We start from the raw sequence: 41,936 nt of genomic DNA on the forward strand, positions 1-41,936 counted from the left end.
CCACGGTGGCGGTGCTGCTCGGCAATCTCCTCGCGGACCTGCTGTACGGGCTCGCCGACCCGAGGGTGGGATTCGATGGCTGACGCACCCCCCACTTCTGTGGCCGACACCCCGGTCGTCTGGCGGTCCGCCGCCGGCCGGTCCGTCGTCGGCGCCCGCAAGCCGTCGCGCTCCACCCGCGCCTGGCGGGTGTGGAGTTCCGCCGCGATCGTCACGGCCGTCGTGCTCGCCGTGCTGATCGTGCCGCCGCTCGTCGACCTCGACGAGCAGGCCGTGCACCTCGCGGACAAGCTCCTGCCGCCGTCCCTGGAGCACCCGTTCGGCACCGACGACGTGGGTCGCGACCTGCTGCTGCGGTGCGTGTACGGGCTACGCGTGTCGTTGCTCGTGGGTGTGGTCGCCGCCGTCGTGGCCACCGTCATCGGCACCGCCGTGGGCGCCCTCGCCGCCGCGTCCGGCGGCTGGGTGGACCGCGTCGTGATGCGTCTCGTGGACGTGTTCTCGTCCGTGCCGCACCTGTTGCTCGGCATCTTCATCGTGGCGATGTTCCGGCCGGGCGTATGGCCCGTGGTGATCTCCGTGGCGCTGACGCACTGGCTGTCGACGGCCCGCATCGTGCGCGCCGAGGTCCTGTCCCTGCGCTCGCGCCCGTACATCGACGCCGCCATCTCCGGCGGCGCGTCCCGGTGGCGCGTGACGGTGCGGCACCTGCTGCCCGGGGTCCTGCCGCAGGCCGGGCTCGCCGCCGTCCTGATGGTCCCGCACGCCATCTGGCACGAGTCCGCGCTGTCCTTCCTCGGCCTCGGCCTGCCCACGCACCAGGCGAGCCTGGGCACCCTCGTACAGAGCGCCCGCAGCTCGCTGCTCGCCGGGGACTGGTGGCCGACGCTGTTCCCCGGCCTGTTCATCATCGTGCCGACGCTGGCCATCGCGGGCCTCGCGGGCGCCTGGCGCGACCGGATCAACCCGCGCCGCCGATCGGAGCTGATGCTGTGACTGGGCCGTCCACCGGGGCCGAGACCGAGACCGCCGCCCCCGTTCCGCCGACGATCAAGGCCGGGGCCGCGACCCCCGTTGAAGCCGCAGGCGAGACTGTCGCGTCCGCCGCGTCCGCCGCCCAGGCCGCCCCGCCCGTGCTCTCCGTGCGCGGGCTCTCCGTCCGCTTCCGTATGCGGGGCGGCGCCCACGTGGCCGCTGTCACCGGTGCCCGCTTCGACCTGGCCGCGGGCGAGTGCCTCGCGCTCGTCGGGGAGAGCGGATGTGGCAAGTCCGTGCTCGCCTCCGCGCTGCTCGGTCTGCTGCCCGAGAACGCCGAGACCGCCGGCTCCGCGTTCCTCGGGGACGGCACCGACCTGCTCACCGCCGACGAGCGCACCCTCGCGCGCACCGTGCGCGGACGGCGCGTCGGCCTCGTACCGCAGAGCCCCGCCGCGCATCTGACCCCCGTCCGCACCGTGCGGTCCCAACTGGAGGAGACCCTGCGGGAGTTGACGGGCGTACGCAGGCCGGAGCTGCGGAAGGCGGGCGAGGCCGCCGCCGAGCGGGCCGCGTTCCCGCTCGGGCACCTCGACCGCTACCCGCACGAGCTGTCCGGCGGGCTCGCCCAGCGCGCCGCCACCGCCCTCGCGCTCATCGGCGACGCCCCGCTGCTGCTCGCGGACGAGCCCACCACCGGCCTCGACCGCGATCTCGTCGACCGCACCGTCGACGAACTGCGGCGGCACGTCGGGGACGACCGCGCCCTGCTGATGATCACCCACGACCTGGCGGCGGCCGAGCGCATCGCGGATCGCGTCGCGGTCATGTACGCGAGCCGCATCGTCGAGATCGCCGACGCCGCCGACTTCTTCGGCGAGCCGGGGCCGCGCCATCCCTACGCGCGCGGACTGCTGAACGCCCTGCCGGAACGGGAGTTCACGCCCATCCCCGGCATGCCGCCCGAGCTGTCCGCGCTGCCCGGGGGGTGCGCGTTCGCCGCCCGCTGCGAGCTGGCCGACGAGGCGTGCCGGTCCGTGCCCGCGCTGCCGCTGTCCGGTGCCGCCTGCCACCATCCGGTCGCCGCCGCCCTGGAGGCACCCCGTGCTTGAACTGCGTTCCCTGACCGCCGGATACGACCGCCGCGACCCCGTCGTCCGCGACGTGAGCCTGACGGTCGCCCCGGGCGAGTCCGTCGGCCTGCTCGGCCCCAGCGGCTGCGGCAAGTCGACGCTCGCGCGCGTCGCGGCGCTGCTGCACCGGCCCGACCGGGGCCGGGTCGTCATCGACGGCGAGCCCGCGCACGGCTGGCGCCACCGCGCGCCCGCGCACGGCTGGCGCCACCGCGCGCCGCGCGCCCAGCGCACCGCGTTCGGCGTCGTCTTCCAGCAGCCCCGGCTGTCCGCCGACCCGCGCCTCACCCTCACTCAGCTCATCTCCGAGCCGCTGCGGGCCACCGGGCGGGCCGCCGAAGCCGCCGAGACCGTACGGGAGTTGGCGCGCACCGTGGGCCTCGGCGAGGACCTCCTCGGCCGCCGCCCGCACGAGGTCAGCGACGGCCAGCTCCAACGCGCCTGCCTGGCCCGCGCCCTGGTCCTGCGCCCGCGCTGGCTGATCTGCGACGAGATGACGGCGATGCTGGACGCGTCGACGACGGCGGCACTGGTGACCGCGGTGGAGAACTACCGCGCGGACAGCGGTGCCGGACTCCTCGCGGTCGGCCACGACAAGGTGCTCCTGGAGCGGTGGTGCGACCGGACGGTGCATTGGGGCGAACTGACGCGCGTTTAGAGCCTGTCGCTTAGAGCCTGTCTTTGAACCCCCGCCTGCGCCGCCCCCTGTCTTTGAACCCCCGCCTGCGCCGCCCCGGCGCCTGGCACGCGCGCACGCCGCACCTGGGCCCCAGCGCCTTGCGTGCCCCGCTCACACAGGCCGCTCAGCCGGTCCGCAGCGTCGCCGTGGCGATCTCCAGGAAGTCGCGCAGCAGCTTCTCCCGCCGGTCCGCGAGGACCGCCAGGCACCTCTGGACCTCCGGGGCGTCCGTGACCGGCAGGTGGGCGAGGTCGGGGCGGGAGTAGCACCGTACGACGCTCAGCGGGACGAGCGCGATGCCGTGCCCGGACGCGATGAGCTCGAACTTCTCCTCGAGTGAGGCCCTTCGCCGCTTCGGCACGTCGAGCATCCGCTCGCCGTCGAGGTCGGCGGAGGTGAGTTCCTGACGGGACGCCAGCGGGTGCGCCGCGGGCATGCAGGCGACTCTGGGCTCGTGGCCGATGGGGACGGTGCGCAACCCAGATTCGTCGAACGGCCGCCGCAGATAACCGACTTGGGCCCGGCCGTCCCGGAGTGGCGCGTCCTGCTCCCACCAGAGCGCCGGGACGACGTCGGTCTCGACGTCCGGGTGACGCGACGTGAACGCCCGGAGCGCGTCCGCCACATGCAGCCCGGGGGAGAAGGCGACGACGAGCCGCTGGATGCCCCGTTCGACGTCGTGCACGCGCCGCACCGCCGCGCTGACCGTCGCGAGGATCCCCTGGCCCTCCTCGTAGAGCTGCTTCCCGGCGGCGGTCAACTCCACGCGGCGGGTGGTCCGCACGAGCAGATCGCACTGCAACTCCTGCTCGAAGGCCCTGATCTGACGGCTGAGAACCGGCTGGGCGATGAACAACTGGGCCGCCGCCCGGCCGAAGTGCCGGTGCTCGGCCACCGCGACGAAGTAGCGGAGCTTGCGGAGGTCGAGATCCATGCCTGCAAGGTATCAATCGCCGGGAAGGGTATTGGACGGTTCGAGTGGACCACCCCGAGACTCACCACATGATCGTCATTACTGCTCCCACCGGCCAGATCGGCGGCCGGCTCCTGGACATCCTGCTCAACGAAGCCCCTACCCGCGGTGAACAGCTGCGCGTCATCGTGCGCGACCCCGCGAAGCTCCCCGACGCGGTCCGCGCCCGCGTCGACGTGGTCACCGGCTCGCACGGCGACGCGGACGTCGTCGACCGGGCCTTCGACGGCGCGGACGCCGTCTTCTGGCTGGCCCCGCCGGTCCCGCAGACAGCGCCGAACCTGGACGCCGTGTACAGCGGGTTCACCCGCGCCGCCGCGAAGGCGTTCACGGCCCACGGCGTCGGACACGTCGTCGGCGTCTCGGCACTCGGCCGCGGCACCCCCGTCGCCGACCGTGCCGGACTTGTGACGGCGTCGCTGGCCATGGACGACCTCATCGGCCGTACGGGCGTCGCCTACCGGGCGCTCGCGAACCCGACCTTCATGGACAACCTGCTGTGGCAGGCGGCGCCGATCCGCGACCACGGCGTGTTCACCGGCACCGTCATCGCCGACCGCAAGGCACCGGTGGCCGCGACCCGGGACATCGCCGCGGCCGCCGCGGGCCTGCTGCTCGACCGCTCGTGGACGGGGACGGGCGAGGTCCCGGTCCTCGGCCCCGAAGACCTGTCGGCGAACGACATGGCGCGCGTCATGTCCGACGTACTGGGCCGCCCGGTCCGCTACAAGCGGGAGTCGCTCGACGACTTCGGCGCCGCACTGTCCGGACGCGGCTTCGGGAAGGAAGCCGTGGAGGGCTTCGTCGACATGATGCGCGCCAAGGACGAGGGCCTCGACGACGGGGTGCGGCGCACCCCGGAGACCGCGAGCCCGACGACCTTCCGCCAGTGGTGCGAGGAGGTGCTCAAGCCGGCGGTCCAGGGATGAGAGCCAGGACTGCCCACCTACGGAAATCCCGGTGCCGGGCCAGGTTCTGAGGTCGGCGCAGCTCGGCCGTGGAGCGCCACATCGCCTGCACCGGCTCTGATCTCCGGACACGTGACGCGAGCCGTCTGCCCTCGGGACACCGGGCAGGCGGCTTCGTCGTGCGGGACGTCCGCGTGGGCCGCGCCGGGCGACGGCGTCAGCCCCGCTCCACCACCAGCACCTCCGTCCCCCCGTCCCGCAGCGCCCGCACCTCCTCACGCGCCACGCCGTCGTCGACGACCACCACGTCGAAATCCGTGAGCGGCGCCAGCGCGTACAGGCCGTCGCGGGTGAACTTCGTGTGGTCGGCGAGCAGCACGCGCCGCGTGGCCGCCGCCATCATCGCCCGCTTGACCTGCACCGTCTCCGGTGAGGTGTGATAGCAGCGGCCGCGGGTCACCGCCGTCGTCGACATGAAGAGCACATCCGCGCGGAACGCGGCGACGCTGTCGGCCGTGTGCAGGCCCATGAAGGCGTCGTACGCGGGGAAGTAGGCGCCGCCCAGGGCGATGAGGGAGACGCCGGGCTCCTTGGCGAGCGCGGTGATCGCGGGCAGCGAGTTCGTGAGGACCGTCAGCGGGGTGTGCGCGGCCAGTTCGCGGGTCAGATGCAGACACGTCGTGCTGTCGTCCAACAGGACCGTCTGGCCGGGCACGAGAAGCCGGGCGGCGGCGCGGGCGAGCTGCTGCTTCGTCTGCGCCATGGTCGTCATGCGCTCGGCGACGCTGCCGTGGAACTGCGCCGACGGCAGCGCGGTCGCGCCGCCGCGCACCTTGCGCAGCCACCCCTGCGACTGCAGGAAGTCCAGGTCGCGGTGGACGGTCATCAGGCTCACGCCGAACGCGTCGGCGAGATCGGCCGCGCGCACGAAGCCGCCCGCGACCACCAGGTCCCGGATGCGGCGCCGGCGCTGCTCGCGCGCCTCGACGCGGTCCGTCCCGCCGCCTTCGGCCTCGGCCATGGCTCCGCCTTCCCGGTCCCGTCGATGTGAAGTCCCCGAGTGATGATCTCACGTACTTCACACGGGGCGGGAGCGCGGACCCCGGCTCGACCCGCGGCGGCCCAGAGGTGCGGCGGGTCATCTCACGCGGCCCGCCGCACACCCCGCGTGAGGATTCGCGAAGTGTTTGACGAGGCTTTTCGGCCAGCTGTTTGCTCACTCCAGCGCGCAGCAGGTCCCCTTCCCCTCCGTCCTCCGTCCCCCCGGGGAGCTTCGATGACGAACACCCCCGTGCCGCCCACCCCGGTCGGCACCGCCCCATCGCGTTCGCTCTTCACACGCGCCGGCATCCCGCAGCCCCTCTCCTGGGGCTACCTCGGACTCCTCGTCTTCATGACCGGGGTCGGCATCGAGGCCGGTTTCCTCTCGCCGTACCTGGAAGACCTCGGCATCCCGTCGTCGCAGGTCGCGATGGTCTTCACCGTGTACGGCATCACGGGCGCCGTCGCCGGCTGGCTGTCCGCCGCGCTGTCCGACCTGTGGGGGCCGCGCAAGGTCATGTGGCTCGGCCTCGCCGCCTTCGTCGTCACGCACGTGTTCTTCCTCGCGGTCGCCGTGCCCAGCGCGTCGTACCCGCTGCTGCTCCTCGGCTACGGCCTGCGCGGCCTCGCCTATCCGCTGTTCGCGTACGCATTCCTGGTGTGGATCGCCGCCGTCGCGCCGCCGAAGCAGATGGGCAGCGCCATGGGCTGGTTCTGGTCGGCGTTCTCGGCGGGCCTGCCGACGCTCGGCTCGCTCACCGCCAGCCTGCTCATCCCGTGGGTGGGGGAGCGCGGCACCCTGTGGGCCGCCCTCGGCGTGGTCGTCGGCGGCGGGCTGCTCGCGCTGCTCCTGGTCCGCGAACCCACCGGCTCCACGCGGCTCGCCCCGGCGGGGGAGCGCCCGCTGGCCGGGCTCGTCGGGGGCCTCACCATCCTCGTCCGGGAGCCGCGCGTCGGCGCCGGAGCCGTGGTGCGGATGCTCAACACCGCCTCGCAGTTCGGCTTTCTGGTGATGCTTCCGGCGTGGTTCCGGCACGAGGTCGGGCTGTCCAACGCCCAGTGGCTCAGACTGCTCGCCATCATGTTCGCCACGAACATCTTCACGAACCTGCTGTTCGGGGTCGTCGGAGACAGGGTGGGCTGGCGTGCGACGGTCGCGTGGTGCGGCGGCGTCGGCTGCACGGTCTCGACGCTGCTCCTGTATTACGTCCCGGCGGCGGCCGGCGCGCAGTACGCGCTGTGCGTCCTGGTCGCCGTGCTCTACGGCGCCACCCTGTCCGGGTACGTGCCGCTGTCCGCCCTCATGACCGCCATCGCGCCCGCCCACAAGGGCCAGGCCATGGCCGCCCTGAACCTGGGGGCCGGCGCCTCCACCTTCGTCGGGCCGCTCGTCGTCAGCCTCTTCCGGGGCCCGCTCGGCGTGGCCGGCGTCGTCTGGATCTTCGCCGGGTTCCATGCGGTGAGCGCGGGCCTCACCCTCGTACTGAGGACCACGGCCACGGGCGGCGACCCCGTACCGGACACCCCCGCCCAGGCCGTCGCCACTCCCGCCACGAAGGGACTCTGACCCCATGTCGGTACTCGCCATCGACGTCGGCACCACCATGATCAAGTCGGTCGTCTTCGACGACCAGGGCGGCGAACTCGCGGTGTCGCGGCTCGCGACGGAAGTGGAGCGCCGCCACCCCGGCTGGGCCGAGCAGGACATGGACACCGTGTGGAACGCGGTCGTCTACACCGTCCGCACCGCCCTGTCCGCCCTCGCCGAACGTCCCGGAGGCGCCGACCCCGTCTGGCTGGTGACGTTCACCGCGCAGGGCGACGGCGCCTGGCTGGTCGACGCGGCGGGGCGGCCCACCGGCCCCGCGATCCTGTGGTCCGACGGGCGCGCCGGTGACATCCTCACGCGCTGGGAGCGCGAGGGCGTCCTGGAGGCGGCGTTCCGCCGCAACGGCTCGCTGACGTGCAGCGGCATGCCGAACGCCGTGTTCAGCTGGCTCGCCGCCCACGACCCGGAGCGGCTGGACCGCTCCAGCGCCTCGCTGACCGCCGCGGGCTGGCTGTTCCACCAGCTCACCGGCGTGACGGCGATCGACGAGTCGGACGCGTCGGCACCGTTCCTCGACCACGCCACCGGCGACTACGACCCGGGCATCGTGGAGCTGTTCGGGCTCGAAGCGCACGCGCGGCTGCTGCCCAAGGTCCTCGGCGAGAACGAGCGGATCGCCGAGATCACCGGCGACGCGGCGGCCCAACTCGGCGTGGAACCGGGCCTTCCGGTGGTGATGGCGCCGTACGACATCGCCTCCACCGCCCGTGGCGTGGGCGTCGTCAACCCTGGCCAGGCGTGCGGCATCCTCGGCACCACGCTCTGCACGGAGATCGTCCGCAAGGACGTCGACGCGACGGGCGAACCGTCCGGCATCAACATCGCCTACCGGGGCCGCGAACGCGTCCTGCGCGCCTTCCCGACCCTGAACGGCGTCGAGGTGCTCACCTGGGCCGCGCGCACCCTCCAGCTCGACGGGCCGCCCGAGCTGGGCGAGCTGGCGTTCTCCGCGCCGCCCGGCGCGAACGGCCTGATGTTCCTGCCGTATCTGTCACCGGCCGGTGAGCGCGCGCCGTTCCTCGACCCGCGCGCCCGCGGCGCCTTCTGGGGCCTGTCCCTAGACCACACCCCGGCCGACCTGGCCCGCGCCGTCTTCGACGGACTCTCCCTCGTCGTCCGCGACTCGCTCGCCGCGTCCCGTACGACGGTGACGGAACTCAGACTGTGCGGCGGCGGCGCCAACAACGACGACTGGTGCCGCCTCATCGCGGACGCCACCGGCGTGCCCACGGCCCGCTCCGCCGACACCGAACTCGGCGCCAAGGGCGCCTTCCTCACCGGCCTCGTGCTCACCGGCGCCGAGTCCAGCATGCACAGCGCCGCCGCCAAGTACGTCCGGATGACCACCAGTTGGGAGCCGGACCCGGAGCGCGCGCAGTACTACGCCGCGCTGTACGAGGAGTTCCTGCGGTGGCGGACGCTCGCGCGGGACGCGGGGTGGAGGGCGACGGCTCCCCGAGTCGGTACGGCAAGCACCCCGGCACGATCAGGAGTTCCCCGTGTCTGACACCCACCACCTCCCGCCCGAAGCCGTCTGGCTCGGCCTCGACCTCGGCACCCAGAGCGCCCGCTGCGTCGCCGTCGACTCCGCGGGCACCGTCCTGGCCGCCGCGTCCCGGCCGCTGACCAGCCACCGCGACGGCAACCGGCACGAGCAGGACCCCGAGCAGTGGTGGACCGCGCTCACCGCTGCCTGCCGTGAGGCGACGGCCGCGCTCGACGACCCGTCCCGCGTCCGCGGCCTCGCCCTGGACGCCACCTCCGGCACCATCCTGCTCGCCGACGCCACCGGCACCCCGCTCACGCCGGGCCTGATGTACGACGACGGGCGCGCCGCCGACCAGGCCGCACGCGTCAACACGGCGGGCGCGGGCGTCTGGAGCGAGCTCGGCTACCGCTCCATGCAGCCGTCCTGGGCGCTGCCCAAACTGCTGTGGCTCCTGGAGTGCACGGAGGCGGCGGCGCGCCCGGACGCGCGCCTGCTGCACCAGCCCGACCTGGTCACCTGGCGCCTGGCCGGACACCAGGTCCCGAGCGACGCCAGCCACGCCCTGAAGACCGGCTACCACCTCGTCGAGGAGCGCTGGCCCATCAAGGAGCTGTCCCAACTAGATGTCCCTATAAGGCTGTTGCCCGCGGTGGTCCGCCCCGGAACCGTCCTCGGAACCGTGTGCGCCGAGGCCGCCGCCGTCACCGGCATCCCCGCAGGAACCGCGATCGTCGCCGGGATGACGGACAGCTGCGCCGCGCAGATCGGTGCGGGCGCGCTCGCGCCCGGCGCGTGGAACTCGGTCCTCGGCACGACGCTCGTCTTCAAGGGCGTGAGCCCGCACCTCGTGCGCGACCCGGGTGGCGTCGTCTACTGCCACCGCGGCCCCGACGGCACCTGGTTGCCGGGCGGCGCGTCCAGCAGCGGGGCGGGCGTGCTCGCGCGGGAGTTCCCGGGGGCGGACCTCGCGCGGCTCACGGCGGACGGCGCCGCCCTGGACGGTGACGCCGTCGCGTACCCGCTGGTGTCGAGCGGCGGTGAACGCTTCCCGTTCCGGGCTCCGGACGCCGAGCCGTTCGTCCTCGGCGAGCCGCGCGGCGAGGCCGGGCGCTTCCACGCGTACCTGCTGGGCGTGGCCTGCGTGGAGCGGCTGTGCTTCGACTATCTGGACCACATCGGCGCGCCCGTCGACGGGCCGCTGACCTTCACCGGGGGCGGTGCGCGCAACCCCTACTGGAGCCGGTTGCGGGCCGACGTCCTCGGCCGTCCGGTGCGGCTGCCCGAACAGGCCGAGGGTGCGGTCGGGATGGCGGTGCTCGCCGCGACGTCGAGCGGGGCTTCCGTGCGGGACGCGGCGGACGCGATGGTGCGCGGCCCCGCCGAGATCCGCCCGGATCCGGCGCGCACGGCCCGCTGGACGCCCGTCTACCTCCGGTTCGTCGACGCGCTCGCCGACCGCGGCTGGCTCGCGCCGGAAATCGCCGCGCACGCCCGCACCAGAGCGCACAACGATCAGCAATGAGGGCCGAGCAGTGACCCACATGAAGACAGAGCAGTGACCCACCTGAGGACTGAGCAGTGACCCACGTGATTCTCGTACGCCACGGCGAGACCGTCTGGCACGACGGCAACCGCTACGCCGGCCGCACCGACGTGGCGCTGACCCCGCGCGGCCGCCTGCAGGCCGCCGAACTCGCCGCCTGGGCGGCCGGGCAGCACATCGACGCGGTGTTCAGCTCACCGCTGTCGCGGGCGCGCCTGACGGCGGCGCCCGCGGGGGAGGCGCTCGGGCTGACGCCGCGCGTCGACGAGCGCCTCAGCGAGGTCGACTTCGGCCGCGGTGAGGGCCTCACCCGGGAGGAGATGCGCGACCGTTTCCCCGGCGAGCTGGACGCCTTCCTCGACGACCCCGTCGCGCACCACCTGCCCGAGGGCGAGGACCCGCGCGAGGCCGCCGCGCGCGCGAGCGCCTGCCTCGCGGACATCGCGGCCGGCTTCCCCGACGGCCGCGTGCTCGTCGTCGCCCACTCGACGCTGCTGCGCCTGACGCTCTGCGACCAGCTCGGCATTCCGCTCAGCGAATACCGCCGGGTGTTCCCGCACATGGACAACGGCACCCTCACCGAACTGCGCCTGCGCGACGGGCAGTCGTCGTTGCTGCGCTTCAACGCGCCCGCGCACCGCACGCACTGAGCCCGGGGCTCCGGGCACCGATCCCCTCCGTCACGCACACAGATCTCCGTCACGTACACAGATCTCCGTCACGCACACAGAAAGAAGCCCCACATGAGCACCACCGGCACCACCACGGTCCTGGCCGCCGGGGACCACTTCGTCCTGCCGCGCCTGCTCGGCGAGGAAGTCCGCAGGGCCACCGGCGGCGCCGTGGACGTCCGCGAGCTCACCCTGCCCTGGCCGCACACGCCCTTCGGTCCCGTCGGAGAGGTCATCGAGGCGTCCGGCACCGAGGACGAGCTGATCGACGCGCTGCGGGGCGTCGAGGTGTGCGTGACCCAGATGGCGCCGCTGACCGAACGCGTCTTCGCGGCCTGCCCCGACCTCAAGCTCGTGTGCGTCAGCCGGGGCGGCCCCGTCAACGCCAACCTGGAGGCGGCGACCCGGCACGGCGTCGCCGTCTGCTACGCGCCGGGCCGCAACGCCGTCGCCACCGCCGAGCACACCCTCACGCTGCTGCTCGCCGCGGCGCGCGGCGTCGGCGACACGCACACCGACCTGCGCAAGGGCGTCTGGCGCGGTGACTACTACGACTACGACAACTGCGGTATCGAGATCGAGGGCGCGACCGTCGGCCTGATCGGATACGGCGCGATCGGCAGCCGGGTCGCGCGGATCCTGGTGGCGATGGGCGCCGAGGTCCTCGTCCACGACCCGTACGTGTCCGCGGACGTGCTCGCCGGGATCGGCGAACAGGTCGCGCTGGACGAGCTGTTGTCCCGCTCGCGCATCGTCTCGCTGCACGCCCGCGTGACCGACGAGACCAAGGGCATGATCGGCGCCGAGCAGCTCGCGCGGATGCCGCGCGGCTCGGTCCTGGTGAACTGCGCCCGCGGCGCGCTCCTCGACTACGACGCGGTGTGCGACGCCCTGGACAGCGGGCAGTTGTCCGGCGCGGGCTTCGACGTCTACCCCCACGAACCGGTCCCGGCGGACTCCCGCCTCCTGACCACTCCCGGCATCGTCATGACACCGCACATCGCGGGCGCCAGCCAGGAAGTCGCCCACAAGGCGGCCCGCATCGTCGCGGCGGAAGTCGGCCGCCACCTGCGGGGCGAGCCGCTGGCGCACTGTGCGAACCCCACAGCGTAAAGCGTGATCGACGGCGTGTGGTGTCTCGCCGGCGAGACACCACACGCCGTCGGCAACTTGGGGACAGGGGCATGACAGGCGACGTACGGTCGAGCCGCCAATTGGCGTGATGGAGGTGGAAGTTCCACTTCCGATGTGACTGGAGGTGATCGCTGTGAGCGAGGCACTGAAGAACATCGAGATCGAGGATGTCTACGAGCCGCCGCTGCTCGTCGAGGCGGGGGAGTACGCCGAGGCGACGCAGGGCAGCATCGGCAGGTTCCCCGAGGTCTCGTTCAACTGGTGGCCTTTCTAAGTTGCCCGTCGGGTGCGGGCCCCCGATCCGTTGTGGTCGGGGGCCCGCACCTCACCCCATCACCCGCCCTGCTTGGAGAAGTTGATGGACGTCACGTCGGCCCCCTGGTTCGTTGTCCTTCCTGACCAGGATCTGTCCCCGGACCTCCTCGATCGGCTGCGGAACCTGTCAGGACCGGACGCGCTCCAGGTCGTCCGGCACCCCTCGGGCCGGCCCTGGCTGGCCGGGCGGTGGTCGGACGACAGGATGACCGTCTGCGTCCTGGGTGAGGTACGGCTGGCCGTGGCCGGGATCTGTTCCCTGAACGCCGCCGAACTCGCCGCGCGTGCCGGGAGGATTCGCGCCACCGCGGACATCGAGGCGGCGCTGTCGGGCGCCCACGGCTCTTTCCACGTGTCGGCGTCCGTGGCAGGCAGGTCCTATGTCCGCGGAAGCTTCACGGGGAAGCGGCGGGTGTACCGGGCCCAGGTCGACGGCGTCACGGTGTGCGCCGATCGGGCCCATGTCCTGGCCCGGCTGACCGGTGCCGAGGTCGACACGGCGCAGCTGGCGCTGAGGCTCGCGGGAGTCACTGTCCCGCATCCGCTCGCTGACAGCGCGTCGTGGCGCGGAGTGGGTGCCGTACCGCCCGCGGAGGCCGTGGAGCTGGAGCCGGGGGGCGGTGCGCGCACCCTGCGGTGGTGGCAGGCGCCCGCGGCCGAGCTGCCGCTGCGGGAGGCGGCGGCCGGGCTGAGGGAGGCGCTGCGGCGGGCGGTCGCGCTGCGCGTCGGGCCGGGGGACGTGGTGGCCGCGGACCTGTCCGGTGGCATGGACTCGACCTCGCTGTGTTTCCTGGCGGCCGAGGCGGGGGCCCGGCTCGTGACCGCGACCCTGCACTGGAGCGCGCCCACCAACGAGGACCGCGTCTACGCCACCCTGGCCGCCCAACGCCTGCCCCACGTCGAGCGTCTGGTGTTCGCGCCCGGAGATGTGCCTGCCTGCTTCGCCGGGCTCGACGAGCGCCTGGACCCGGGTGACGGGCCGTCGCTGGTGAGGCGCGACCGGCTGATACAGCGGCACTTGGCTGAGGAGATGCGTTCGCGCGGAACCCGGCTGCGGCTGTCGGGACACGGCGGAGATCATGTCGTCCAGCCGCCCGCGGCCTATGTGCACGGGCTGCTGCGCCGCTCCCCGGCGGCCGGTCTGCGGCATGCGGCCGGGCTCCGCGCGCGCTCTCGCCAGCCACTCGGTGCGACCGCGAAGGCGTTGCTCGACCGCCGCTCGTACGCCTCCTGGCTCGCCCATGCCGCGGGGCGGCTGCGCGAGCCCGCTCCGCTGATGGACTTCGGCTGGGGCGTGCGCCCGCAGCTTCCGCCCTGGGCGAGCGACCGAGCGGTGGAGTCGTGCCGCGAGCAACTGCGTGCGGCGGCCCGGGACGCCGTACCGCTGCATCGCGAGCGCGGCCGGCACGCCTGGATCGCCGGCGTGCAGCAGGCGGGTCTGGGCGACGTGCACTTCAGCCACGACGCGGCGCTCGCGGGGCTGCCCCAGCACACACCGTTCTGTGACGACGCCGTGGTCGAGGCGGCGCTCGCCGCCCGCCCGCACGAGGCCGCGAGCCCCTGGTCGTACAAGCCGCTGCTCGCCGCCGCCATGGACGGCCTGGTGCCCGAGCCCATCCTGCGCCGGACGACCAAGGACCACTGCATGCCGGAATGGCAGGAGGGCGTGCGGCTCCAACGGCGCACCCTCGCCGCCTGGGCCGACGACTCCCGCCTGGTGGCGGCGGGCGTGGCCGACGAGGCGGAGCTGCGCCGGGCGCTGCTCTCGCCCGGACTGTTGTCCGGGGCCGTGAGCGAACTGGAGACCACGCTGGTCGCGGAGGGGTGGCTGCGCGACGTGGAACATCAGGAAACCCTGAGCCGATCAAGGGACCTGAACGACTCCGGGGATCTGGACCACTCAAGGGAGATGAACGATGCACCGACTGCGCGCTGATGTGAGCGCCTGCGCCACGGACGACGGCATGGTCCTGCTCGACGAACGCGACGGGCGCTACTGGCAGTTGAACGGCACCGGCGCCCTCGTCGTCCAGGCGCTGCTGGACGGCGCCACGCCCGAGCAGATCGCCGAACGGCTCGCGGCCACCCGCCCGGTGGCCCCGGACCGGGCGATCGCCGACGTCACGGCGATGATCGGACACCTCACCCGGGAAAGGCTGGTCTCCGACTCGTGAGCCAGATACTGGACACCGGTGGCAGCCGCCCGACGCTCGGCTCCTGGATCGCCGTCCGCACCGCCGTCGCCGCCGCCCGTCTCCTCGCCCGCCAGCCACCGCGCCGTATCCGGGCCGTCCTGGGCCGGGTGCGGCGCGGGGCCCGGCCCGCAACGTACGAGGAGGCCCTGCGGGCGCGGCATGAGGTGACGACCGTCAGCACCCTGTGCGCGGGCCGCTACTGCCTCCCACGCTCCCTGGCCACCGCCCTGCTGTGCCGCATGCGGGGAAGCTGGCCCACCTGGTGCAGCGGGGTGCGCACCTCGCCCTTCGGGGCGCACGCCTGGGTGGAGGCCGAGGACAGGCCCGTGGGCGAGCCGGACGACACCCCCACCTACCGAGCGATGATCAAGGTACCGGCACGGGAGGGGCCCTGACCCCGGGCCCAGTGCATCCAGGCTTTCCTGAATTCAGGATTCTATGTACTGTCACGGCGTGCTGACTCTCGCCCGTGACATCGAGGTGCTGGCCCGGTTCGGCCGTGCGCTCGCCGACCCGATCCGCTGCCGCGTCCTGCTCGCCCTGCGCGACGCTCCTGCCTACCCTGCCGATCTCGCCGACGCGCTTGACGTCTCCCGCACCCGGTTGTCGAACCACCTGGCGTGCCTGCGCGACTGCGGCCTGGTCGTCACGGTGCCCGACGGCCGGCGCACGCGCTACGAGCTGGCCGACGAACGCCTCGGCCACGCGCTGGACGACCTGCGCGCCGCCGTGGTCGCCGTCGAGGCGGACAAAACCTGCCCGGACGCGGAGACGACGGGCTGCTGCTGATGACCGCGATATCCCTCGGGCCCACCCCGGCCCGCCGCGACGCGCTCGCCAAGCGCATACGGCTGCTGGTCGCCGCGACCATCACCTACAACGTCATCGAGGCCGTCGTCGCCATCACCGCGGGTACGATGGCTTCCTCCACCGCGCTGATCGGCTTCGGCCTCGACTCGGTCATCGAGGTCTCCTCCGCCGCGGCGGTCGCCTGGCAGTTCTCCGCCCACGACCACGCCGTCCGGGATGCCCGGGAGAAGACGACACTGCGGATCATCGCCGTCTCCTTCTTCGCGCTCGCCGCGTACGTCGGTGTTGACGCCGTCCGCGCGCTGACCGGCACCGGCGAGGCCGACCGCTCGATCCCCGGCATCGTCATCGCCGCCCTCTCGTTGGCGATCATGCCGTTCCTGTCCGCAGCCCAGCGCAGGGCCGGGCGTGAACTCGGTTCCGTCAGCGCGGTCGCGGACTCCAAGCAGACGCTGCTGTGCACCTATCTCTCCGCCGTGCTCCTGGCCGGCCTGGTCCTCAACGCGCTGCTGGGCTGGTCGTGGGCCGATCCGATCGCCGCTCTGGTGATCGCCGTGATCGCGGTGAAGGAGGGCCGTGATGCCTGGCAGGGCAAGGGCTGCTGCGCGGTCCCTGCCGCCGCGGCGGTGCCGTCAGCAGGCGCCGGGACCGACGCGTGCGGCTGCCGCCCCGGATGCGACTGCTGCAACTGACCGTGCCGACGGCGCGATGCAGGGCCCTATGAATGACCGGTCCGAACCCACGAAGAAGGTGAGACGGGAGACCACGGACGGATCACTCCGTTCTTCGTCAAGGGGCCGGACCACAGTGACCTGCTCCACCAGATACTCCGGGAACTCGGTGAGCTGCGGCAGCAAGTGACTGACCAGCAGCACGCCATCGACCAAGCCCGGCAGGACACCACCGCCGCCGTCACCACCGGTCTCACCGAAATCCGGGCCGTCGTCCGAGACGGACTCAACCGCGGCACCGACACCCTCCGGGACCCACTCGCGACGATCAGCACCGAGCTCGTCGCCATCCGCGCCGCCATCAACAACGTCCAGCGCGATCGGCCCGCCGCGGAGCGGCCACCCGCACCCAGTGCTCCACCACCCGAGCCCGCCGCCCACACCCGCCCTGACGACCGTGGCGAGCACGCCGGCCTCGGGACCACTCGGCACACCCCACGCGTCGACCCCGGCACCGCAGCCATCGCCGAGCACCTCGACGACGACGCGTCGTGACACGGCAGTGCCCCCGGCGTGGCAGGTGGCCGATCAGGCGCGGTCGTGGAGGGTGACCTGGTAGCCGTCGGGGTCGGCGAAGGTGAATGTGCGGCCGAAGGGGCCGTCGATCGGTGCGGAGACGATGGTGTGGCCGTCGGCGACGAGAGCGTCGTGAATGGCCTGGACGTCGGTGGCGTGGAGCCAGATCGCGGCACCGATGCCGGGCTGGGCGACGGATGCGAGATCGGTGCCGGGAACGACGTCGCGGAGCGCGAACGCGATCGGCTTCGTCTCGAAGACGACGGCGTGCGGAGGCCCGGCCTGCGAGCGGACGAGGCCGAGGTACTGCTCATAGAACGCCTGCGAAGCGTCGAGGTCGCGCACTTGGAGCGAGATGAAGTCGGGGCCGGTTGCGGGCATGACGGTGCTCCTTCTCTTCGTGTCAGCTTTCTGACACAGGTCAACGTATGTCAGAATGCTGACATGAATCAAGACGGTGTCGACCTGGAGACGTCACTGGGCTACCTGCTGAAAGAGGCGTCGAGCGTCCTCCGCTCGGCCATGGAGGAGGTGCTGCGGCCGCTCGGGATGAGCGTCACGCACTACTCCTGCCTCGAACTGCTGGCGCAACGGCCGGGCTTGTCGAACTCCGAGCTCGCGCGGGGCGCGTTCGTGACACGGCAGTCGATGAACGTGCTGCTCCAGACCCTGGAACGAGAGGGCTACGTGACCAGGCCCGCGGAGGCACCCGTCGGGAAGGCTCTTCCCGCGCGGCTCACGCCCCGCGGCCGACGGAGCCTCGAGAAGGCGACCGTAGCGGTCCGGTCCGTCGAGGTCAGAATGCTGGCCGGTATGACCGAGGCCGAGCAGGCAGGCGCGTTCCGGATCCTGCAGAGCATGATCCGTTCCCTGCGCGACGGCAACGACGGTCCATAGCTCGTTCCCCGGACGTGCACGGGCGGGCCATGCTCTGCCGCTAGCGTGAGCAACTGACCTGTTGGGTACGGGCCTTGCGGCTGCGTGTCCGCAGGTTCTCCACTGCCCTGAAGCTCCGGAGCCTCGAACTCGCTGGGGCTCCGGCCGCCGCTGCCCCCGTCCCCCTCGGCACGGATCGTCCCCCTTGACCCTCCTGGGAGGTACCCCATGGCCCCGTTCACCCGTCGCAGAGCCCTGAGCACCCTCGGCGCCGCCTTCGCGACCGCCGTCGCCGCACCCGGCCTCGCGCACGCCACCGACCAGGCCCTGGCCGGGCAGCCGCTGAGCGCCGGCCGGCCACAGGGCGCGGCCCGCCACCCGCGCCCCCGCCCCCTCGCCCAGGCCCACGCGCACAACGACTACGAACACCCCCGGCCCCTCCTCGACGCCCTCGACCACCGCTTCACCAGCGTCGAGGCCGACATCTTCCTCGTCGGCGGGAAGCTCCTGGTCGCCCACGACCCGGAGGACCTCGACCCGAACCGCACCCTCGAATCGCTCTACCTCGACCCGCTCGCGGCCCGCGTCCGCGCGAACCACGGCTCGGTGTACCGGCGTTGGCAGGGCCAGTTCCAGCTCCTGATCGACCTCAAGACCGAGGGCGCGTCGACGTACCGCGAGCTGGACCTGCGTCTGCGCCGCTACCGGCACCTGTTCACGACGTACGCCCACGGCAAGGTCCGCCGCTCCGCCGTGACCGCCGTGGTCTCCGGCGACCGCGCGGCCCGCGCGCCGATGGAGGCCCAGCGGGTCCGCCGCGCCTTCTACGACGGCCGCCTCGCCGACCTCGGCACCGCGGCCCCCGCCTCCTTCATCCCGCTCATCAGCGACAACTGGTCGCTGAACTTCACCTGGCGGGGCCTCGGCCCGATCCCGCCCGCCGAGCGCGAGAAGCTGCGCGGCATCGTCTCCGCCGCCCACAAGCGCGGGCAGCGCGTCCGCTTCTGGGCCACGCCCGACCTGCCCGGACCGGAGCGGGACGCGGTGTGGGGCGAGCTGCTCGCCGCCGGTGTCGACCACCTCAACACCGACGACCTCGCGGGGCTCCAGGCGTTCCTCGACGCCCGCGGCAGGTAACGGCCCCAGCGTCCGCTTCCCCCCGGGTTCCCCCGGGAACCACTCGTCCGGCGGACACACTTCGCACTCGGACAAACCCTCCGCTACGCCACACTTGCCGCCGAAAGCCGTGAGTCCGGCGTGGCGGAGGAGGTCCGTGATGGCCGTTTCGATTTCCGTGGGGCTGCTGCTCCTGATCGTGGCAGTGGTCCTTCTGCGCAATGGCGGCATGAAGGTGTCGCACGCCGTCGTGTGCGGTCTGCTGGGCTTCTATCTCGCGAGCACGAGCGTGGCGCCGACCATTCACAACGGCATGACGGCGACGGCGGACATCGTCAGCGGCATCCGCCCCTGAGGCGCGAGTCAGAGGCATCCGCCCCTGAGAAGCCACGACTTCCGTGATCGTTTCGGCCTCGTGAACAACTCCCGTACGTACATGGACACTTCACGGAGTCCGCCCTAGCTTCGGCCCATGCCACGCCTTACCCGAAGTAACCGCGCCCGCGCCCTCGGCCTGTGCCTGGCCCTGACGGCCGCCGTCCTGCCGGTCCTCGGCGCCCCGGCGCACGCGGACGAGATACCCAAGGCCCCCGGCCACCGGCTCGTCGAGCAGTACGCGGGCGCCCCCGCACCCGCCCGCCCGGTCCCCGGCGACCCGCCGCCCCAGCACCCCCACCTCGCCGCCAACGGCCGCAGCGGCATGCACGCGGACGCGGCGGGCAGCGGAACGTACCCCTGGAACGGCCCGCTCGGCCACAAGCCGCAGGTGACCAGCGAGAAGATGGCCGCGCTCGGCGGCGAGTGCGCGACCGTCACCTTCGACCGGGACGGCCGGGTCGTCACCGTCTGCGGCACGTTCACCGGCTTCCTGGTGAAACTGCTCGACCCCAAGACGCTGCGCACGCTGGCGGAGTACAAGCTTCCGCAGCGCCCCTCCACCGTCGAGGCCATCACGCGGCTCGACTTCTCGAAGATCTTCAAGGACACGTCGGGCGGCGCCTACTCCTACCTGGACGACAAGGACCGGCTCGTGCTCGCCGACTCGCGCCAGCACATCGTGCGGCTCGCCCACGAGCGGGCGGCCGACGGCACCTGGCGGTTCGTCGTCGAGGACGACTGGGACCTGACCGCGCACGTCCCGCACGACTGCGTGTCGTGGACGAACCTCTACCCGAGCGGGGAATGCGACCCGGTCACCTCCGTCATGCCCGACTGGGACGGGCGGATCTGGTGGGTGACCCGGCAGGGCCGCGTCGGCACCGTCGACCCGGACACGGGGGACATCCGCTCCGTGCGGCTAGCCGGTGAGGAGATCCAGAACTCGTTCTCCGTCGCCGAGGACGGCGTGTCGATCGTCTCCGACCACGCGCTGTACAGCTTCGAGGCCACCGCCGACGGCACCCCCAAGATCCTCTGGCGGCAGACCTACGACCGCGGCACCGGCACCAAACCCGGCTCCGTGAACCAGGGTTCGGGCACCACCCCCGACCTGTTCGGCGCCGAGGAGAACTACGTCGCCATCACCGACAACGCCGACGACCGCATGAACGTCCTCGTCTACCGCCGCGACCCCGGCGTACCCGAAAGCCGCCGCCTGGTCTGCAAGGTCCCCGTGTTCGGCTCCGGCGCGTCCACCACCGACAACTCCCTGATCAGCCACGGCGACAGCCTCGTCGTCGAGAACAACTACGGCTACGAGAACATCACCTCGCTCACCTTCGGCCGCAGCGTCGTCGGCGGCGTCAGCCGGATCGACGTACGCGCGGACGGCAGCGGCTGCGACACGGTGTGGGAGAGCCCCGTGCGCTCCCCGTCGACCGTCCCCAAGCTGTCCACGGCCAACGGGCTGCTGTACTTTTACACGAAGGAACCCAACCGCCTCGGCATCGACGCCTGGTACCTGACCGCTGTCGACTTCCGCACCGGCGAGCCCCGCTGGAAGCGGCTCACCGGCACGGGCGTCGCGTACGACAACAACTGGGCGCCCGTGACGCTCGGCCCGGACGGCACGGCGTACGTCGGGGTCTTCAACGGCCTGGTGGCCGTGCGGGACGAGTGACCCTGGTGAGGGCTACGTACGCGAGAACACCGCGATGCCGTTGGGAACCGGGCGTTCCGCGCCGCCGCTCGGATGGTTGCGCACCGACACCGCGGACGCGCCCGGATCCCGCGCGGCCAGCGTGCTGGAGCCGCCGCCGTCCAGGCTGAAGCCGTCGTCGGCGCCGAGCGCGCGCAGCGCGGCGGCGACCTCGGCGATGGTCAGGCCGGTGCGGTACTCGGGGGCGCCGTCCAGGGCGAGGAGGAACAGGCGCCGGCCGTCGGCGGAGATGCCCGCGGCCGTGCGCACCGCGGCGACCTTGTCGTCGAGGCCGGGCAGCGGCGCGCCGTCGCGGAGCAGCGGATAGCCGCCGAGCGCGAACTGGTACGGCACGCCGGACGTGGCGGCGACGAGGCGGTGCCGGATCCGCACCGGATCGCCCGTCGACAGCTTGCGCAGCGCCTGCGCGCCCGCCTCGCGGCCGACGAGGACCGTGGTGCCCTCCTCGATGGGGCCGCGGCCCGGCGTGTCGGCCCGGTCGACGACCTCGCCTTGACGCACCGTCACCTCGTAGGTGTCGGTGCTGCACGGCGCGCCGCGGTCGGTGTCCGTGCCGCAGGTGGCGCGCACCCGCGAGGTGCTGCCCCAGACGCTGGTGAACGCGCCGATCGATCCTTCGGCGAGCGCGTACTGGTTGAGGCCGCGCAGCGGCAGCCGGCCCTCGCGGGTGCGCACCTGGCCGTCCAGAGTCATGCGGTCGAGGCGGGCCCTGCGGTCGAAGCCCACGCCCAGGACGTCCTCGGTGGTGGTGCCGGGCGGCAGCGCGGGGCCGAAGCGCTGGCCGTTGGGGACGGCGGCCTTGAGGTCGCGCCCTGCCGCGACGGCCGGGCCGACGGGCGCACCGGTCGCCTCGACGCCGGGGTGCTGGGTCTCCGTGATGTTGAAGAAGTCGCCGTTGACGCCCCCGACCGCCCCGGCGTCGTCGGCCATGCCGGACACGGTCTGCCGGGCGCCGACCGCGCCGGGGTGGAGCAGGCCGAGGCGGACGCGCGGGTCGCGTAGGTTCACGTCCAGGACGTGCGCGTGGGCGGTGCCGTTCGCGGCCGGGACGTCGAAGTCCCGGTACGTCACGCCGGGGGCGATCCGGGTGCCCGGGCCGGGGGCGCCCGACGTGCCGCTGGCCGGTGCCGCACCCGTGAGGGCGGCACCGGCCAGCGTGGTCAGTACGGTCAGGACGGCCAGCGCGCCTCTTCGGCCCGCGCTCCGTCGGCTCCCGGCTCTGAGCCGTCTGCCAGACCGTCCATCGCGCTGGGTACGTCGCGTCACAGGTCCCCCTCGGGTCGGCGCGGGTATGTCCAACTGTCCCAATGCCGCGAGGAGTTGACCAGACGGCGGTGGCTAGGTCCCGACGAGCCGGGAACGGATGAGGAAACGCACCCCTTCGGGCGCCTCCAGGGAGAAGCCGCTGCCGCGACCCTCCACCACATCGACGATGAGCCGGGTGTGACTCCACACCGCGTACTGGCTCTTGGACATCCAGAACCGTACTGGCTCCGCCACCCCGTCCACGGCGAGCGACGCGAGCAGCACGTCGGAGTCACCCGTGCGGAACTCCCCGTCGGGGTAGCACATCGGCGCGCTGCCGTCGCAGCAGCCGCCGGACTGATGGAACATCAGCGGACCGTGGACCTGCCGCAGCCGCCGCAGCAGCTCGGCGGCGGCGGGTGTCAGTTCCACTGCCGGGGTCTCAGCCATGAGTCGTCGCACTCCTCCGGACGGCGGTCACCGGACCGTGGTGGCCCAGCCGACCCAGTCAACGCCACGGGACGTTGCGAGGAGGTTGCGAGCGCCGGCGGCCGGCTCGGACGCAGTGCCCCGCTCTCGCCGGGCGGTCGAGTCGGCCGATGGGCTCGTGCATCAGCCGATGGGCTCGCGCATCTCCTCGCGCACCTTCACCGTCGTCCGCGCCACCTGCTCCAGGTCGACGTCCTCGGGGTCCTGCGTCGCGGTCTCGGCGGTGACCACGCCCACGGCCGCGCCGGTGTTCTCGTCGGCCCAGGCGCACAGCGGGACGTTGCTCGTGGTGCCGCCCTGACTGGACGTCAGTACCTGGCACCGCAGGGTGAGGTCCGATCCCTTGGGGGTGATGTCCCGCGCGGGGACGGCGACGGTGGCGCCCTCGCCCTCGGCGGCACCGTCCATCAGATCGGCGCGCGCCTTGGCGGGACTCTTGAAGCGCCCGTACATGCCGGACACGACCAGCGCGCTCGACGCGTCCTTGCCCCGCCCCGCGTACTGGGCGACGACCGCCTTCGGGTCACGGACATTGGCCCGGCTCTTGTTCTCCTCGACGACTTCCTTACCGGTGGTGTCGGAGATGTCCTGGGTCAGCTTGTACGTCCCGTCGACCAGCGTGTCCGGAACGGTCATCCGATACTTTGCCTCAGGGAACCCGCTGTCCGAGCCGGCGCCGAGCACGGCGAGCCCGGCGACCACGAGGACGCCGGCGCCCACGACGGCGCCGACGATGCCGAGGACCTTGCCGGTGCTGCGCCGGGGCGGGGGCGGGGCCCCGTAGGCGGCATCCCAGGGCGCCGGGCCGCCCGGGCCTGCGGGGTAGGGCGGCTGCTGCCCGTACGGGGCTCCGTGCTGGGGGAACTGCGGCTGGGCGTACGGCGGTTGCGGAGGCTGCTGCCCGTAGGCGGGCGAGGCGGGACCGAACCCGCCCGGGGGCGACGGCGGCGGCGTGGACATGCCGACACGCTACGTCACGGTTGCGACGGTCCGACAACCGGCCCGGCATCCGACGCCACCCTTGCGGAGGGAGGGGATCGACTTCGATCAGGCTCGATCGCGGGCGCCCCCGTTCTGGCCGTGGAACCGACAAGGTGTGGGTTGTTGTTGTCATAGGTCGGGCAGTGGTTCCGCCGGGCGGCATCCTGCCCCGGTGGGCGTACAGGATGTGCACACCGCATTCACGGCGCTGGGTGCGGTGTTCTCAGGGGTGGCGGCGCTCGCCGCGGTCATGGTGGCGCGCTGGCAGACCACGTTCGGCCGCCTCGTCGCGCTGGAGTCGGTGCGCTCGCAGGCCGCCGTCGAGCGTGAACTGCGCCTGGAGGCGCAGCGCTGCGAGGCGTGGACGGCGTTCCTGCGGGCCTCGGACGCGTTCGCCGACGTGGTGTGGCGGCTCGGGGAAGTGGAACCGCAGTCCCGCGCGGAGGCGCTGCGCGCCAGGAGCGAGACGCTGCCAGAGGCGTGCTCGGGGCTGCGGGTCCTGGGACCGGACGGCGTCGTCCAGCACGCGGAGGCGGTACGCGAGCGGTGCTCGCGCATGGAGCGCTACGCCCTCCGGCGGGCCGTGGTCCGCTCCGCGCTGCACGCCCTGATGAGGCGGTGGTGCCCGGGGAACGCCGAGCACTGCGAGGACGACGCCCACATCTGCGCCTGGCTGGCGTACGAGATGCTCGAAGGCTGGGGAGACCGGGACGAGGACGACCGCCCGGACGACCTGGACTTCCTGGAGTACCTGATCCGGGAGAGCGGCGTCCTGACGGACAGCGGCGCGCCCACGGACAGCGGCGCGCCCCGCCCACGGACAGCGGCGCGCCCACGGACAGCGGCGCGCTCACCGAGGACGACCTCCAGCGCCTGCTCGCCGTCGCCCGCACCCCGGTCTCCTGGAACCTCCTGGCAGCCGAGGACCACTGGCTGCGGCCCCGCACCGGGTTCTACGAGGAACGCGGCGCCTTCGTCACCTCGATACGCGACTTCCTGGCCGACGCCGGCCGGGCGGGCGCCGAGCGACGCTTTTGAGGCGTCGGGCGGTCCGGGAGCTGGTGCGGCATGCGCCGGACAGGGGGATCGCTTAACGTAAACATATGGTCACAAATCGTAATGAAGCTGTTTTCGGGCGTAGGCGGTCGTCGGTCTCGCGCGGCGCCGGCCTGATGTGCGCCGCGCTCGCGGCGGGTGCCCTGCTCACGGGCTGCGGTGACGGTGGCGACGACGACCGGGCCGCGGATTCCAGCACGGCCCAGGCCGTGCAGAAACCGGCGGCGCCGACCTCCACCGCGTCCGGCGGTGGCTCCCTCACCGAGGACCAGTCCGAGCGCAAGGACCTCATCCCCAAGGGCAAGGTCGGCTACGACAAGGCGCTGAGCACCGCGGTGAAGGCGGTGGACAAGTCCAAGCCGGTCTCGATCGAGCTCAAGGGCCCCGTCGCCAAGCCCAGCTGGCACGCCGAGGTGGCGACGGCGGACGGCACCGAGCACACCGTTCGCGTCGACGCGGTCACTGGCAAGGCCGACGAGCCGCAGGCCAAGAAGGACCAGGACGCCGATGACAAGCGGGAGTTGGCGGACTGGCTGAAGAAGGCCACGGTGCCTCCCGAGCAGGCCGTGAAGACCGCCACGGACAAGACCAAGGGCACCGTCAGCTCCGTCGAACTCGACGACAACGACAAGAAGGCGGTGATCTGGTCCGTCGACGTCGTGACGACCGACGACTGGAACAAGACGACCTTCGACGTCGACGCGGCCAACCGAAAGATCCTGCGGGAGCACGTCGACCGCGACTGACCGGACCGGCAGGTACGGCAGCCCGACAAGACGGTCACGCGTCAGAGCCGGTCCCGGCCGGCTCTGACGCCAGGCCCATGTCCGGGTACAGTCGGCGCGGCGGGCAGCGGGCGTGGGCACGGACCTCGATGCATTGGATCGAGCTGTCGTGGGCACTTGAGTACCATGAAGATCCTCTTTCTCCTGGCGATCCTCGGCATCGCGGTCACGCTCTGGTCCATGCGGTCAAGCAAGCGCAAGCAGCGGTGACAGGAGCGCGCCCCGTGTTCGACGCCGTACTCGAGAATCCGTACCCCGACGGCCCGTGGGCCGTCGAGGCGCCCGTCCCGCACGCCCTGCTCGGGCCCGTGCTCGGGCTCCTGGGTACCTGGCGCGGCCGGGGGCACGGTGAATACCCGACGCTGGCCGAGGACTTCACGTACGCGCAGGAGGTCACCTTCAGTCACGACGGGCGGCCCTTCCTGCGCTACGAGGCGCGGGCCTGGCTGCTCGGCGCGGACGACAAGCCGCTGCGGCCGTCGGCGCGGGAGAGCGGCTGGTGGCGGCTTCAGCCCGACGGCCGGGTGGAGGCACTGATCACCCAGCCGACGGGCATCGCGGAGATCCTGGTGGGCCACGCGGACGGCGACACCGTCGACCTCGCCACCCACGAGGTGGCCCGCACCCCCACCGCCAAGGAGGTCGACGCCACCCGCCGCCGCTACACCCTCGCCGACGACACGCTCACGTACGTCCACGACCTCGCGGCCGTCGGCCAGCAGCTGCAGCACCACCTCCGGGCGGTGCTGCGGCGCACGGCGTAGGCCGGTGAGAACGTGAACCACGCCCCGCGCCCTCCCGCGTTCTCAGGAGGGCGCGGGGCGCAGACGCACCGGCAGTTCGGCGTGGCCGTTGGAGATGAAGGACGCCAGCGGCCGCAGCTCTGCGGCGGGGACGGCGAGTTCGAGCGCGGGGAAGCGGTCGAAGAGCGAGCGGACGGCCGTCGCCACTTCGAGCCGGGCCAGCGCCGAGCCCAGGCAGAAGTGCGCGCCGTGGCCGAAGGCCAGGTGGTCCTTGAGCGCCCGGGTGACGTCGAAGGTGTCCGCGGTCGGGCCGTGCCAGTCGGGGTGGCGGTTGGCGGCGGCGTACGAGGCGAGGATGGCTTCCCCGGCGGCGATGGTGGTGCCCCCGGGCAGCGTGATGTCGGTGAGGGCGAACCGCAGCGGGAGATGGGCGACGGCCGGTTCGTGCCGAAGCGTTTCTTCAACGACGTCGTTCCAGTCGGCGCGACCCGCGCGGACGTGGTCGAGCTGGCCGGGTCGGGTGAGCAGGGCGGTGACGGCCTGGTCGATGACGTTGACGGTGGTCTCGTAGCCCGCGCTGATCATCAGCAGCAGGGTGTCGCGGAGTTCGGTCGCGGAAAGACGGCCGCCGTCGCCCTCCTCGTCGCGGGCGGCGATCAGGAGGGAGGTCATGTCGTCGCCGGGCTCCGCCTGCTTCTCCGCGATCAGCTCGGCCAGCGCCTCGTACAGCCTGCCCGTGTTGGCCTTGGCCTCCTCGCCGGTGAGGGTGGTGTCGAAGACGCCGTCGACCAGGGCGCGGAAGCCCGGGCGCCGGGCCGCGGGGACGCCCATGAGGTGGCCGATCACCGCGATCGGCAGCGGGGAGGCGAGGCGTTCGCGCAGATCGACGACCGCGCCTTCGGGCACGGCCGCCAGGTCGTCCATGAAACCGGTGACGATGTCCTCGACGACCGGCGTCAGGGCGTTCACCCGGCGGGCGCTGAAGGCCGGGGCGACCATGCGCCGCAGCCGCCGGTGGTCGGCGCCGTACGCGGTGAACATGTTCTCCACCGCGACCCACAGCGCGAGCGGCCACTCCGGTACGACCTTGTCGAACTCGGGCCAGTGCGCCCTGGCGTCCTTGGACACGTCGGGGCTGCCGAGCAACTGCTTGAGCACGACGGGATCGGTGACGGCCCACGCGGTCACGCCGAGTATGTCCACCCGCGCCGCCGGTCCCTGGGCGCGCAACCGCCGGTCCTCGGCATGGCGCCGGACACCGCTGGGATCGAGCACGTACGGCCGAGATGTCATGCCGGTCTCCTTGCGTCGACGGAAGTCGAGGGAACTCGATGGAAACGGTGCGCGGGCACGGCAAGGGCAGGACGAACACGCCAGGCGGCACAGCGTAGGCGGACGGCGCGCGGAGGAACACCTTCCCTTTGTAGTGCGCAGGCACCAGGACACCTGAGGGGCTGGTCCGGGCGCACCAGGGGAGGACGGCGGCGGGAGACGATGCCCGGCGGGGCGCCGGAGACAAGTGTGGGAGGCGTGCGAATCACGCGCATTCCCCTTGCCCGGCGGCGTCTGGAGTGATCTTCAAGTGGCGACATTTCTTTACCGGATCGGACGGTGGGCCTTCCGGCGGCGCCGGCTCGTGGGCGGTCTGTGGCTGGGTGCCCTGTTGCTGGCCGTCGCCGCCGCGGCGGTGGCCCCGGCGGCGGAGGACGAGGACCTCTCCATGCCCGGAACCGAGTCGCAGAAGGCGTTCGACCTGCTGGACGAGCGCTTCCCCGAGAGCAACTCCCAGGGCGCCGAGGCCCGCTTGGTGTTCCAGGCCCCGGACGGGCAGCGGGTGACGGCCCGGGAGAACAAGGCGACCGTCAAGGACACGCTCGGCTCGCTGGACGGGGGCGATCAGGTCGCGTCGACCACCGACCCGTACAAGACCGGCGCCGTCAGCAAGGACGGCACCATCGCCTACTCCACGATCACCTACACCGCGGACGCCGCCGACCTGACCGGCCCCACGAAGACCGCCCTCGAAGGCGCCGCGAGCCAGGCCCGGGACGCGGGCCTCACCGTGGAGATCGGCGGCTCGGCCCTGGAGGCGGAAGAGCCACTGGGCGGTACGACGGAGATCGTCGGCGTGGTCGTGGCGGCGGTGGTGCTCGTCCTCACCCTCGGCTCCCTCGTGGCGGCCGGACTGTCGCTCCTCACCGCCTTCGTGGGCGTGGCCATCGCCTTCGGCCTGGTCTCCGCCCTCGCCGTGCCGCTGGGCCTGACGTCCACCGTGGCCATCCTGGCGCTGATGCTGGGCCTTGCGGTCGGCATCGACTACGCCCTCTTCATCACCTCCCGCTTCCGCGACGAACTCGCCCGGGGCAGCGAGCCGGAGGAGGCCGCGGGGCGGGCGGTGGGCACGGCCGGATCCGCCGTCGTCTTCGCGGGAGCGACCGTCTTCATCGCCCTGGTCGGCCTGGGGGTCGTCGGAATCCCCGAACTCACCAGGATGGGCATGGGCGGCGCGGGCGCCGTGGCCCTCGCCGTACTCGTCGCACTGACCCTGGTTCCCGCGCTGTTCGGCTTCTTCGGCCGACGGGTACTGTCCCGCCGCGTACGCAAGGCCACCCGGCCGGGCAGCGAGCCCGCGGCGTCCACCGCGGCCGGTCGCCCCGGGCTCGGGACCCGCTGGGCGCGGTTCGTGCTGCGCCGGCCGGTGGCCGTACTGATGGTCGCCGGACTCGGTCTCGGCGCCGTCGCCCTACCGGCGCTGAGCCTCGAACTCGGGCTGCCCGGGGACGAGTCCAAGTCGGTGGAGACCACCCAGCGCCGTGCCTACGACCTCCTGTCGGACGGCTTCGGCCCCGGCTTCAACGGCCCGTTGACCGTCGTCGTGGACACATCGGAGTCCTCGGACACCCGGGCCGCGACGGACCTGGTCGTCACGACCGTACGCGGAGTGGACGGCGTCGCGTCGGCCGGCGAGCCGGTGCTCGACAAGGCCGGGGACACGGCCGTCCTCACCGCCGTCCCGGAGACCGCGCCGAACAGCGGTGAGACCAAGGACCTGGTGCACGCGATCCGGGACGCGGTCTCCGGCGTCGAGGCCGACACGGGCGCCGACATCCTGGTGACCGGCAAGACCGCGATGAACATCGACATCTCCGAAGCGATGGCCGACGCCCTCGTCCCCTATCTGACCGTGGTCATCGGCCTGGCGGTGCTCCTGTTGATGGTGGTCTTCCGCTCGGTCCTGGTGCCCATCAAGGCCGCGCTCGGCTTCCTGCTGTCGGTGGGTGCCGCCTTCGGCGTCCTCGTCGCCGTCTTCCAGTGGGGCTGGGCGGCAGACCTGATCGGTATCGAGCAGACCGGACCGGTCATGTCGCTGATGCCGATCCTCATCATCGGAATCGTCTTCGGCCTCGCCATGGACTACGAGGTCTTCCTCCTCACCCGGATGCGGGAGACCTACGTCCACGGCGGGTCCCCCGGCGAGGCAATCGTCAGCGGGTTCCGGCACAGCGGACGTGTGGTGGCCGCGGCGGCGATCATCATGGTCAGCGTGTTCGCCGGATTCATCGGGATGACCAACCCGACCATCCAGACGATGGGCGTCGGTCTGTCCGCAGCCGTCGCCTTCGACGCCTTCGTGGTCCGCATGGCGATCGTGCCCGCGGTCCTGGCACTGCTCGGCCACCGGGCCTGGTGGCTGCCCCGTATCCTGAACCGCGTGCTGCCGAATGTGGATATCGAGGGTGAGGCACTGAGCAGGCAGGTCCCGGCCTCCGCGACCGTGCCGGAAGCGGCGGTGCCGCCGCTCCCCGTCGGTCGGCACCGGTACTGAGCCGGCCATGACGCACACGGACGGCGGTGACCCGCGACCACGCGGCAGGTGGTGGCGGGAGGGAGCGGTCACGGCGACGGCCTTCGCGCTCTGCCTGCTCGGCGGCGTGCTACAGGACGACGACAGCGCGCTGTCACCGCCATCCGCGGCCGCCTACTTCATCGCCGTGGTGTCCAGTGCCGTGCTGCCGCTGCGGCACCGGGCGCCCCTGGTCGCCATGGCGGTCACGACCGTGAGCGGCGTGCTGGTGGTGCCCTTGGGCCTCCTGCTGAGCCCGCTCGTCGTGGCCCCCGCCGTGATCACCGCCTACTCGTACGCGCTCACCGTGCGCAACGAACGGCGCGCGGCGAGCGCGGTGTTGCTCATCTCCGCGGCGCTGCTTCTCGCCGCCACCCCCTTGTTCGGTGCCCTCTCGTGGAAGGACGCGAGCAGGGTGGGGGCGGTGGCGGCGTTCCCGCTGGTGGCCGGCGTACTCGGTCGCTCGGTGCAGAACCGGCGGGCCTACCTCGCGGCCGTGGAGGAGCGGGCCCAGCGGGCCGAGGAGAGCCGGGACAGCGAGGCGCGCCGGAGAGTGGACGAGGAACGGGTGCGCATCGCCCGGGAACTGCACGACCTGGTGGCCCATCAGATCACCCTGGCCAACGCGCAGGCCACGGTCGCCGCCCACCTCTTCGACACCCGCCCGGAGCAGACCCGCAAGAGCCTGCGCGAACTCGTCGAGACCACCGGCAACGCGCTCGACGAACTGCGGGCCACGGTCGGCCTGTTGCGTCGGACCGGGGACGCGGCCACGCCCGCAGAACCGGCGCCCGGCCTGTCCCGGCTCCCCACGCTCCTCGAGTCCTTCAGCCGCGCGGGCCTGGAGGTGACGGTGCACGAGGAGGGCACGGCCAGGCCGCTGCCGCCGGGAGTGGACCTCACCGCCTACCGCATCGTCCAGGAGGCCCTGACCAACGTGACCAAGCACGCGGGCACCGGTAGCGCCCGGGTGCGCCTCGCCTGGAACCACGATCGCGTGACCATCACCGTCGCCGACGACGGAGGCGGCGCCCGTACGGGGCCGACCGCGTCCCCGGGGCCGACCGCACCCACGGGACCGACCGCACCCACGGGACCGAGTGCCTCCACGGCGGTGAGCCGTCCGCCCGGCTACGGTCTGATCGGGATGCGTGAACGTGCCACCGCGGTCGGGGGACACCTCTCCGCGGGCAGGCGCCCGGAGGGCGGCTTCCTCGTCTCCGCCGAGCTGCCCCTCCCGTCCGCCAAGGACACGACGCGCAGGACTGGCGGAGCAACAACCAAGGAAGGGCGCATGGCTGACGGGGCGACAAGTGACGGACGGACGGGCGCCGGAGAGGCCGGGGGTGCGCCGTGACGCTCCGGGTGCTGCTCGCCGACGATCAGGCCCTGCTGCGCGACGCCTTCCGGATGCTTCTCGACACCGCCGACGACATCACCGTGGTCGGCGAGGCCGGCGACGGCAGGGAGGCGGTGCGACTCACCCGGCAGCTGCGCCCGGACGTGGTCGTCATGGACATCCGTATGCCCGAGGTGGACGGTCTCACCGCCACGTCGGAGATCTGCGCGGACCCGGAACTGCGTGCCACCCGCATCCTGATCCTCACCACGTACGAGACCGACGAGTACGTCGCTCAGGCGCTGCGCGCGGGGGCCGGCGGCTTCATCGGCAAGGGCATCGGCGCCGAGGACCTGCTGGAGGCCGTGCGGACGATCGCCGACGGCGACACGCTGCTGTCCCCGGCCGCGACCCGTTCCCTGGTCGCCCGTTTCCTGGCCACACCGGACGACGCCCCGCCGCACAACCCCGAACAGCTCGCCGTGCTCACCCCGCGTGAACGCGAGATGGTGGCCCTGGTCGCGACCGGCCTGTCCAACCAGGAGATCGCCGAGCGGATGTTCCTCAGCCCCTTCACCGTCCGGGCCCACGTGCAGCGCGCCATGACGAAGCTGGAGGCCCGCGACCGGGCGCAACTCGTCGTCATCGCCTACCGCACGGGCCTGGCCCAGGCGGGCCCCGACCGACCGTCGTAACCCGCGCTGAGACCTTGGTCAGTCGGCTTCGGGCCGCCAGGACGGTGCCGCACGGCGTGCGGAGTGCGCCGCGAGGAGGCCGATCGTCACGGCGGCCAGCGAGAAACCGATGGCCGCGGTGGCCAGGACCGGCCAGGAGAATTTGCCTTCGCGCAAGGAGACGACGAAGAACAAGGAGTGCCAGTTGGTGATGAACGTGGCGATGGCGGTGGCGATGAGCAACGGCACCGTCAGATACCAGGTGGCGATGGCGCGGAAGACGCGGGTGTTGCCGGTGAGGACGCTCAGCGGTGCCAGCCCTCCTCTGATGCGGACGAACTCGGCGGCCGCGCTGATCAGTCCCGTCAGCAGCAGGAGGGCGAGACCTGTGCCGCCGAAGAGGTAGAGCCAGTGATTGAGCCGGTTCTTCTCGTGCGCGCCGATCACCCAGGATTCGCCGGGTGTTTCGACGTTGATCCCGGGGAGCACGGCATAGGCGGCCTTCTCGACCTCTGCCTGGCGTCCGGGCTTGTCGGCGGCGACGATCAGCGACTGGTTGGCACGTCCGGTGGGCAGCGCGCCCTTGACGGCCCGCACCGTGAGGTGGCCCTGGTAGGGGGCGGCCAGTTCTTGCAGCCGCGGGTCCCGGGTGGTCACCGGCCGGGCGGTGGCGGGGCAGGGCAGGCGCAGTGCCGCGAGATCGGGGCAGGAGCCGGCCAACTCGATGCGGGGGCGCTCGCCTTCGGGGTGGGCGGTGGTCGCCAGCAGGTGTGTCCCGTCAGGAAGAGCGCGTGCGAGTTCGCCGGTGGTGCCGGGGGCGAGGTTGCTGCTGGAGACGGTGAAGAGGGTGTCTCCCACGCGTTGTGTCAGCTCCTCGGCGGCCGCGGCGCTGTCTCCCAACCGGCTGTTCCAGACCTGCAGATGGCTGATGAGCCCGATGCCGATGATGAAGACCACGGAGAGGCGGACGAGGACGCCCGGATGAGCCGCGGTCCAGCGTCCGGCGATGAGGCGTCCCGGATTTCCCTCGCGGTAGCCGCTAGCGGCGATGCGTTTGCCGTTGGCGACGCTCAGCATGGCGATCGCGGACGGCAGCATGGCCCACATCAGAACGGTTCCGGCCAGGAAGACCGCGACATCGGGCCCCTTGGGGGCGTACTGGCTGAAGGCGATCGCCAGCACGCCGGCGGCGCACAGGGCCAGGCGCCATTTCGGAAGGTGTGAGGAGTAAGTACTGGGCCGTGTCGCGGTCTTGGTCCGCTGCACCCGGTGCAGCGCCACGACCAGCAACAGTGTCAGGACCAGGGAGGCGGCGAGCGAGGCGATCAACTGCGGCCACGCGTGGCGCAGATCGGTGGCGTCGACGATGTAGCCGGTGAAGGGCAGGCGCACGTCGGTGGCCAGCAGTACGGCTGCGGGCACGAGAGTGACGAGCGTTCCCAGGGCGGCCGGGACGAATGCCTCTCCCACGTTGATCACCGCTCGGTGGGCCCAGGAAGCCCCCAGCGCGTTCACGAGGTGGCTGCGGCGGTCCCGGGTGGCCGATCCGACCCGCGTGGCCACGACCAGCAGGGCCAGGGCGGGCACGGCCATCAGGACCGCGATGACCCCGGCGGTCTGCGCCTTGGTGTGGGGGTAGATCTCCTGGTTCATCGGGAAGAGTTGGCCGAAGCCCGTGATGTACTGCCAGGACGCCGCGGTGGGGTCGGCAGGGGCGTGAGCCGGGCGGGCGTACGCGAGGCGTTCGGACGGTGACCTGAGCCCCTGCTTGTCGATCGGCCCGGCGTAACGGCCGTACCGGTCAAGGCTGTTGTTGTCCTTCGCCGCCCGGGCGAGCTCCGGGGACAGGAACACCTCACCCGGGCGGGGCCAGCGCGAGAGGCCCGGTGGCGGAGGCGTGCCGGCCTTCAGGGGCTCGACGTAGACGATGCCGTGCGGTGACGTACCGAACGAGTCGACGGCCTCCTTCCACAGAGCCGTGGCCTGCTGCCTGTTGTCGGTCAGCAGGGGTCCTCGCGCGGTGTCGCGCTGGGTGCGGCCGTCGAAGCTCGCGCTGGTGGTGACGAGTGCCAGGGCGGTCAGCGCGAAGGCGGCGGAGGCCATCGCCAGGGCCCACACGCGCAGTCGCGTGCCCGGTGTGGCGCGTGCCGCGGCCCGCCCGATCCTGAGGAGCTGGATCCAGAGCCGTCCGGGGCGGCGAAGAGGCGTGGAGTGCCGGTCGGTCACGCGCGTGCCCCTCGCTCGACGGGGATGAGCCTGCTCTCCTGGAGTTGGAACTCGGCGGTCGCGCGATCGGCGACCGCGGGGTCGTGGGTGACGACCAGCAGTGCGCAGTCGCGCTCGCGGCAGATCCTGAACAGCTGGTCGGCCACGTTCTCGCGGGCTTTGGGGTCCAGTGCGCCGGTGGGTTCGTCGGCGAGGAGGACGGACGGCTCCGCGATCAGGGCCCGGGCCACGGCCGTGCGCTGGCGCTCCCCTCCGGAGAGCATGCCCGTGGGCGTACTGCCGTGGGGCACTTCGAGTTCTTCCAGGAGCCGCGTGGCGGACTCGTAGGCCCGACGGTGATCGGCGCCGTCGAGGAGCATGGGCAGCGCCACGTTCTCCACCGGCGTGAGTTCGGGCAGCAGCTCGCCGAACTGGAAGACCATGCCGAGGTGCTTGCGGCGGGCCTTGGTCAGCGCACCGGGCAGCAGTCCCGTCAAGCGGTGCCCTCCTGCCGTGATCGTGCCGGAGGCCGGTTTGATCAGGCCGAGCACGCACATCAGCAGGGTGGACTTGCCCGATCCACTGGGTCCGGTGACGGCCACCGACGTCCCCGGGTCCACGGTGAGGCCGACGTTGTTGAGGAGTACGCGGTCTCCGACCTGATAGGTCAGGCCCTCGATCTGGAGGCCACCGCCCGGCGGAGGGGTGTGGGTCACAGCACGTCCGTATTCTTGAAGAAGGCGAGCAGAGATGAAGGCGAGCAGAGGTGAAAAGGAACCGCCGGGCAAGCCGTGGCACGGCTTGCCCGACGGGCACTCAAAGGGCGACTCCGGTTACGGAGCCTTCCACGCGGAGCAGTCGTCGCTGTCCCAGTCGTTGTCGTCGCACGCCTTGAACTTGATGATCTTCGAGCCGTCGCCCGAGATCGTGCGCGTCTTGAAGCCGCTGTGGTTCCACAGCGTGCGCTTGTCGCCGGGGCTGGCCTGCCGGTAGTACTCGGCCTTGCCCGGGTCGCCGTCGTCGCTGCCGTCGTAGACGGAGATCAGGCCGTTGTCGCCGTCCCACGGGCTGGTCGCCGTCACACCTCCGCCCTTGGCACTGATCGCCACCGCGGTGCTGGTCGGCACCGCCACACCGATGACCAGGGCTATGCCGGCAATCGCCTTCGCTCTGCGCATAGTTGTTCCCTCCCCTATGAAGTTGGCCGTGCGGCTCGTGTGCCGCCCGGTTCACCGGATGATCATCAGGGGACCAAGATCTCTCCACAAGGGAATCACTCTCAGTGTGAGGGGTGTCACTCAACGGAAGGGTGCCCTCCATATTTGGCCACGCGCTGCCGCGAAGCCCCTGGTGAGGGCGGTCGATCTTGGCTGGAAATCCCTAACGCCACTGGAAATCCGGAGGATCACGTCATGGCGCCGGGGCGAAGTCGGGCAGCGTCAGGGCCGAGTGGGCCGGTCGGGCCGGTGCGGAGGGCATGGTGACGAGGTCACGCAGCATGGTGTTGCGTCGCTCCAGGGCCCGCGCCGTGGTGGGGAAGAGCGTGGCCGCGCCGTTGTCGACCAGTGCCTGATTCATGGCTGCGAACCCGCGCATGTCGCGTTCGTAGGCGGCGAAGGCCGCGGTGTGGTTCCGGTGCGTGGCAAGGGCGTTGGCGAGCACGTAGGCACCGGCCAGCGCGAGGCTCGAGCCCTGTCCGGTGAGGAACGAGGGTGCGTACGCGGCGTCGCCGACGAGCGTGACGCGGCCGCTGGACCAGTGGGGCATGCGGATCTGACCGGCCGTGTCGAAGAACAGGTCGTCCGCGTCGCGCATGGCGTCGACCATGCCGGGGACCTCCCAGCCCGCGCCCGCGAAGGCCGTGGCGACCAGGTCCCGTTGGGCGTCGGGGTTCCGGAGGACGGCGAACGGCGGTTGTGGCCGGTGGAAGTTCAGGAAGGCGTGCAGCTCCTCGTTGTCCCCGACGGCGTAGAGGGCCGCGGCTTTCCCCGGGGTGTTCCACAGCACGAGTTCGCGGGAGAGCCCGAAGGTGTTCGGCATGGTGAAGAGGGCGAAGCAGTAGCCGAGGTAGCGGTGGAATTGCTCTTCGGGGCCGAACAGGGAATCCCGGGTGGTTGAGTGCATCCCGTCGGCGCCGACCACCAGGTCGAACGTGCGCTGTCGGCCGCTGTGGAAAGTGACGTCGACGCCCTGTCCGGACTGGTCGAGCGTGTCGATGGAGTCGCCGAACAGGAATTCCACGTCGTCGCGGACCAGCGCGTAGAGGGTCGCGGCCAGATCCCCACGACGCACCTCCAGGTCCTGTCCCTCGACACCGCCGGCAACGGCGCGCGGATGGAGCGAGGCCACTGTGCTGCCGTCGGCGTCGAGGAAAGTGCAGCGACGCGAGTCGATGTGCGCGTCCCGCAGTCGCGGCAGAATTCCCATCCGCCGGACGACCTCTGTCGCCGTACCGCGGATGTCGATCGGATAGCCACCGTCGCGAAGTGCGCCTGCCTTCTCCACCACTGTGACCGCGCACCCGGACCGGTGCAGCCAATAGGCAAGCGCGGGTCCGGAAATGCTGGCCCCGGAGATCAGGACGTCGCGTTTCGCGGCGGTACTCACGTCCCTCGACGGACCGGTGAGCGTCATGCCCGGGTTCCTTTCTTTGTCATACGGATCTTCGCGGCACGGATCTTCGTGATACGGACCATCAGCAGTGACAACGCGGCGACACCGCCGGCGACGGCGAACCCCGTGACGAAGGCCGACTCGCTGGGCAGGCCCGTCATCGGGACGGCCCCGGCGTCGAGGATCGCGCCACCGACCTGGACGCCCAGGGCGACGCCGACCACGCGTGTCACCACGAGCAGGCTGGTGGCGATGCCGGTGTCCTTGGCCTCGACGGCGGTGGCGGCGTTGGTGAGCAGCGCCGTGGTACCGACGCCCGCGGCGACGGCGGTGAGAACCTTCGCGAGAACGAGCTGCCATGCCGCGGTGTGCAGCGACGCCAGGGCGATCATCGTGGCCGCCGTGACGACGGCGCCCACGACGAGCACGGCACGCAGACCGAAACGCCGCGCCGCGATCCCGCCGACCGAATCGCTTGCCGCCCCGGCGATGGCACCGGGCAGCAGGAACAGTCCGATGTCGGTGGTGCCGAGCCCAAAGCCGTACCCGTCGGCCGATACCGCGAAGAGCTGCGGGAGCAGAAAGGTCACCATCCCGAAACTGGTGGTGATGACGAAGGTGAGCACGCACGCATGCCACATCGCGGGCTTTGCCAGCATGCGGAGATCGACCATCGGCGCGGCCGCCCGGCGCTCGACGACGACCCATCCGGTCGCGAGGGCGGCCACGACCACCCCGAGTGCACCGACCGCGAGTGGCGGCAGACCGGCGCCCGTCACCCGCACGAGCCCGAGCATGAACACGAGCAACGTGCCGCTCAGCAGCACCACGCCGGGCCAGTCGATCCCCTCGTCCGACGGGAGCGGCGGATCATGCGGCATCAGCCGCGCCACGACCAGCGTCGTCGCGATGATCGCGATCGTCGGCAGCGCGAACATCCAATGCCAGGACAGCCCTTCCGCGATCGGCCCGGCAAACAGCGTTCCCACCATGCCGCCGCCCGTGAACAGCGCCACGACAAGGCCGATCGCCAGCCGTGACTCTCCGGCCGGGAGGTGTTTGCGCACCAGGATGAAAGAGAGCGGCAGCGCACCCACCATGACGCCCTGCAGTACCTGACCGAGCAACAACACCGCCAGGTTCGGCGCCGAAGCGGCCAGCAGGCCACCCGCCGAGACCACGGCCATCAGCCGGACGAGCACCCGCTTTCCGCCGTAGCGGTCACCGAGTTTGCCCGCGACCGGCGCGACGACCGCGCCGGTGATGAGTAACGTGTTGCCGACCAGCGCCCCTTCGGCAGGACTGACCCCCAACTCACGTTGCAGCAGCGGGAGCGCGGGCTCCACCACGGACTGCAGGGCGCCGAGGGCGAGTGCCAAGAGGCCGAGGGCACCGATCGCCCGCCTCCCGACACGGACCGGGGAAACCACGGCTTCGGACGCGTACGTCCCTGTCAACACCTGTTGATCACTCCAGACACCGTCGGGCACGTGGGGAAGGCGCGGGATTCGCGCGCCTCCCACACTTGCCTCCGGCGCCCCGGCCCGGCGTCGTCCCCGGCCGCCGTCTTCCCCTGGTGCATCCGGACCGGCCCCTCACGTGCCCTGGTGCCCGCGCACTACGGGTCGGCCTGGGCCGATTCGCAGTACAACCATTGGGTGCCTGTGAGGGTCAAGTGACATGAAACAACGGTGAATTCCAGTGGGACATTCACCGTCGCCCCCGAGCGAAGGAACCACGGAATCTCTATGTCGCGCCCAAGCCGTCGAGTTCGTCTCACCGCACCGCTCATCGCCACGTTCCTGCTGACGGGCGGGCTCACCGCCTGGTCCCTCGGACAGGGCCAGGCCGAGGCCGCCACCCCCGCCGCCAAGAAGGCCGCCGCCGAGGCGACCGACGACTTCAACGGCGACGGCTACGCCGACCTGGTCGTCGGCGCCCCCGGCGGCACCGTCTCCGGCAAGAAGCAGGCCGGGTACGTGGCGGTGACGTACGGATCGAAGAAGGGCCTCGACCCCGCCCGGAAGAAGCTCATCAGCCGCTCGACCAGCGGCGTGCCCGGCTCGGCCACCACCAAGCAGGAGTTCGGCCGCTGGTTCACCAAGGGCGACCTGGACAAGGACGGCTACACCGACCTCGTCATAGGCTCCGCCGGCGTGGCCGAGCCCGGCGGCTCGGTGATCCTGTGGGGCTCCAAGGACGGCCTCACCGGCGGCACCAAGATCTCCACCTTCGGCTTCGCGCCGCAGGCCGGGGACTTCGACGGTGACGGCACCACCGACCTGGCGCTGTTCGCCAAGGTGGGCTCCCACGGCGACGACCCGGTCGACCAGCAGGCCCGCCTGTGGAAGGGCCCCATCTCCCGCACCGGCAAGCCGACCGCCACCCTCGACTTCATGGAGAAGTCGCAGTGGTGGAGCTACGACAGCGACGACCGCCCCGACCTGAACTGCTCGCCGCTGCCGGACCGCGCCGACAGCTGCGTCGACGGCCCGCGCTCCGTGCAGGGCCCGGTCGTGCCGCAGGCCGTCGGCGACATCAACGGCGACGGCCGCGCCGACATCGCCATGAACGACTACGCCGGCGACGGCGAGTGGGGAAACAGCGTCCTGTACGGCTCACCCACCGGCTTCAAGCGCGGTGACGCCCCGGGCGCCGACGGCTCGCTCGCCGTCGGGGACATCAATGGCGACCGCTACGACGACTTCGTCGTCGGCGACAGCGACTACGAGTCCAAGGTCATGGTCTCCTACGGCTCGAAGGACGGCCTGAAGGGCGACGTCCAGAAGTTCGACCAGGACCTGCCCGGCGTGCCCGGTGCCGAGGAGGACGGCGACGGCTTCGGCGCGTCCGTGGCCGTGGGCGACGTGAACCGCGACGGCTACGCGGACGTCGCGGTCGGCGCCCCCGGCGAGGACGTGGGCAGCGTCGGCGACGCGGGCTCCGTCACCCTCGTCCGCGGCAGCGCCTCCGGCGTGACCGGCACCGGCGCGCAGGCGTTCCACCAGAACACGGCGGGCGTCCCCGGAGTCGCCGAGAAGGGCGACGCGTTCGGAGAGGCGACGGCGCTGCTCGACGTCACCGGAGACGGCCGCCGCGACCTCGCGGCCTCCTCCGTCCACGAGAACGCCGACGCGGGCGCGCTGTGGTCGCTGCGCGGCACGTCCACCGGCCTGACCGCCACGGACTCCGTGGCCTTCGGCCCGAAGGACCTCGCGGCCCCGAACACCGCGGCGCTGTTCGGCAGCGCGCTGCGCTAGTCGCGCGGCCACGGGGCGAGGACGCGACGCGCGGCGCCCGGCGCCGCCGCCACCCGTCCTCGCCCCTTCGCCGAACCGATCTCCCTGAGCCGAACCGATCTCCCTGAGCCGAACCGATCTCATTGACGCGCGCCTGCCAGCTCCTTAGCGTGCTGTCTTCCCGGTCAGTGTCGGCCCAGGAGCGGACAGCTTGAGTCTCATCGAACAGGAACAACCCCTGCTCGACGCGTTACGCGCGCAAGACCGAGCGGCCCTCCTCGCGCTGGGCGTCGCGCGTGACTACGAGGGCGGCGACGTGCTCCTGCCCGAACGCGCCACCACCTCGTACGTCGTCGCGATCCTCCGCGGCTGGGCGGTGGTCTCCGTGGAGACCGAACGCGGCCAGCGGCTCATCCTCGCCCTGCGCGGTGCCGGGGAACTGGTCGGCGAACTCGCCGCCGTGGACCGCCGGCCGCGCAGCGCCACGGTGACGGCGCTCGGGCCCGTGGACAGCGTGGTGATCCCCGGCGACCGGTTCCGCGGCTTCCTCGGCTCCAGCCCCGCGGCCAGCGCGATGGTGCTCAGACAGCTCAGCTCCCGACTGCGCAGCTCCGACGGCGAACGCCGCTCGCTGGCATCGGAGAACGTGCTGCAACGTCTCGCGGCACGACTCGTGGAACTGGCCGACCGCACCGGCCGCCGCGACCCCGACGGGGGCGTCACCATCGACCTGCCGCTGCCCCAGCACGACCTCGCCGCCTCCGTCGGATCGACCCGCGAGGCCGTCGCCAAGGCCCTGCGCCTCCTGCGCGAGCAAGGCATCGTACGCACCGCCACCAAGCGCCTAGTCGTCATCGACGCGGAGCCGCTGCGCCTGCTCGCGGGAGACGGCCCCGCGCCCGCGCGGCCGGTTGTGTAAACGGCTACATACGCCACGGCCGCCCGCGGCCATCCTGGGTGTGCCGCAACGTCGTTCAGGGGGTTGGAGTGAGCAGTCACGGGGCCGTCCACCGGCTGGTGGTGAGCGCGGACGTCAAGGGCTCGGGGCGCCTGGGGCACCAGGCCAAGCTCCGTTCGCGCCGGGGCATGTACGAGGTCTTCGAGTCGGCCTTCGACGCGGTGGCGGTACGCGGCGACCAGGTGCACCTGGAGGACCGGGGCGACGGCGTGCTGGCCGCGCTGGCCCCGGAAGTGCCGCCGTCGGCCCTGGTCGGGCTGTGGCTCGAAGAGGTCTACCAAGGGGTACGCGCCCACAACGCGGGACTGGGCGAGCGACTGCGGTTACGGATCGCGATGCACGGCGGCCCCGTCAGCGACGACGGCAGGGGCCTGGTGGGCCGGGCCGTCGACCTGGCGTGCCGACTGTGCGACAGCGAACCGGCGAAGGCGATCCTCGCCGCGGACGACGGCATCGACCTGGTCTTCGTGGTCTCCGACGTCCTCTACCGCTCGGTGGTCGCCGACGGCGGCCGATTCGTGGAGCCCGAGCACTATCGCGCGATTCCGGTACGCGCCAAGGAGACCGACGAGGTCGCGTGGTTCCACGTGCCCCGCCGCACCCAGCCGCCCCTGCCCCCGCCCAGACCTCCGGCACGCCCGACGGGGGTGGGCGTGCCGGAGCCCGCGACCGGAGCGGAACCCCGCGGCCAGGGGGCGGCGAAGTACTCCATCAACGTCAACGGAATCAACCAGATCGTGGACGGCGCGGAGGTGCACGGCGACATCGTCGGTGCCCGCGGCGCGCCCGACGGGGACAGCGCGGAAGGAGCGGGGCCGCGGTGAGCGACGACGGAGGGGGCAAGGGCCCGGAGGGCAGCGGCGGAGGCAAGGGCGCGCAGGGCGGCGGCAAAGGCGCGCACGGCGGCGGTGGCGGAGGCAGAGCGGGGGGCGGCGGGCCGGGCCGCGGGGGCG

General features: G+C 72.2%; 42 protein-coding genes (1 of these 42 running past the window's edge). 30 read left to right on the forward strand and 12 right to left on the reverse strand.

Annotated elements, in window-relative coordinates:
• The 4 genes in view from STRAU_RS04105 to STRAU_RS04120 are tightly spaced (at most 53 nt apart) and all read left to right on the forward strand, a layout consistent with a single transcriptional unit that may run on beyond the window.
• Window positions 1-83, forward strand: the final stretch of a protein-coding gene (locus tag STRAU_RS04105; RefSeq protein WP_052028946.1) for an ABC transporter permease. 883 nt of this gene lie to the left of the window's left edge; only the last 83 of its 966 coding nucleotides appear in the window; its start codon lies beyond the left edge, outside the window; the stop codon is at window positions 81-83.
• Window positions 76-996, forward strand: coding sequence for an ABC transporter permease (locus STRAU_RS04110; protein ID WP_037657423.1), 921 nt, complete (start codon window positions 76-78; stop codon window positions 994-996). The genes STRAU_RS04105 and STRAU_RS04110 overlap by 8 nt, the downstream gene beginning before the upstream one ends.
• A gap of 53 nt (window positions 997-1,049) precedes the next feature.
• On the forward strand, window positions 1,050-2,087 hold the full coding sequence (locus STRAU_RS04115) for an ABC transporter ATP-binding protein (protein WP_397892054.1): 1,038 nt from the start codon (window positions 1,050-1,052) through the stop codon (window positions 2,085-2,087).
• A complete protein-coding gene (locus STRAU_RS04120; RefSeq protein ID WP_016638977.1) occupies window positions 2,080-2,766 on the forward strand; it encodes an ABC transporter ATP-binding protein in 687 nt (228 codons plus the stop codon). The genes STRAU_RS04115 and STRAU_RS04120 overlap by 8 nt, the downstream gene beginning before the upstream one ends.
• 145 nt (window positions 2,767-2,911) lie before the next feature.
• On the opposite strand, the gene STRAU_RS04125 is transcribed toward STRAU_RS04120, so the two are convergent.
• Window positions 2,912-3,721 carry a LysR family transcriptional regulator gene (locus STRAU_RS04125; protein WP_016638978.1) on the reverse strand — a complete coding sequence of 270 codons (810 nt, stop codon included), beginning with the start codon at window positions 3,719-3,721 and terminating at the stop codon, window positions 2,912-2,914.
• A 68-nt stretch (window positions 3,722-3,789) separates the two neighbouring features.
• On the opposite strand from STRAU_RS04125, the gene STRAU_RS04130 reads away from it, so the two are divergent.
• On the forward strand, window positions 3,790-4,689 hold the full coding sequence (locus STRAU_RS04130) for an NAD(P)H-binding protein (RefSeq protein ID WP_037657459.1): 900 nt from the start codon (window positions 3,790-3,792) through the stop codon (window positions 4,687-4,689).
• A 196-nt stretch (window positions 4,690-4,885) separates the two neighbouring features.
• Here STRAU_RS04130 and STRAU_RS04135 read toward each other — a convergent pair whose 3' ends face one another.
• Window positions 4,886-5,689 carry a DeoR/GlpR family DNA-binding transcription regulator gene (locus STRAU_RS04135; RefSeq protein WP_016638980.1) on the reverse strand — a complete coding sequence of 268 codons (804 nt, stop codon included), beginning with the start codon at window positions 5,687-5,689 and terminating at the stop codon, window positions 4,886-4,888.
• A 255-nt stretch (window positions 5,690-5,944) separates the two neighbouring features.
• Here STRAU_RS04135 and STRAU_RS04140 point away from each other — a divergent pair, with 255 nt between their 5' ends.
• The 12 genes from STRAU_RS04140 to STRAU_RS04190 all read left to right on the forward strand — a co-directional run bounded on the left by STRAU_RS04140 (window position 5,945) and on the right by STRAU_RS04190 (window position 16,701).
• Complete coding sequence (locus tag STRAU_RS04140) at window positions 5,945-7,276, forward strand: MFS transporter (RefSeq protein WP_016638981.1); 1,332 nt, start codon at window positions 5,945-5,947, stop codon at window positions 7,274-7,276.
• A gap of 4 nt (window positions 7,277-7,280) precedes the next feature.
• The gene (locus STRAU_RS04145) at window positions 7,281-8,825 is read left to right on the forward strand and encodes an FGGY-family carbohydrate kinase (RefSeq protein ID WP_016638982.1); all 1,545 of its coding nucleotides are present in this window, start codon (window positions 7,281-7,283) and stop codon (window positions 8,823-8,825) included.
• Window positions 8,818-10,329, forward strand: a complete 1,512-nt coding sequence (locus STRAU_RS04150) for an FGGY-family carbohydrate kinase (protein ID WP_016638983.1) — start codon at window positions 8,818-8,820, stop codon at window positions 10,327-10,329. Before STRAU_RS04145 ends, STRAU_RS04150 begins: the two co-directional genes overlap by 8 nt.
• A 56-nt stretch (window positions 10,330-10,385) precedes the next feature.
• Entirely contained in the window at window positions 10,386-11,000 is a 615-nt protein-coding gene (locus tag STRAU_RS04155; RefSeq protein WP_016638984.1) for a histidine phosphatase family protein, read from the forward strand.
• A 93-nt stretch (window positions 11,001-11,093) separates the two neighbouring features.
• A complete protein-coding gene (locus STRAU_RS04160; protein ID WP_016638985.1) occupies window positions 11,094-12,134 on the forward strand; it encodes a 2-hydroxyacid dehydrogenase in 1,041 nt (346 codons plus the stop codon).
• Between the two features lie 154 nt (window positions 12,135-12,288).
• Entirely contained in the window at window positions 12,289-12,429 is a 141-nt protein-coding gene (locus STRAU_RS41270) for a lasso RiPP family leader peptide-containing protein (RefSeq protein WP_158692012.1), read from the forward strand.
• A gap of 84 nt (window positions 12,430-12,513) precedes the next feature.
• Window positions 12,514-14,406: an asparagine synthase-related protein gene (locus STRAU_RS04165; RefSeq protein WP_052028944.1), complete on the forward strand. Its 1,893-nt coding sequence runs from the start codon at window positions 12,514-12,516 to the stop codon at window positions 14,404-14,406.
• Window positions 14,387-14,644, forward strand: coding sequence for a lasso peptide biosynthesis PqqD family chaperone (locus STRAU_RS04170; RefSeq protein ID WP_037657425.1), 258 nt, complete (start codon window positions 14,387-14,389; stop codon window positions 14,642-14,644). The genes STRAU_RS04165 and STRAU_RS04170 overlap by 20 nt, the downstream gene beginning before the upstream one ends.
• Window positions 14,641-15,060 carry a lasso peptide biosynthesis B2 protein gene (locus STRAU_RS04175; RefSeq protein ID WP_016638989.1) on the forward strand — a complete coding sequence of 140 codons (420 nt, stop codon included), beginning with the start codon at window positions 14,641-14,643 and terminating at the stop codon, window positions 15,058-15,060. Before STRAU_RS04170 ends, STRAU_RS04175 begins: the two co-directional genes overlap by 4 nt.
• 58 nt (window positions 15,061-15,118) lie before the next feature.
• On the forward strand, window positions 15,119-15,454 hold the full coding sequence (locus tag STRAU_RS04180) for an ArsR/SmtB family transcription factor (RefSeq protein WP_037657467.1): 336 nt from the start codon (window positions 15,119-15,121) through the stop codon (window positions 15,452-15,454).
• The gene (locus STRAU_RS04185) at window positions 15,454-16,167 is read left to right on the forward strand and encodes a cation efflux transmembrane domain-containing protein (protein ID WP_016638991.1); all 714 of its coding nucleotides are present in this window, start codon (window positions 15,454-15,456) and stop codon (window positions 16,165-16,167) included. The genes STRAU_RS04180 and STRAU_RS04185 overlap by 1 nt, the downstream gene beginning before the upstream one ends.
• A 165-nt stretch (window positions 16,168-16,332) precedes the next feature.
• Window positions 16,333-16,701, forward strand: a complete 369-nt coding sequence (locus STRAU_RS04190) for a hypothetical protein (protein ID WP_016638992.1) — start codon at window positions 16,333-16,335, stop codon at window positions 16,699-16,701.
• A 33-nt stretch (window positions 16,702-16,734) separates the two neighbouring features.
• Here STRAU_RS04190 and STRAU_RS04195 read toward each other — a convergent pair whose 3' ends face one another.
• Complete coding sequence (locus tag STRAU_RS04195; protein WP_016638993.1) at window positions 16,735-17,103, reverse strand: VOC family protein; 369 nt, start codon at window positions 17,101-17,103, stop codon at window positions 16,735-16,737.
• A 63-nt stretch (window positions 17,104-17,166) separates the two neighbouring features.
• Between STRAU_RS04195 and STRAU_RS04200 the strand changes: the two genes are divergently transcribed.
• The 4 genes from STRAU_RS04200 to STRAU_RS04215 all read left to right on the forward strand — a co-directional run bounded on the left by STRAU_RS04200 (window position 17,167) and on the right by STRAU_RS04215 (window position 20,773).
• Complete coding sequence (locus STRAU_RS04200) at window positions 17,167-17,619, forward strand: MarR family winged helix-turn-helix transcriptional regulator (protein WP_016638994.1); 453 nt, start codon at window positions 17,167-17,169, stop codon at window positions 17,617-17,619.
• 207 nt (window positions 17,620-17,826) lie between these two features.
• A complete protein-coding gene (locus tag STRAU_RS04205; RefSeq protein ID WP_016638995.1) occupies window positions 17,827-18,735 on the forward strand; it encodes a phosphatidylinositol-specific phospholipase C/glycerophosphodiester phosphodiesterase family protein in 909 nt (302 codons plus the stop codon).
• 139 nt (window positions 18,736-18,874) lie between these two features.
• Window positions 18,875-19,069: a hypothetical protein gene (locus STRAU_RS04210; protein WP_037657427.1), complete on the forward strand. Its 195-nt coding sequence runs from the start codon at window positions 18,875-18,877 to the stop codon at window positions 19,067-19,069.
• A 117-nt stretch (window positions 19,070-19,186) separates the two neighbouring features.
• The gene (locus STRAU_RS04215) at window positions 19,187-20,773 is read left to right on the forward strand and encodes a hypothetical protein (protein ID WP_016638997.1); all 1,587 of its coding nucleotides are present in this window, start codon (window positions 19,187-19,189) and stop codon (window positions 20,771-20,773) included.
• Between the two features lie 12 nt (window positions 20,774-20,785).
• On the opposite strand, the gene STRAU_RS04220 is transcribed toward STRAU_RS04215, so the two are convergent.
• The 3 genes from STRAU_RS04220 to STRAU_RS04230 all read right to left on the reverse strand — a co-directional run bounded on the left by STRAU_RS04220 (window position 20,786) and on the right by STRAU_RS04230 (window position 23,506).
• Entirely contained in the window at window positions 20,786-21,994 is a 1,209-nt protein-coding gene (locus STRAU_RS04220; protein WP_052028948.1) for a phosphodiester glycosidase family protein, read from the reverse strand.
• A gap of 156 nt (window positions 21,995-22,150) precedes the next feature.
• The gene (locus STRAU_RS04225; RefSeq protein WP_037657429.1) at window positions 22,151-22,507 is read right to left on the reverse strand and encodes a DUF779 domain-containing protein; all 357 of its coding nucleotides are present in this window, start codon (window positions 22,505-22,507) and stop codon (window positions 22,151-22,153) included.
• Window positions 22,508-22,669: 162 nt separating this feature from the next.
• Window positions 22,670-23,506 (reverse strand): hypothetical protein, encoded by an 837-nt coding sequence (locus STRAU_RS04230; RefSeq protein ID WP_016639000.1) that lies wholly within the window; start codon window positions 23,504-23,506, stop codon window positions 22,670-22,672.
• Between the two features lie 193 nt (window positions 23,507-23,699).
• Between STRAU_RS04230 and STRAU_RS41275 the strand changes: the two genes are divergently transcribed.
• The 3 genes from STRAU_RS41275 to STRAU_RS04245 all read left to right on the forward strand — a co-directional run bounded on the left by STRAU_RS41275 (window position 23,700) and on the right by STRAU_RS04245 (window position 26,132).
• Window positions 23,700-24,626, forward strand: a complete 927-nt coding sequence (locus STRAU_RS41275) for a hypothetical protein (RefSeq protein ID WP_016639001.1) — start codon at window positions 23,700-23,702, stop codon at window positions 24,624-24,626.
• A gap of 73 nt (window positions 24,627-24,699) precedes the next feature.
• Window positions 24,700-25,329 carry a PepSY domain-containing protein gene (locus STRAU_RS04240; RefSeq protein WP_016639002.1) on the forward strand — a complete coding sequence of 210 codons (630 nt, stop codon included), beginning with the start codon at window positions 24,700-24,702 and terminating at the stop codon, window positions 25,327-25,329.
• A 263-nt stretch (window positions 25,330-25,592) separates the two neighbouring features.
• Entirely contained in the window at window positions 25,593-26,132 is a 540-nt protein-coding gene (locus STRAU_RS04245; protein ID WP_016639004.1) for a heme-binding beta-barrel domain-containing protein, read from the forward strand.
• A gap of 42 nt (window positions 26,133-26,174) precedes the next feature.
• On the opposite strand, the gene STRAU_RS04250 is transcribed toward STRAU_RS04245, so the two are convergent.
• Window positions 26,175-27,404, reverse strand: coding sequence for a cytochrome P450 family protein (locus STRAU_RS04250; RefSeq protein ID WP_037657433.1), 1,230 nt, complete (start codon window positions 27,402-27,404; stop codon window positions 26,175-26,177).
• 289 nt (window positions 27,405-27,693) lie between these two features.
• Between STRAU_RS04250 and STRAU_RS04255 the strand changes: the two genes are divergently transcribed.
• From STRAU_RS04255 to STRAU_RS04265, 3 genes are read left to right on the forward strand one after another with little or no spacing between them, the layout of a single operon-like run.
• Window positions 27,694-29,937: an MMPL family transporter gene (locus tag STRAU_RS04255; protein WP_016639006.1), complete on the forward strand. Its 2,244-nt coding sequence runs from the start codon at window positions 27,694-27,696 to the stop codon at window positions 29,935-29,937.
• Window positions 29,938-29,944: 7 nt separating this feature from the next.
• Complete coding sequence (locus STRAU_RS04260) at window positions 29,945-31,312, forward strand: sensor histidine kinase (RefSeq protein WP_016639007.1); 1,368 nt, start codon at window positions 29,945-29,947, stop codon at window positions 31,310-31,312.
• On the forward strand, window positions 31,309-31,989 hold the full coding sequence (locus tag STRAU_RS04265) for a response regulator transcription factor (protein WP_016639008.1): 681 nt from the start codon (window positions 31,309-31,311) through the stop codon (window positions 31,987-31,989). Before STRAU_RS04260 ends, STRAU_RS04265 begins: the two co-directional genes overlap by 4 nt.
• Window positions 31,990-32,007: 18 nt before the next feature.
• Here STRAU_RS04265 and STRAU_RS42225 read toward each other — a convergent pair whose 3' ends face one another.
• The 5 genes from STRAU_RS42225 to STRAU_RS04290 all read right to left on the reverse strand — a co-directional run bounded on the left by STRAU_RS42225 (window position 32,008) and on the right by STRAU_RS04290 (window position 38,165).
• Window positions 32,008-34,194, reverse strand: coding sequence for a hypothetical protein (locus tag STRAU_RS42225; protein ID WP_052028945.1), 2,187 nt, complete (start codon window positions 34,192-34,194; stop codon window positions 32,008-32,010).
• Entirely contained in the window at window positions 34,191-34,889 is a 699-nt protein-coding gene (locus STRAU_RS04275; RefSeq protein WP_016639010.1) for an ABC transporter ATP-binding protein, read from the reverse strand. The genes STRAU_RS42225 and STRAU_RS04275 overlap by 4 nt, the downstream gene beginning before the upstream one ends.
• Before the next feature lie 117 nt (window positions 34,890-35,006).
• The gene (locus tag STRAU_RS04280) at window positions 35,007-35,351 is read right to left on the reverse strand and encodes a hypothetical protein (RefSeq protein ID WP_016639011.1); all 345 of its coding nucleotides are present in this window, start codon (window positions 35,349-35,351) and stop codon (window positions 35,007-35,009) included.
• Window positions 35,352-35,583: 232 nt separating this feature from the next.
• A complete protein-coding gene (locus tag STRAU_RS04285) occupies window positions 35,584-36,807 on the reverse strand; it encodes an FAD-dependent monooxygenase (protein WP_037657435.1) in 1,224 nt (407 codons plus the stop codon).
• Window positions 36,804-38,165 (reverse strand): MFS transporter, encoded by a 1,362-nt coding sequence (locus STRAU_RS04290; RefSeq protein ID WP_016639013.1) that lies wholly within the window; start codon window positions 38,163-38,165, stop codon window positions 36,804-36,806. The genes STRAU_RS04285 and STRAU_RS04290 overlap by 4 nt, the downstream gene beginning before the upstream one ends.
• A 369-nt stretch (window positions 38,166-38,534) precedes the next feature.
• Here STRAU_RS04290 and STRAU_RS04295 point away from each other — a divergent pair, with 369 nt between their 5' ends.
• From STRAU_RS04295 to STRAU_RS04305, 3 genes are all read left to right on the forward strand, one after another.
• Window positions 38,535-40,046: an FG-GAP-like repeat-containing protein gene (locus STRAU_RS04295; protein ID WP_016639014.1), complete on the forward strand. Its 1,512-nt coding sequence runs from the start codon at window positions 38,535-38,537 to the stop codon at window positions 40,044-40,046.
• A gap of 190 nt (window positions 40,047-40,236) precedes the next feature.
• Complete coding sequence (locus STRAU_RS04300; protein ID WP_016639015.1) at window positions 40,237-40,944, forward strand: Crp/Fnr family transcriptional regulator; 708 nt, start codon at window positions 40,237-40,239, stop codon at window positions 40,942-40,944.
• Window positions 40,945-41,012: 68 nt separating this feature from the next.
• Window positions 41,013-41,807 (forward strand): hypothetical protein, encoded by a 795-nt coding sequence (locus STRAU_RS04305; RefSeq protein ID WP_016639016.1) that lies wholly within the window; start codon window positions 41,013-41,015, stop codon window positions 41,805-41,807.
• Window positions 41,808-41,936: the final 129 nt, after the last annotated feature.

It is taken from the genome of Streptomyces aurantiacus JA 4570, from assembly GCF_000414115.1.
GTDB lineage: Bacteria > Actinomycetota > Actinomycetes > Streptomycetales > Streptomycetaceae > Streptomyces > Streptomyces aurantiacus_A.

What these genes read in the sequence shown, in the direction of transcription:
- STRAU_RS04135 (WP_016638980.1), bottom strand. Translation starts at nt 5,689, where the DNA reads ATGGCCGAGGCCGAAGGCGGCGGGACGGACCGCGTCGAGGCGCGCGAG.
- STRAU_RS04215 (WP_016638997.1), top strand. Translation starts at nt 19,187, where the DNA reads ATGCCACGCCTTACCCGAAGTAACCGCGCCCGCGCCCTCGGCCTGTGC.
- STRAU_RS04285 (WP_037657435.1), bottom strand. Translation starts at nt 36,807, where the DNA reads ATGACGCTCACCGGTCCGTCGAGGGACGTGAGTACCGCCGCGAAACGC.
- STRAU_RS04140 (WP_016638981.1), top strand. Translation starts at nt 5,945, where the DNA reads ATGACGAACACCCCCGTGCCGCCCACCCCGGTCGGCACCGCCCCATCG.
- STRAU_RS04295 (WP_016639014.1), top strand. Translation starts at nt 38,535, where the DNA reads ATGTCGCGCCCAAGCCGTCGAGTTCGTCTCACCGCACCGCTCATCGCC.
- STRAU_RS04195 (WP_016638993.1), bottom strand. Translation starts at nt 17,103, where the DNA reads ATGCCCGCAACCGGCCCCGACTTCATCTCGCTCCAAGTGCGCGACCTC.
- STRAU_RS04130 (WP_037657459.1), top strand. Translation starts at nt 3,790, where the DNA reads ATGATCGTCATTACTGCTCCCACCGGCCAGATCGGCGGCCGGCTCCTG.
- STRAU_RS04250 (WP_037657433.1), bottom strand. Translation starts at nt 27,404, where the DNA reads ATGACATCTCGGCCGTACGTGCTCGATCCCAGCGGTGTCCGGCGCCAT.
- STRAU_RS04185 (WP_016638991.1), top strand. Translation starts at nt 15,454, where the DNA reads ATGACCGCGATATCCCTCGGGCCCACCCCGGCCCGCCGCGACGCGCTC.
- STRAU_RS04110 (WP_037657423.1), top strand. Translation starts at nt 76, where the DNA reads ATGGCTGACGCACCCCCCACTTCTGTGGCCGACACCCCGGTCGTCTGG.
- STRAU_RS04165 (WP_052028944.1), top strand. Translation starts at nt 12,514, where the DNA reads ATGGACGTCACGTCGGCCCCCTGGTTCGTTGTCCTTCCTGACCAGGAT.
- STRAU_RS04205 (WP_016638995.1), top strand. Translation starts at nt 17,827, where the DNA reads ATGGCCCCGTTCACCCGTCGCAGAGCCCTGAGCACCCTCGGCGCCGCC.
- STRAU_RS04280 (WP_016639011.1), bottom strand. Translation starts at nt 35,351, where the DNA reads ATGCGCAGAGCGAAGGCGATTGCCGGCATAGCCCTGGTCATCGGTGTG.
- STRAU_RS04210 (WP_037657427.1), top strand. Translation starts at nt 18,875, where the DNA reads ATGGCCGTTTCGATTTCCGTGGGGCTGCTGCTCCTGATCGTGGCAGTG.
- STRAU_RS04200 (WP_016638994.1), top strand. Translation starts at nt 17,167, where the DNA reads ATGAATCAAGACGGTGTCGACCTGGAGACGTCACTGGGCTACCTGCTG.
- STRAU_RS04170 (WP_037657425.1), top strand. Translation starts at nt 14,387, where the DNA reads ATGCACCGACTGCGCGCTGATGTGAGCGCCTGCGCCACGGACGACGGC.
- STRAU_RS04160 (WP_016638985.1), top strand. Translation starts at nt 11,094, where the DNA reads ATGAGCACCACCGGCACCACCACGGTCCTGGCCGCCGGGGACCACTTC.
- STRAU_RS04240 (WP_016639002.1), top strand. Translation starts at nt 24,700, where the DNA reads ATGTGCGCCGCGCTCGCGGCGGGTGCCCTGCTCACGGGCTGCGGTGAC.
- STRAU_RS04260 (WP_016639007.1), top strand. Translation starts at nt 29,945, where the DNA reads ATGACGCACACGGACGGCGGTGACCCGCGACCACGCGGCAGGTGGTGG.
- STRAU_RS04230 (WP_016639000.1), bottom strand. Translation starts at nt 23,506, where the DNA reads ATGTCCACGCCGCCGCCGTCGCCCCCGGGCGGGTTCGGTCCCGCCTCG.
- STRAU_RS04145 (WP_016638982.1), top strand. Translation starts at nt 7,281, where the DNA reads ATGTCGGTACTCGCCATCGACGTCGGCACCACCATGATCAAGTCGGTC.
- STRAU_RS04125 (WP_016638978.1), bottom strand. Translation starts at nt 3,721, where the DNA reads ATGGATCTCGACCTCCGCAAGCTCCGCTACTTCGTCGCGGTGGCCGAG.
- STRAU_RS04225 (WP_037657429.1), bottom strand. Translation starts at nt 22,507, where the DNA reads ATGGCTGAGACCCCGGCAGTGGAACTGACACCCGCCGCCGCCGAGCTG.